At 64.4% G+C, this 57,671-nt stretch carries 46 protein-coding genes and 3 pseudogenes (2 of these 49 only partly in view); 23 read left to right on the top strand and 26 right to left on the bottom strand.

Annotated elements, in window-relative coordinates; genetic code table 11:
* From AC0L3A_RS15745 to AC0L3A_RS15755, 3 genes are all read right to left on the bottom strand, one after another.
* Window positions 1-54 carry the start of a group III truncated hemoglobin gene (locus AC0L3A_RS15745; RefSeq protein ID WP_007601358.1) on the bottom strand. Its footprint begins 411 nt before the window's first position, so only the first 54 of its 465 coding nucleotides appear in the window; it begins with the start codon at window positions 52-54; the stop codon falls past the left edge of the window.
* 137 nt (window positions 55-191) lie between these two features.
* Window positions 192-1,043: a 3-hydroxybutyryl-CoA dehydrogenase gene (locus tag AC0L3A_RS15750; protein ID WP_007601357.1), complete on the bottom strand. Its 852-nt coding sequence runs from the start codon at window positions 1,041-1,043 to the stop codon at window positions 192-194.
* Between the two features lie 261 nt (window positions 1,044-1,304).
* Window positions 1,305-2,783, bottom strand: coding sequence for an FAD-binding oxidoreductase (locus AC0L3A_RS15755; RefSeq protein ID WP_473254718.1), 1,479 nt, complete (start codon window positions 2,781-2,783; stop codon window positions 1,305-1,307).
* Window positions 2,784-3,004: 221 nt separating this feature from the next.
* Here AC0L3A_RS15755 and hisC point away from each other — a divergent pair, with 221 nt between their 5' ends.
* On the top strand, window positions 3,005-4,057 hold the full coding sequence (gene hisC / locus AC0L3A_RS15760) for a histidinol-phosphate transaminase (RefSeq protein WP_473254719.1): 1,053 nt from the start codon (window positions 3,005-3,007) through the stop codon (window positions 4,055-4,057).
* A gap of 224 nt (window positions 4,058-4,281) precedes the next feature.
* Complete coding sequence (locus tag AC0L3A_RS15765; RefSeq protein WP_473254720.1) at window positions 4,282-4,980, top strand: ABC transporter permease; 699 nt, start codon at window positions 4,282-4,284, stop codon at window positions 4,978-4,980.
* Here the strand turns inward: AC0L3A_RS15765 and AC0L3A_RS15770 are convergent.
* On the bottom strand, window positions 4,954-5,763 hold the full coding sequence (locus AC0L3A_RS15770; protein ID WP_473254721.1) for an ABC transporter substrate-binding protein: 810 nt from the start codon (window positions 5,761-5,763) through the stop codon (window positions 4,954-4,956). The two genes, AC0L3A_RS15765 and AC0L3A_RS15770, sit on opposite strands and share 27 nt — an antisense overlap.
* Before the next feature lie 173 nt (window positions 5,764-5,936).
* On the opposite strand from AC0L3A_RS15770, the gene AC0L3A_RS15775 reads away from it, so the two are divergent.
* Window positions 5,937-6,209, top strand: coding sequence for a hypothetical protein (locus AC0L3A_RS15775; protein WP_007601345.1), 273 nt, complete (start codon window positions 5,937-5,939; stop codon window positions 6,207-6,209).
* Window positions 6,210-6,501: 292 nt separating this feature from the next.
* Complete coding sequence (locus AC0L3A_RS15780) at window positions 6,502-7,596, top strand: hypothetical protein (RefSeq protein ID WP_473254722.1); 1,095 nt, start codon at window positions 6,502-6,504, stop codon at window positions 7,594-7,596.
* Between the two features lie 17 nt (window positions 7,597-7,613).
* On the opposite strand, the gene AC0L3A_RS15785 is transcribed toward AC0L3A_RS15780, so the two are convergent.
* Window positions 7,614-8,930, bottom strand: a complete 1,317-nt coding sequence (locus AC0L3A_RS15785; RefSeq protein ID WP_473254723.1) for an alpha/beta hydrolase — start codon at window positions 8,928-8,930, stop codon at window positions 7,614-7,616.
* 281 nt (window positions 8,931-9,211) lie between these two features.
* Here AC0L3A_RS15785 and blaBJP point away from each other — a divergent pair.
* Together blaBJP and AC0L3A_RS15795 are read left to right on the top strand one after the other, a co-directional pair.
* Window positions 9,212-10,090, top strand: a pseudogene (blaBJP, locus tag AC0L3A_RS15790) (BJP family subclass B3 metallo-beta-lactamase); the annotation flags it as partial.
* Window positions 10,091-10,415: 325 nt separating this feature from the next.
* On the top strand, window positions 10,416-12,422 hold the full coding sequence (locus tag AC0L3A_RS15795) for a putative bifunctional diguanylate cyclase/phosphodiesterase (RefSeq protein ID WP_473254724.1): 2,007 nt from the start codon (window positions 10,416-10,418) through the stop codon (window positions 12,420-12,422).
* A gap of 12 nt (window positions 12,423-12,434) precedes the next feature.
* Here the strand turns inward: AC0L3A_RS15795 and hutU are convergent, their stop codons facing one another.
* Genes hutU through hutI form a run of 3 tightly spaced genes read right to left on the bottom strand, consistent with a single transcriptional unit; the run spans window position 12,435 to window position 16,886 of the window.
* Complete coding sequence (gene hutU, locus AC0L3A_RS15800) at window positions 12,435-14,102, bottom strand: urocanate hydratase (protein WP_473254725.1); 1,668 nt, start codon at window positions 14,100-14,102, stop codon at window positions 12,435-12,437.
* Window positions 14,103-14,115: 13 nt separating this feature from the next.
* A complete protein-coding gene (gene hutH / locus AC0L3A_RS15805; RefSeq protein ID WP_473254726.1) occupies window positions 14,116-15,675 on the bottom strand; it encodes a histidine ammonia-lyase in 1,560 nt (519 codons plus the stop codon).
* Window positions 15,672-16,886: an imidazolonepropionase gene (gene hutI, locus AC0L3A_RS15810; protein ID WP_007601320.1), complete on the bottom strand. Its 1,215-nt coding sequence runs from the start codon at window positions 16,884-16,886 to the stop codon at window positions 15,672-15,674. The genes hutH and hutI overlap by 4 nt, the downstream gene beginning before the upstream one ends.
* A gap of 99 nt (window positions 16,887-16,985) precedes the next feature.
* Between hutI and AC0L3A_RS15815 the strand changes: the two genes are divergently transcribed.
* The 6 genes and pseudogenes from AC0L3A_RS15815 (at window position 16,986) to AC0L3A_RS15840 (ending at window position 22,974) form a co-directional block, all read left to right on the top strand.
* Entirely contained in the window at window positions 16,986-18,344 is a 1,359-nt protein-coding gene (locus AC0L3A_RS15815; protein ID WP_007601318.1) for a formimidoylglutamate deiminase, read from the top strand.
* Window positions 18,341-19,069, top strand: a complete 729-nt coding sequence (hutC, locus tag AC0L3A_RS15820; protein ID WP_007601316.1) for a histidine utilization repressor — start codon at window positions 18,341-18,343, stop codon at window positions 19,067-19,069. Before AC0L3A_RS15815 ends, hutC begins: the two co-directional genes overlap by 4 nt.
* Before the next feature lie 106 nt (window positions 19,070-19,175).
* Complete coding sequence (locus AC0L3A_RS15825) at window positions 19,176-20,120, top strand: ABC transporter substrate-binding protein (protein ID WP_007601314.1); 945 nt, start codon at window positions 19,176-19,178, stop codon at window positions 20,118-20,120.
* A gap of 73 nt (window positions 20,121-20,193) precedes the next feature.
* Window positions 20,194-20,967 (top strand): annotated as a pseudogene (locus tag AC0L3A_RS15830) (ABC transporter permease).
* On the top strand, window positions 20,964-21,749 hold the full coding sequence (locus tag AC0L3A_RS15835; protein ID WP_007601311.1) for an ABC transporter ATP-binding protein: 786 nt from the start codon (window positions 20,964-20,966) through the stop codon (window positions 21,747-21,749). The pseudogene AC0L3A_RS15830 and the gene AC0L3A_RS15835 overlap by 4 nt, the downstream one beginning before the upstream one ends.
* Complete coding sequence (locus AC0L3A_RS15840; protein ID WP_354129299.1) at window positions 21,742-22,974, top strand: Zn-dependent hydrolase; 1,233 nt, start codon at window positions 21,742-21,744, stop codon at window positions 22,972-22,974. Before AC0L3A_RS15835 ends, AC0L3A_RS15840 begins: the two co-directional genes overlap by 8 nt.
* A 1,143-nt stretch (window positions 22,975-24,117) precedes the next feature.
* Here the strand turns inward: AC0L3A_RS15840 and AC0L3A_RS15845 are convergent.
* Complete coding sequence (locus tag AC0L3A_RS15845; RefSeq protein WP_007595920.1) at window positions 24,118-25,701, bottom strand: porin; 1,584 nt, start codon at window positions 25,699-25,701, stop codon at window positions 24,118-24,120.
* 506 nt (window positions 25,702-26,207) lie between these two features.
* Here AC0L3A_RS15845 and AC0L3A_RS15850 point away from each other — a divergent pair.
* On the top strand, window positions 26,208-26,687 hold the full coding sequence (locus tag AC0L3A_RS15850; RefSeq protein WP_007595922.1) for a MarR family winged helix-turn-helix transcriptional regulator: 480 nt from the start codon (window positions 26,208-26,210) through the stop codon (window positions 26,685-26,687).
* A gap of 77 nt (window positions 26,688-26,764) precedes the next feature.
* Here the strand turns inward: AC0L3A_RS15850 and AC0L3A_RS15855 are convergent, their stop codons facing one another.
* Window positions 26,765-27,847 carry an alpha/beta hydrolase family protein gene (locus AC0L3A_RS15855; RefSeq protein ID WP_473254727.1) on the bottom strand — a complete coding sequence of 361 codons (1,083 nt, stop codon included), beginning with the start codon at window positions 27,845-27,847 and terminating at the stop codon, window positions 26,765-26,767.
* Between the two features lie 860 nt (window positions 27,848-28,707).
* Between AC0L3A_RS15855 and AC0L3A_RS15860 the strand changes: the two genes are divergently transcribed.
* The 3 genes from AC0L3A_RS15860 (at window position 28,708) to AC0L3A_RS15870 (ending at window position 32,736) form a co-directional block, all read left to right on the top strand.
* The gene (locus AC0L3A_RS15860; protein ID WP_007595931.1) at window positions 28,708-29,772 is read left to right on the top strand and encodes a ketopantoate reductase family protein; all 1,065 of its coding nucleotides are present in this window, start codon (window positions 28,708-28,710) and stop codon (window positions 29,770-29,772) included.
* 530 nt (window positions 29,773-30,302) lie between these two features.
* Complete coding sequence (locus AC0L3A_RS15865; protein WP_473254728.1) at window positions 30,303-31,121, top strand: CxxCxxCC domain-containing protein; 819 nt, start codon at window positions 30,303-30,305, stop codon at window positions 31,119-31,121.
* A gap of 103 nt (window positions 31,122-31,224) precedes the next feature.
* Window positions 31,225-32,736: a helicase HerA domain-containing protein gene (locus AC0L3A_RS15870; protein ID WP_473254729.1), complete on the top strand. Its 1,512-nt coding sequence runs from the start codon at window positions 31,225-31,227 to the stop codon at window positions 32,734-32,736.
* A gap of 16 nt (window positions 32,737-32,752) precedes the next feature.
* On the opposite strand, the gene AC0L3A_RS15875 is transcribed toward AC0L3A_RS15870, so the two are convergent.
* The 10 genes from AC0L3A_RS15875 to AC0L3A_RS15920 form a co-directional block, all read right to left on the bottom strand.
* A complete protein-coding gene (locus AC0L3A_RS15875) occupies window positions 32,753-33,784 on the bottom strand; it encodes a HoxN/HupN/NixA family nickel/cobalt transporter (RefSeq protein WP_473254744.1) in 1,032 nt (343 codons plus the stop codon).
* A 177-nt stretch (window positions 33,785-33,961) separates the two neighbouring features.
* Window positions 33,962-34,702, bottom strand: a complete 741-nt coding sequence (locus AC0L3A_RS15880) for an ABC transporter ATP-binding protein (RefSeq protein ID WP_473254730.1) — start codon at window positions 34,700-34,702, stop codon at window positions 33,962-33,964.
* Window positions 34,699-35,532, bottom strand: a complete 834-nt coding sequence (locus AC0L3A_RS15885; protein ID WP_219681517.1) for an ABC transporter ATP-binding protein — start codon at window positions 35,530-35,532, stop codon at window positions 34,699-34,701. The genes AC0L3A_RS15880 and AC0L3A_RS15885 overlap by 4 nt, the downstream gene beginning before the upstream one ends.
* A complete protein-coding gene (locus AC0L3A_RS15890) occupies window positions 35,532-37,355 on the bottom strand; it encodes an ABC transporter permease (protein WP_007595943.1) in 1,824 nt (607 codons plus the stop codon). The genes AC0L3A_RS15885 and AC0L3A_RS15890 overlap by 1 nt, the downstream gene beginning before the upstream one ends.
* 13 nt (window positions 37,356-37,368) lie before the next feature.
* Complete coding sequence (locus AC0L3A_RS15895) at window positions 37,369-38,526, bottom strand: ABC transporter substrate-binding protein (protein WP_007595945.1); 1,158 nt, start codon at window positions 38,524-38,526, stop codon at window positions 37,369-37,371.
* 60 nt (window positions 38,527-38,586) lie between these two features.
* A complete protein-coding gene (locus AC0L3A_RS15900) occupies window positions 38,587-39,171 on the bottom strand; it encodes an alkylhydroperoxidase domain protein (RefSeq protein ID WP_007595946.1) in 585 nt (194 codons plus the stop codon).
* 13 nt (window positions 39,172-39,184) lie between these two features.
* The gene (locus AC0L3A_RS15905) at window positions 39,185-39,805 is read right to left on the bottom strand and encodes a CMD domain protein (RefSeq protein WP_473254745.1); all 621 of its coding nucleotides are present in this window, start codon (window positions 39,803-39,805) and stop codon (window positions 39,185-39,187) included.
* Between the two features lie 49 nt (window positions 39,806-39,854).
* On the bottom strand, window positions 39,855-40,886 hold the full coding sequence (locus tag AC0L3A_RS15910) for a putative FMN-dependent luciferase-like monooxygenase (protein WP_473254731.1): 1,032 nt from the start codon (window positions 40,884-40,886) through the stop codon (window positions 39,855-39,857).
* 131 nt (window positions 40,887-41,017) lie between these two features.
* Window positions 41,018-41,812, bottom strand: a complete 795-nt coding sequence (locus AC0L3A_RS15915; RefSeq protein ID WP_473254732.1) for a MetQ/NlpA family ABC transporter substrate-binding protein — start codon at window positions 41,810-41,812, stop codon at window positions 41,018-41,020.
* Between the two features lie 291 nt (window positions 41,813-42,103).
* Window positions 42,104-43,549 (bottom strand): MATE family efflux transporter, encoded by a 1,446-nt coding sequence (locus tag AC0L3A_RS15920; protein WP_007595950.1) that lies wholly within the window; start codon window positions 43,547-43,549, stop codon window positions 42,104-42,106.
* Window positions 43,550-43,685: 136 nt separating this feature from the next.
* Between AC0L3A_RS15920 and AC0L3A_RS15925 the strand changes: the two genes are divergently transcribed.
* The gene (locus tag AC0L3A_RS15925; RefSeq protein WP_035993465.1) at window positions 43,686-44,270 is read left to right on the top strand and encodes a TetR family transcriptional regulator; all 585 of its coding nucleotides are present in this window, start codon (window positions 43,686-43,688) and stop codon (window positions 44,268-44,270) included.
* 195 nt (window positions 44,271-44,465) lie between these two features.
* Entirely contained in the window at window positions 44,466-46,253 is a 1,788-nt protein-coding gene (locus tag AC0L3A_RS15930; protein ID WP_473254733.1) for a peptide ABC transporter substrate-binding protein, read from the top strand.
* A gap of 38 nt (window positions 46,254-46,291) precedes the next feature.
* Here AC0L3A_RS15930 and AC0L3A_RS15935 read toward each other — a convergent pair whose 3' ends face one another.
* The 3 genes from AC0L3A_RS15935 to AC0L3A_RS15945 all read right to left on the bottom strand — a co-directional run bounded on the left by AC0L3A_RS15935 (window position 46,292) and on the right by AC0L3A_RS15945 (window position 47,313).
* Window positions 46,292-46,477 carry a hypothetical protein gene (locus AC0L3A_RS15935; RefSeq protein WP_007595953.1) on the bottom strand — a complete coding sequence of 62 codons (186 nt, stop codon included), beginning with the start codon at window positions 46,475-46,477 and terminating at the stop codon, window positions 46,292-46,294.
* A gap of 336 nt (window positions 46,478-46,813) precedes the next feature.
* Complete coding sequence (locus AC0L3A_RS15940; protein WP_354127223.1) at window positions 46,814-47,041, bottom strand: hypothetical protein; 228 nt, start codon at window positions 47,039-47,041, stop codon at window positions 46,814-46,816.
* 77 nt (window positions 47,042-47,118) lie between these two features.
* On the bottom strand, window positions 47,119-47,313 hold the full coding sequence (locus tag AC0L3A_RS15945; RefSeq protein WP_027519884.1) for a hypothetical protein: 195 nt from the start codon (window positions 47,311-47,313) through the stop codon (window positions 47,119-47,121).
* Window positions 47,314-47,428: 115 nt separating this feature from the next.
* Here AC0L3A_RS15945 and AC0L3A_RS15950 point away from each other — a divergent pair.
* Window positions 47,429-47,542, top strand: a pseudogene (locus tag AC0L3A_RS15950) (DUF892 family protein); the annotation flags it as partial.
* Between the two features lie 76 nt (window positions 47,543-47,618).
* Here the strand turns inward: AC0L3A_RS15950 and AC0L3A_RS15955 are convergent.
* Together AC0L3A_RS15955 and treZ are read right to left on the bottom strand one after the other, a co-directional pair.
* The gene (locus tag AC0L3A_RS15955; protein WP_473254734.1) at window positions 47,619-48,476 is read right to left on the bottom strand and encodes a glucose 1-dehydrogenase; all 858 of its coding nucleotides are present in this window, start codon (window positions 48,474-48,476) and stop codon (window positions 47,619-47,621) included.
* A gap of 63 nt (window positions 48,477-48,539) precedes the next feature.
* Window positions 48,540-50,351 (bottom strand): malto-oligosyltrehalose trehalohydrolase, encoded by a 1,812-nt coding sequence (treZ, locus tag AC0L3A_RS15960; protein ID WP_473254735.1) that lies wholly within the window; start codon window positions 50,349-50,351, stop codon window positions 48,540-48,542.
* 276 nt (window positions 50,352-50,627) lie between these two features.
* Between treZ and AC0L3A_RS15965 the strand changes: the two genes are divergently transcribed.
* The 4 genes from AC0L3A_RS15965 to AC0L3A_RS15980 all read left to right on the top strand — a co-directional run bounded on the left by AC0L3A_RS15965 (window position 50,628) and on the right by AC0L3A_RS15980 (window position 54,978).
* Window positions 50,628-50,909, top strand: a complete 282-nt coding sequence (locus AC0L3A_RS15965) for a DUF3606 domain-containing protein (RefSeq protein ID WP_354127220.1) — start codon at window positions 50,628-50,630, stop codon at window positions 50,907-50,909.
* Window positions 50,910-50,928: 19 nt separating this feature from the next.
* Complete coding sequence (gene glgX, locus AC0L3A_RS15970) at window positions 50,929-53,166, top strand: glycogen debranching protein GlgX (protein WP_473254736.1); 2,238 nt, start codon at window positions 50,929-50,931, stop codon at window positions 53,164-53,166.
* 104 nt (window positions 53,167-53,270) lie between these two features.
* Window positions 53,271-53,564, top strand: coding sequence for a hypothetical protein (locus AC0L3A_RS15975; protein ID WP_007595967.1), 294 nt, complete (start codon window positions 53,271-53,273; stop codon window positions 53,562-53,564).
* Between the two features lie 142 nt (window positions 53,565-53,706).
* A complete protein-coding gene (locus AC0L3A_RS15980; RefSeq protein ID WP_007595978.1) occupies window positions 53,707-54,978 on the top strand; it encodes a DUF892 family protein in 1,272 nt (423 codons plus the stop codon).
* Between the two features lie 3 nt (window positions 54,979-54,981).
* Here AC0L3A_RS15980 and AC0L3A_RS15985 read toward each other — a convergent pair whose 3' ends face one another.
* Window positions 54,982-57,671, bottom strand: partial view of a DEAD/DEAH box helicase gene (locus AC0L3A_RS15985; RefSeq protein WP_035993472.1) — the 3' portion only. Its footprint extends 421 nt past the window's final position; 2,690 of the gene's 3,111 nt are visible here — the last part of the coding sequence; its start codon lies beyond the right edge, outside the window; it ends in the stop codon at window positions 54,982-54,984.

Below are 57,671 nucleotides of genomic sequence, written 5' to 3' on the forward strand. Positions count from 1 at the left end.
CAAATTCCGCCGCGCGGCCGCAGCCTCGCGCTCGGCCTTCAGTCGATCCGACATGTCCCTTGTTATCCGTTCCGTTGTTCCCGCAGGACGCCCGTTCGACATTGTCAGGCCGATTGCGCGCGGCGTCTTTGTCGCAGCGCAAATCGCGGGGGCCGGCGGCGAGCACTCAACGCCCGCCGCCTGCGCCATTGTCAGGCGCCGTAGGTGTAAAAGCCCTGCCCCGTCTTGCGGCCGAGATGGCCGGCGTCGACCATTTCCTTGAGCAGGGGAGCTGGACGGTATTTGGGGTCGTTGAAGCCTTTATAAAAGACCTCCATCACCGACAACATGGTGTCGAGCCCGACGAGATCGGCGAGCGCCAGCGGCCCGATCGGATGGTTGCAGCCGAGCTTCATGCCGGCATCGATCTCTTCCGCCGTCGCAATCCCCTCCTGCAGCGCGAAGATCGCCTCGTTGATCATCGGGCACAGGATGCGGTTGACGGCAAAGCCCGGGCTGTTCTTGGCCGTGATCGCCACCTTGCCGACGCGCTTGGCGAAATCGAGCGCCTTGGCGTGGGTGTCGTCGGAAGTCTGCAAGCCGCGGATGAGCTCCAGCAGCGCCATGACCGGAACCGGATTGAAGAAGTGCATGCCGATGAAGCGGTCGGGGCGGTCGGTCGCGGCGGCGAGCTTCGTGATCGAGATCGACGAGGTGTTCGTGGCGAGCAGCGTGCGCGGCGACAGCGTCGCACAGAGATCCTTCAGGATCTTGAGCTTGAGTTCCTCGTTCTCGGTCGCGGCCTCGATGACGAGATCGCAATCGACGAGCTTGGCGCGATCGGTGGTGCCGGTGATGCGCTTGAGCGTGGCGTCGCGATCGCCCGCCGACATCTTCTCCTTCTTGACCAGGCGCTCGAGGCTGCCGCCGACCGTCGAAATCCCGCGGTTCACCGCCGCATCGGAAATATCGACCATCACGACCGAAAGCCCGGCCGCGGCACAAATCTGCGCGATGCCGTTCCCCATGGTCCCTGCCCCGATGATGCCAACGGTTTGGATCATTGCCTCAAATCCTTTATCCTTACGGACGTGCCCTACCGGCCCCGCCCCATTGTTCCTGCATCAGGGTCTAGCACCGCCCCCGGGCGGGTGCGACCTGATCTTGTCCCTTCATTAAAGCATCCAAGGCGGGAATAAAGCCGCCTTTCGGTCGCGAAACGGCGTGATTTGGTGCCCCGGCCCGTTTGGCCCGGCCGATCTGCGGCATCCCGTCCCCGGAGGGCGCGAGGGTGCGGGGAGCACCGGGCTCGAGGTGGACGCGCCTCAACCGAGACGAAGCACCTTGCCCGGATTCATGATGTTCTTGGGATCGAGCGCCCGCTTGATCGTGCGCATGATGTCGAGCTCGATCCGGGAGCGATAGTGCTGGAGCTCGTCGAGCTTCTCGATGCCGATGCCATGTTCCGCCGAGATCGAGCCGCCCATGGAGGTAACGAGGTCGTTGACGGCCCGTGTGATTGCTGCGGAATACTGGGACAGCGTATCGCGGTCCATGCCCTTCGGACCCATGAAGGAGAAGTGCACATTGCCGTCTCCGATATGGCCGAGCGGATAGGGGCGGATCGGCGGCAGGATTGCGAGCACGGCCTCGAGACCGCTGTCGATAAACTCGGGAATCCTTGAGACCGCGACCGAGACGTCGTAGCTCAAGCCCGGACCTTCGGTGCGCGATGCCTCGGCCACGCTCTCGCGAATTCGCCACATGTTGCGCGACTGCGTTTCGGTTTGCGCGATCACCGCATCCAGCACCCGGCCCGCCTCGAGCTGGTCGGCCAGGAACTGCTCCATCCTGTCCGACATGCCCGTGCCACCGTCCTGCCGTGGCCGGGCCGACGACCATTCGAGAAGGAGATACCATTCGGTCTCAGCCTTGAGAGGATCCTGGGTACCGGGAATGTGCCGCAGCACCATGTCGGTGCACGCACGGCTGATGAGCTCACAGGAGCCGACATTGTCATCGGAAGCAGCATGCGCCTCCGACAGAAGGTCGATAGCAGACTTGGGATCGCGAATCGCGAGCCATGCCGTGCACACGTCTTTCGGCGCCGGCCAGAGTTTCAGCACCGCCTTGGTGATGATGCCGAGCGTCCCTTCGGCGCCCATGAACAGATGCTTGAGGTCATAGCCGGTGTTGTCCTTCTTGAGCGCACGCAGGCCGTCCCAGATATCGCCATTAGCCAGCACGACCTCCAGACCCAACACCAGATTTCGCGCATTGCCATAACGCAGCACCTGCACGCCGCCGGCATTGGTCGACAGATTGCCTCCGATCATGCACGAGCCCTGAGCACCGAGGCTGAGCGGAAAGAGCCGGTCGTGGCGCGCGGCTGTGTCCTGAAGCGTCTCGAGGATGCAGCCTGCCTCCACAATCATGGCATAGCCGACGGGATCGATATTCAACACCTGGTTCATGCGACCGAGCGACAGCACGATGCCGCGGTGCATGGGCCACGGCGTAGCGCCGCCCATCAGGCCGGTGTTGCCACCTTGCGGAACGATGGCAATGCCGTTGTCGTAGCAGAGCTTGACGACAGCGGAGACTTCCGTGGTGCTGGCCGGACGCACGACCGCCGCCGCCTGCCCCGCCAACTCGCCGCGCCAGTCGGTCACGAAGGGCAGCTTGTCCTGCTCGTCCAGGATCAGGCCTTTGTCGCCGACGATGGCCCGCAAGCGGTCGAGAACGGCTGAGGTCACTGGCGCGGTCGGAATCGAGGGAGCGGTGGGAAGGGCTGCACCCGGCATGTGTTCCTCTCTTTTCGGCCGTTCCGCGCCTGGGGCGCGTCAGCCTTCGTTCTTGTTTTCATTCTGGGCGGTGGTGCGATGACCCTAGCATAGGGGGCGCGCTTGGGAACGTCTCCGGCAGTAAGCCTCGTGCGGATTTGCCTGGGATTGCTGAATGCAGGCGCACTTCCGCGGAGCTCCCGTATACCCTACTGTGCCCGATCACATTCGGATTGGAGATCATGAGCCGTTTCTGGAGTCCGGTCGTCCACACGCTTTCGCCCTACGTCCCCGGCGAGCAGCCCAAGCAGGACGGCATCGTTAAGCTCAATACCAACGAGAATCCCTACCCGCCCTCGCCGCGCGTGCTGGCGGCGATCGCAGCGGCCGTGGAGCGGCTGCGCCTTTATCCCGATCCGCGCGCAACGCGCCTGCGTGAGGCGATCGCGGCCCATTGCGATGTGGCGCCCGAGCAAGTGTTCGTCGGCAACGGCTCCGACGAGGTTCTGGCCCACACCTTCCAGGCGCTTCTGAAGCACGAACCACCGCTTCTATTCCCCGACGTCACCTACAGCTTCTACCCTGTTTATTGCGGCCTCTATGGAATAACGCATGACGAGGTGCCGCTCGATGCTGCGATGAGGATCGATATCTCCGACTACAGGCGGCCATCGAGTGCCATCCTCCTCTGCAATCCGAACGCTCCTACCGGCATTGCCCTTCAGCGCGACGCAATCGCATCGCTGCTCGCCGAACAGCCGGACCGGCTGGTGGTGGTGGACGAGGCCTATGTCGATTTCGGCGCCGAGAGCGCCGTGCCGCTGGTTGCACGCCACGACAATCTGCTGGTCATCCAGACCTTCTCGAAGTCGCGCTCGCTCGCTGGCCTGCGGGTTGGTTTTGCCATCGGCCAACGACCGCTGATCGAAGCGCTGGAACGCGTGAAGGACAGCTTCAACTCCTATCCCGTCGATTGCCTCGCGATCGCCGGCGCCGCCGCCGCCATCGAGGACGACGGCTGGTTCCGAGACACCCGTGCCCGTATCATCGCGAGCCGCGAAACCTTGGCCCGCGACCTCAGACAACTCGGCTTCGAGGTGTTGCCGTCGCTCGCCAACTTCGTCTTCGCGCGCCATCGAAGCCGGAGCGGAGCAGATCTCGCGGCAGCGCTTCGCCAGCGTGGCGTTCTGGTCCGGCATTTCGGCAAGCCACGCATCGAGAACTTCCTGCGCATCACGGTCGGAACGGAGGCAGAGTGTGCCCGGCTTATTGAAGTGCTGCGCGGCTTGATCTGAGCCCCGACGGTCCCCGCATCGGGCAAAGTCAAAACGATGAGGCCGAACGCCACCTCGTGCCATGCTGCGCAAGGCTTTGATTTCCGGTCCAATTCGGGTTACCAAACCGCTCCGCCGCCTGCTTTGCAGGACGATCCCCTCAGGGAAATAAACGTGAATCACCTCCGCAGTCCCGAAATCGGCGCACGCGAGACATCGCGGCGGGCGCCGAAGCTCAGGCACGGATGAACGACTTCGCGCGATCCATCGGCGCCGCATTCACGCTGATCGGCGGAGCCGACGCAGAGCTTCTGGGCATCGTCGGACTGTCGGTGCGCGTCAGCCTGACCGCCAGCATTGTCGCGCTTCTGATCGGGGCACCGTTCGGGGCGCTGCTTGCGATCACCCGGTTCCGCGGGCGGCAGGTCATCATCGTCCTCACCAATGCCTTGCTTGGTCTTCCGCCGGTCGTGGTCGGGCTCGCGCTTTATCTTCTGCTGTCGCGCTCCGGCCCGCTCGGTGCGGCCGGCCTGTTATTCACGCCGGCGGCCATGGTGGTCGCGCAGACGCTGCTCGCCACACCGATCGTGGTCGCGCTGGTGCACCGGCCGGCGAGCCTGCTGTGGGCGGAGTATGGCGACTTGGCGCGGATCGACGGGCTGTCGACGTTGCGCAGCATCGGCTTGCTGTTCGCGCTGGGCCGGACCTCGCTGCTGACGGCCTTTCTAGCAGCCTTCGGGCGCGCGATCGCGGAGGTTGGCGCCATCCTCATCGTCGGCGGCAACATCCGCGGTTTCACGCGCACGATGACGACGGCGATCGCGCTGGAGACCAGCAAGGGCGACCTGCCGCTGGCGCTCGGGCTCGGGCTGATCCTGCTCGCACTCAGCGTCGCAGTGTCGACCGTCGCCTTCCTTCTAGTGGGACGCATTGGGGAAAAATAGCTGCTCGCCCCCGACCTTGTAGCCGGCGATGGCCTCCTGCCCCCCAGGAGAGATCAGCCAGTCGATGAAGGCCTGCCCGTCCTGCGCCTTCACGTTCGCATGCTTGGCCGGATTGACCAGCATGACGCCGTACTGGTTGAACAGCCGCTTGTCGCCTTCCGTCAGGACGGTAAGCTCGCCGCGGTTCTTGAATGACAACCAGGTGCCGCGGTCAGACAGCAGATAGGCATTGGACGACGACGCCATGTTCAGTGCCGGGCCCATGCCCTGACCGATCTCGCGATACCAGCCGTCCTTGGCGGCACCGAGGTCGATGCCTGCCTCCTTCCACAGCCGTAGCTCGGCCGCGTGCGTGCCGGACTTGTCGCCGCGCGAGATGAACGGCGCCTTCGCGGCGGCGATCTTGCGCACCGCATCGGCCACGTCCTTGCCGCCGGCGATCTTCGCGGGATCGCTCTTCGGCCCGACAATGACGAAGTCGTTGTACATGACATCAAAGCGCTTCACGCCCTCCCCTTCGGACATGAACTTGTCCTCGGCGGGCCTGTCATGGACGAACACGACGTCTGCATCGCCGCGCCGCCCGATGTCGAGCGCCTGGCCCGTACCGACGGCAACGACCTTCACGTCGATGCCCGCGGCCTTCGAGAACAGCGGCAGCAAGTAACCGAACAGCCCCGACTGTTCCGTCGACGTCGTCGAGGCCACGGTGATGGCGCGCTCCTGCGCGACTGCGATCGTGGACCAGAGCAGAATCGCTCCGAGAGTCATTATCTTTTTCATGCCTCGTCCTTACACCAGATGCCCGATGTTCCAAACTCTACCGTCGATAGAGCCGTACAGGGAACCTCGACAAGCACCGCAACGTGCTTGGTCATGATCCTCGCGACGCTTCCCTGTGAGGAACGTCCGCTCCGCGCGCAAGTTGTCCTCAAGTCAACCCAGGAGGAAACCAGATGAAGAAGATCATTTTGGCATCCGCATGCATCATGGCGCTGGCGACCGGCGGCGCCTTTGCGCAGACACAACCCGCCCCAGGCGCATCCGGCCATGGCGACGTCGGCCCTTCGTCGCGGGGCCCCGCGACCAAGGGCATGACGACCGGCGCGTCGTCGAACATGCAGAACGAGGCCGCCGACAGCAAGGGCAAGCAGACTCCGTCGGCCGGCGGCAGCAACACGAACAACATGGGCAGCCAGGCCGGCGGCGGCGCGGGCTCCGGAAAGTAGGCTTGCATCGATCGGAAGTCCGGAGAGGGGCGATCGTCCCCTCTCCAAGAGTCTTCGTGCCGCCAAAGCTCGCCGATGTCATACGCGAAGGTCTTGGTGTCGAACGAAGCGTGTTGGCGGGGCTGCAGCTTGACTACAGTCACGCCGGCTAACTCGCAGCCGCGCGCTCTAAAGGCTTGGATGTTCTGCAATTGGTCCCACCTACATTGACATCAGTGTGACAGCCGGGGATTTTTACATTGCTGGCGAATCAGCGATGGCCTCAAGCCGAGTACCTCTTGGACAACTCCCAGTGCTTTCGAGACTGATATCGTTGCTGCGCCGCATCCCCGCGGTGAAATGGGCGTTGACCCGGCTTCGGCCTGCGCCGCACGGCGGCAGCATCGCGGTCGCGCCTGATACCGCAGACGCCTCATCCGCCATTGTTGCTGACATTGCAGTAGCCGCGGAGGTTCTCGACACCAGCATCGGCGTGGATACGTCGCACTGCGACGCCGCGGTCGCGGCTTCGGCCGAAGACGACAGCGCCAGCCCTGTCATCGCGGAGAGCCCGTCGGAAGCGCCAGCCGATATCAGCGGCAGCGACGAATCCTCCCGGGAGACGGCGGCGGACGTCGAGCCGGTCGTCGTGGAGGAAGCGTCGGTCGCGACCATCGAGGTCGTGCGCGAGCCGGTCGACGTCCCCGAACTCATCACCAACAGCGATGCATCTCCCGAGCTTGCGGCCGTTGAGCCCGTTGTCGCGGAGGAGGCCTCGTCCGCCGATGCCGCGGTCGAGGTCGTCCCGGTTGATGCCCGCGCTCTCGCCGTCAACGACGAGCATTCCGCTACCGTCGACGTGGATACTCGCTCAACTCTCGACGATGCGTGTGTGGCGCTTGCCGATCGCGAAATCTCGGCGGAGCATGTCGCTGAGGATAGCATCGACAGCGATCCCTCCCCCAGCGCCGCGAAAGTCGCCGACGAGACGCCCAGCGTCGTCACGGATGTTGCGCCGGAGCCGGCCCTCGAGGCTCCCGCTCCGGAGATCACTGGCGCGCCGAAGATCCGTGCAAAGATCGCAGAACCAGCCGACCGCGCCACGCTGATCCGGCAGCGTTGGGCGGAGACCGGGATCAGGATGTGGAATCCGCGCCTTCACGGCGCCGGTGATGCCACACTGAACATCCAGGGCAGTGTCGGGCTGCTGCCGCCCGCGCCCGGCGAGACGATGCCGCGCTACGACAAGCTGGAATTCCGGATGCTCGGTGGACAGATCGTTTGCGAAGGCGTCATTGTCGAAGCACCCGCGCATGCAAGCCAGCGCAGTTTTACGCGGCTCGCCGAGCCGGGGAAACCCGATCGGGTCCGCGAACCAATGCGGGAACGCCAGGCCGCTCTCGCCTGACCCTTTATTCCCTGCGCTCAGGGGATCGGATAGCCCTTCCAGACCCACTCCAGCGCCGACGGCAGCGTCTGCGCGATGGTGGGACGGTCGACGTGCTTGGCGTTGCGCACGAACAGAAACTGATAGTGGTAGCCCTTCTCCGCCAGCACCTTGGCCATCAGCGCGTTGGAGAGGGTCCAGTCGTGCATGCCGTCGGGAATGGTGGGGTTCGGATAGAACAGGTCCTGGTCGCCGCCGAAGAACCAGAAGCGGATCGGCTTGGCCGGCGCAGCGACGATCAGCGGCACGCCGGGCGGCTCGGCCGGCGTGAGCACGCCAGCCTTGGAAATGAGATTGGGTGTGGCCGCCCCCGTCCATGCGCTGTGATATTCCCAGGCGCCGCCGCGCAGCGACGGGTCGTGCGGCCATTGCTGGTTGACCATAGTCGGCGAGAACGCCAGCACGCGGTGATAGAGATCGGGATAGAACCACGCCATGGTGAAGGCTGCCACGCCGCTCGAACTCAGCCCCATGGTCGCACGCCCATCGGGATTTCTGGTCAGCTTGACGTCGGCGTTCTTTTCGACCAACGGCAGCACTTCACGCTCGACGAACTGCGCGTAGGTACCTGACACCGCGTCATATTCGCGGCCGCGCTGACTGCCCTGCGCGTCCTGCCCGCCATTGCCGATCTGGATCGCGATCATCGGCGGCACGCGGCGCTGCGCGATCAGATTGTCGAGCGTAGTGGCGAGATCCTTGTAGGCGTTCGAGCCGCCGTCGCCGACCACGATGAACGGCGCCTCGGTGCCGCGCACATATTGCGCCGGCACATAGAGGTCGATGGTGCGCGACCAGACGCCGGGATGGCTGGTGGTGACGATCATGTGCGACTTGTCCTCCGGCGCCGTGACGGTCGTCATGATCGAGGAGTTGGTGCAGCCGGCGACGTCGTCGCGGATCAGGCCGGGATTGTAGATGGTGCTCTCCTTCGACGGCAGCGTGAAGGATTTTGTCGTCCCGCGCGGCACACCCTCCCTCGCGATCGTCTCCGGCGCAGGATTGTGGGTGGGGCCGATGATAAAATTGCCCTCGGCACCCGGTGGCGGCAGCGTTCCGTCAGGAAGCTCGGTCGCGCGCGGGTAATTGGGATTGGATGGATCGCGCGTCGGAGGCGCCGTCTTGAAATCGAGACCCGTCGTATCGATAAAGAACGGGCCCGCCTTGTCGGTGCTGTTGGCCCCAGGCGGCATCACCATGTTCTGGGTGACGCAGGCCGGCTGCGAGAAGGCAATCGAAGTGAAGGAGACGAGGAAAATCAGCGTCCCCGCAAGGACGGAGAATGATTTGGTCATTTCAGCTCCCGATGCCGACGAGTCTTTCTGGCTCGCCTTGTCGCAAAGTATGACGAGCCGCCTGCGCGCGGTCAAACTCCAGCCGGCCGCGTTGCAGATATGGCCGCCATGCTCAAAACGGGCAGGCACGGGTATTCCGCGCATGCCACGACATTTTTCAGACATGTGGCCGTTGCTGCCGCACCTCGCACGACGTAGCTTGCCGGCCGGCCGCGCGAAGGCCGCGCCCGATCAAGACGACAAGAACAATCTGCAAGAACAATCTGGGAGACAAACTATGAAAGCTCACGGCCGCGCTCTGTGCATTGGCGTTCCTCGCAACCGGCGCGCAGGCGCAGACCGTCAAGGATTTCATTGCGGCGGTCACCAAGAAATGGACCACGCCGTTCGAGCCGTTCCAGCTCATCGGCAACATCTACTATGTCGGCACCGACGGCATCGCCGTCTACATCATCAAGACCTCACAGGGCCTGATCCTGATGGATACGGCGCTTCCGGAATCCACCGGCATGATCAAGGACAACATTGCCAAGCTCGGTCTCAAGGTCTCCGACATCAAGATCATCCTCAATACGCACGCGCATTTCGACCACACCGGCGGCTTCGCCGAGATCAAGAAGGAGACCGGTGCACAGCTCGTGGCCGGTGAACGCGACAAGCCGCTGCTGGAGGGCGGCTATTATCCTGGCGACGAGAAGAACGAGGATCTCGCCTTCCCCACAGTGAAGGTCGATCGCGCCGTGAAGGAAGGCGACAAGGTCACGCTCGGCGACACCACGTTGACGGCGCATGCGACTCCTGGCCACTCGCCGGGCTGCACGAGCTGGGAAATGACCGTCAAGGACGGCAATCAGGACCGCAAGGTGCTGTTCTTCTGTAGCGGCACGGTGGCATTGAACCGGCTGGTCGGCCAGCCGACCCATGCCGGAATCGTCGACGACTACCGTGCGACCTACGCCAAGGTGAAGGCGATGAAGATCGACGTGCTGCTCGGGCCGCATCCGGAGGTCTATGGCATGCAGGCCAAGCGCGCCGAAATGAAGGACGGCGCACCGAACCCGTTCGTCAAGCCGGGTGAGCTCGCAGCCTACGCCACAACCCTGTCGGAGGATTTCGACAAGCAGCTCGCCAAGCAGACCGCCGCGCTCGAGAAGAAATAGCGGTCATCCGGGCATCCGCACACCTTTCCTCGACAAAGAGAGGTGTGCGAGCAGATCGCCTCCCACCATTGGCGATGCGACAGAATGCTGCGCCGACACCGATGGTTAGCAGAGCGTCACCAACGTTTTTGCGGTCTTTTGCAATCGATACGCTCGTTTTCGCCGCCACATATCGTTAACCCGGCCTCACCAATGCAGGCGGCCGGAAAACTCCCGGTAGCGTACAACCTTCGCCGGCTTTCCTGCGAGACCCGCCTAACGCGACCTTTACCCTCGCCGTGCAACATCCCCAGCGTTTTGAAGGGGATCCGGGGCTCGTATTGCAATGCCTGTCACCAATTTGAAGTCTCATCTCGCCGCCGCGTTGCAGCTGTTTCGCGTGCCCGCTGACCACGACCTCACGCGCGCGCAATTCGACGCCTTCTCCAAGCAGATCCCGTTGCTCTATTTCATCCTCATGAGCAACACGATCGCTGTCGCCTATACCTATGTGAGCGTGGCGCCGGACTGGTTGACGCTCATCGTGCCATCCGTGCTGACCGCGCTCGCGGCGCTTCGCACCTTCTGGTGGCTGCGCCAACGGCACCTCGTGCGCACCGATGCCGACATCCTACGCAATCTGCGCGCCACCAACTGGATGACATTGCCGATCGGCGCGGGCTTCACAGTCTGGTCCTTCGCGCTCTACCCTTACGGCGACCCCTTCGCCAAGAGCCAGGTTGCCTTTTACATGGCGGTGACCGTGATCGGCTGCATCTTCTCGCTGATGCATCTGCGCTCGGCGGCACTGATCGTGACGCTGGTCGTCGACGTGCCCTATGTGCTGTTCTTCTGGGCCACCGGCGAGCCGACGCTGAAGGCGATCGCCGTCAACAATCTGCTCGTGTCGGGGGCGATGGTGACGGTGCTGTTCATCTACTATCGCGACTTCGCCGATCTCGTCGCGAGCCGCAAATCGCTGCTGGCGCAGCAGGCGGCGACCCAAGCCCTCTCGGACGAGAACTTCCGCCTCGCCAACCTCGATTCCCTGACCGAACTGCCGAACCGCCGCCGCTTCTTCGCCGAGCTGTCGAGCGCGTTCACCGATGCCGAGCGCAGGAACGTTCGCGTCGCGGTCGGGATCATCGACCTCGATGGCTTCAAGCCGATCAACGACAATTACGGCCATTCGGTCGGCGACCGCGTTCTGATCGAGGCGGGCCGGCGCATCCGCGAAGTCTGCGAGGGCTTCGGCCCGCAGCGGGTGGAATTCGCCAGGCTCGGCGGCGACGAGTTCGGCCTCGTCGTGTGCGGCGACCCTGACGATGCGGATCTGATGCGGCTCGGCGAACGCGTTGGTGACCAGGTCAAGCTGCCCTACCAGCTCGACACCGCCCATACCGGGCTGTCCTGCTCGATCGGCTTCGCGCTATTCCCGCAATCGGCAACGACGGCGGAAGCGCTCTATGAATGCGCCGACTATTCACTTTATCACGCCAAGCGCCATCTGCGCGGCCGCACCGTGATCTTCTCGGGCGAGCTCGAGGCCGAGATCCGCAGCCGCGGCGTCATCGAGAATTTGCTGCGCACCGCCGATTTCAGCACCGAGATGGACTTGGTGTTCCAGCCGATCGTGGACGCCATGAGCGAGCACACCGCCGGCTTCGAGGTTCTGGCGCGCTGGCGCAGCTCCCGCCTCGGCCTGGTTTCGCCGGCCGACTTCATTCCCGCCGCCGAGCGCATCGGCCTGATCCGGCCGCTGACGCAGGCGCTGCTGGTGCGCGCGCTCGCGACGGCCAGGACCTGGCCCGACCACATCCGCCTGTCGTTCAACCTGTCCGCGCACGACATCTGCTCGCCCGAGGGCATCCTGCCGCTGATCACTATCGTCGAGAAGAGCGGGCTGTCGCCGCGCCGGATCGATTTCGAGATCACCGAGACCGCCGTCACCTTCGATTTCGTACGCGCACAACAGTCGATCGCGGCATTGAAGGCGATGGGCTGCGGCATTTCGCTGGACGATTTCGGCACCGGCTATTCCTCGCTGAGCCACGTGCACTGGCTGCCGCTCGACAAGATCAAGATCGACCGCAGCTTCATCGCCGACGTCAACGACAACCCAGTGAGCCACAAGATCATCAAGTCTCTCACGGGCCTCTGTGACGACATGGAGATCGCCTGCGTCGCCGAGGGCGTAGAGACCCGCGCTCAGCTCGACACCCTGCGCCGGCTGGGATGCGACTTCATCCAGGGCTACTACTTCGCAAAGCCCATGCACGGCGACGCGATCGACGAGTATCTCGCAAAGGAACGCCAGCGCCTCGGCGGCGCCGGAGCCAGGGTCGTGGCCTGAGTCGCGCCTGGACTAGCGCAAGCTCGGCAGATCGAGCCCTTTGTCGCGGGCGCATTCGATCGCGGTGTCGTAGCCCGCGTCGGCGTGGCGCATGACTCCGCTGCCAGGGTCGTTCCAGAGCACGCGCGCGATCCGCTTCGCCGCTTCCGGCGTGCCGTCGGCGACGATCACCATGCCGGCATGCTGGGAATAGCCGATACCGACGCCACCGCCATGATGCAGCGACACCCAGGTCGCGCCGCTGGCACAATTGAGCAGAGCGTTGAGCAAGGGCCAGTCGGACACAGCATCCGACCCGTCCTTCATCGCTTCGGTTTCGCGGTTGGGGCTCGCCACCGAGCCGCTGTCGAGATGGTCGCGGCCGATCACGATGGGTGCCTTCAATTCGCCGCGCGCCACCATCTCGTTGAAGGCAAGGCCCAGGCGATCGCGATCGCCGAGCCCGACCCAGCAGATCCGTGCCGGCAGGCCCTGAAACTTGATGCGCTCCCTGGCCATGTCGAGCCAATTGTGCAGGTGCTTGTCGTCAGGCATCAGCTCCTTGACCTTGGCGTCGGTCTTGAAGATGTCCTCGGGATCTCCCGACAGCGCCGCCCAGCGGAACGGCCCGACGCCGCGGCAGAACAACGGACGGATATAGGCGGGGACAAAGCCCGGAAAATCGAAGGCATTCTTCAGGCCCATGTCCTGGGCCATCTGGCGGATGTTGTTGCCGTAGTCGAGGGTCGGGATGCCTTGCGCATGGAAATCCAGCATGGCCTGGACGTGCTCGACGATCGAGGTTTTCGAGGCGCGCTCCACGGCCTTGGGGTCGGCGGCGCGCGTGGCTTCCCACTCCGCGAGCGTCCAGCCCTTCGGCAAATAGCCGTTGATCGGATCGTGCGCGCTGGTCTGGTCGGTGACGATATCGGGCCTGACGCCGCGGCGGACCAGCTCGGGAAAAATCTCCGCGGCATTGCCGAGCAGACCGACCGAGACCGCCTTCTTCGTCTTGGCCGCCTCCGCCGTGATCGCAAGTGCCTCGTCGAGCGTGGCGGCCTGGCGATCGAGATAACCGGTGCGCAGACGCATCTCGATGCGGCTCGGCTGGCATTCGACTGCCAGCATCGAGGCTCCCGCCATGGTCGCAGCCAGCGGCTGCGCGCCGCCCATGCCGCCGAGACCGGCCGTCAGAATCCATTTGCCGGCGAGGCTGCCGCCGTAATGGCGACGCCCGACCTCAACAAAAGTCTCATAGGTGCCCTGCACGATGCCCTGGCTGCCGATATAGATCCAGGAACCCGCCGTCATCTGGCCGTACATCATCAGGCCCTTGCGATCGAGCTCGTTGAAATGATCGAGCGTCGCCCAGTGCGGCACGATGTTGGAGTTGGCGATCAGGACGCGCGGCGCGTCAGCATGGGTGCGGAACACGCCGACCGGCTTGCCGGACTGGACCAGCAGCGTCTCGTCGGCTTCGAGCTTGCGCAACGTCGCAATGATCCGGTCAAAGCTCTCCCAGTCGCGCGCGGCGCGGCCGATGCCGCCATAGACCACGAGCTCGCTCGGACGTTCTGCAACGTCGGGATCGAGATTGTTCATGAGCATGCGCAAGGGCGCTTCCGTCAGCCAGCTCTTGGCGCTGATTTCGCTGCCGCGGGGCGCGCGGATGGTGCGGTCATTGTCCAGTCGGCGGTTCATGCGGAACACCTCGTCAGGCAAGCGTCGGAAACGGGTCGGTTGAAAGTACGGCGAGCGCCGCAGCCGGCAGCGCGTCGGCCTCGATCATCGCTGCAGCCTTGGCGAGATCGCCGGCCATGTAGCGGTCTGCGCTGAGCGGCGCTACCTGCTCGCGCAGTGCCGCAATGACGGCAACGAGCGGCGCACTCGTCGCATGCGGCGCGCGTAGCGTGATGCCCTGGGCGGCGACCAGGAACTCGATGCCGAGGATGGCAGCGAGATTGTCGGCCATATCGGACAGCCGCCGTGCGGCATGCGCGGCCATCGAGACGTGGTCTTCCTGGTTGGCACTGGTCGGCGTCGAGTCGATCGAGCAGGCGGCCGCGCGCTGCTTGTTCTCGGCATAGAGCGCGGCCGCCGTCACCTCGGCGATCATGAAGCCGGAATTGATACCGGGATCGGGAGTGAGGAACGGCGGCAGGCCGAAATTGAGCGCGGGATCGACCAGCGTCGCGATGCGCCGCTCGCTGATCGCACCGATTTCCGACAGCGCAAGCGCGATGGTATCCGCGGCAAAGGCCACCGGTTCGGCATGGAAGTTTCCGCCGGAGACGATCTCGCCGGTCTCGACCAGCACGAGCGGATTGTCGGTGACGGCATTGGCCTCGACGATCAGCGTCCGCGCCGCCTGCACGATCAGGTCGAGCGCCGCGCCTGCGACCTGCGGCTGGCAGCGCAGGCAATAGGGATCCTGCACGCGCTCGTCGCCTTCGAGATGCGACAGGCGGATGTCGCTGCCCTCGAGCAGCGCCATCAAGGCTGCCGCGGCCGCGATCTGTCCCGAATGGCCGCGCAGCGCCTGGATTTCGGGGCGGAACGGCGCCGTCGAGGCCATCGCCGCATCGACCGACAGCGCGCCGGTGACGAGCGCGGCGCGGGCCAGGCGAAATGCGCGCAGCACGCCGGAGACGGCGTAGGCAGTGGAGAATTGCGTGCCGTTGATCAGCGCGAGCCCTTCCTTGGGACCGAGCGTCAGTGGCGGCAGGCCGGCCGCGGCGAGCGCCTCGCGGCCCGATACGATCTTGCCATCGACGATCGCCTGCCCTTCGCCGATCATCACGGCGGTCATATGCGCGAGCGGCGCGAGGTCACCGGAAGCGCCGACCGAACCCTGCTGCGGCACCAGCGGTGAGACGCGCCGCGCCAGCATGGCCTGCAGCTGCTCGATCACCTCGCGGCGCACGCCGGAGGCGCCGCGCCCGAGCGAGATGATCTTCAGTGCCATCATCAGGCGGACGATGGGCTCGGGCGTCGCCGCACCGACGCCGCAGCAATGCGAGACGATGAGGTTGCGCTGGAGCAGCGCGGTCTGGTCCGGCGGAATGCGCTTCGAGGCAAGTTTGCCGAAGCCGGTGTTGATCCCGTACACGGGAGCGTCGGCGCGCGCGGCCCTTGCAACGATCTCCGCGGCCGCGTCGACGCGCGGCCAGAACGAGGGATCTAGAACAACAGACGCGCCTTCGAGCACGCGCGCGAGGTCATCGAGGCCGACGGTTCCCGGCTTGACGACGATCGGCGCGCGCTTCTCCGTCATTGTCCCCTCCACACCCGGCGGTGCAGCGGATTGAAGCCGATACGGTAGACCAGCTCGGCGGGGCACTCGATGTCCCAGATCGCAAGATCACACCATTTGCCTGCCTCTAACGTGCCGGTATCATGGAGCACGCCGAGCGCTCGCGCGCCTTCCCGGGTGACGCCGGCAAGGCATTCGGCCACATTCATCCGGAACAGCGTCGCGCCCATGTTCATGGCAAGCAGGAGCGAAGTCAGCGGCGAGCTGCCCGGATTGCAGTCGGTCGCAAGCGCCATGGCAACGCCGTGCTTGCGGAACGCCTCGACCGGCGGTTTTTGCGTCTCGCGGATGAAGTAGAAGGCGCCGGGCAGCAGCACGGCCACCGTTTTAGCTTTTGCCATCGCCGCTGCACCGGCTTCGTCGGTGTGCTCGAGGTGATCAGCCGATAGCGCCGAGAATTTCGCGGCAAGCGCAGCGCCGCCGAGGTTCGAGAGCTGGTCGGCATGCAGCTTAACCGGCAGTCCAAGCCGCCCCGCTGTCTCGAACACCTGCGCCGTCTGCTCGCCGGAAAATGCAATCCCCTCCATGAAGGCATCGACGGCATCGGCCAGGCCGGCCTTTGCAATCGCAGGCAACATCTCCCTGCAGACGAGATCGATGTAACGATCCTTGTCGCCCTCCGCCTCGATCGGCAGCGCATGCGCGCCGAGGAAGGATGTGCGGATCGCGACCGACCGCTGACAGCCGAGGCTTCGCGCGGCGGCCAGCTGGCGCATCTCGGTCTCGGTATCCAAGCCGTAGCCGGACTTGATCTCGACCGTGGTGGCACCCTCGGCAATCAGCGCATCGAGCCGCGGCAGCGCGTGTGCTACGAGCTCGGCCTCGCTTGCCTTGCGCGTCGCGGCCACTGTCGAGACGATACCGCCGCCGGCGCGCGCGATCTCCTCGTAGCTCGCGCCCTTCAGGCGCAGCTCGAATTCATGGGCGCGGTTGCCGCCATAGACCAGATGGGTGTGACAATCGACGAGACCGGGCGTGATCCAGCGCCCTCCGCAATCGATCCGTTCGGCTGCATCGGCATCCGCCGGAAAATCAGTCTGCGCACCTGCATAGACGATACGGCCGGCGCGCGCGGCGATCACGCCATGCTCGATCTCACCAAGATCGGGGCGGTCGGCCCGCATCGTGGCGAGCCGGGCGTTATGCCAGATCCGGTCGAAGCGCTCTGCCATGCAACTGTCCCTTCGCGGATGCCCCTGCGCCCTGGGATGCTTGACTTATATGTCTAGACATATAATCGTGTCGCGGTTCTGTCCAGCCGGCATGGAAACATGACACGACTGCATTTCGCCTCCGCGCTCCTGCCCTCGGGCTGGGCCAATGACGTGCAGGTGGTGATCACCGCCGGCGCGATCGCCGAGGTGACGCCGGGCGTGGCCCCGGCCTCCGGGGACGAACACCACGACATCGCGCTTCCGGGACTTGCGAGCCTGCACAGCCACGCCTTCCAGCGCGGCATGGCGGGTCTCGCAGAACTGCGCGGCGACAGCACCGACACCTTCTGGACCTGGCGCGAGGCGATGTACCGCTTCGCGCTGGCGATGACGCCTGACGACGTCGCAGCGGTCGCGACACTGCTTTATGTCGAGATGCTGGAGCAGGGTTTTACCCGCGTCGGCGAATTCCATTATCTGCATCATGACCGCGATGGCTCGCCCTACGCCGACATCGGCGAAATGGCCGCACGCATCGCGCAGGCCGCCGAAGCCTCGGGTATTGCACTGACATTGCTGCCGAGTTTTTATGCGCACGGCTCATTTGGTGGCGCAGCACCGCATGCCGACCAGCGCCGCTTCATCTGTACGGTTGATCAGTTCGCCGCGCTGGTGAGCGCCTCGCGCAAGGCGATTGAACAATTGCCGGGCGCAAATATCGGTATCGCGCCGCACAGTTTGCGCGCTGTGACGCCGGCCGAGCTTGCAGCGATCATTCCGCTCGCGGACGGCGGCCCGGTGCACATTCATGCCGCCGAGCAGGTGAAGGAGGTCGAGGATTGCCTGGCCTGGTCTGGACAGCGTCCAGTGCAATGGCTGCTTGAGCACGCGCCAGTCGACCGACGCTGGTGCCTCATCCACGCGACCCACACGACGGATGAAGAAGTCACTGCATTCGCCAAGACTGGCGCGGTCGCGGGACTCTGCCCTATCACCGAGGCAAGCCTTGGCGACGGCATTTTCTCGGCTCGCGAATTCGTCGGTGCCGGCGGTGCCTTTGGCATTGGCACGGATTCCAATGTGCTGGTCGGCGTCGCCGACGAGCTGCGCCAGCTCGAATATGGCCAACGGCTCAAGCACCGCGAGCGCAACGTGCTCTCCGCCGGCGCAGGCCGCTCGACGGGACGCGCCCTGTTCGATCATGCGCTTTCAGGCGGCGCGCGGGCACTAGCACAGATGTCAGTCGGTCTCACGCCAGGTGCGCGCGCCGACATCGTCACGCTCGACACCACGCATCCCTCGCTGGCGGGGCGCGCGCGCGACGCCGTCATCGACGGCTGGATCTTTGCCGCAGGCAGCGGTGCGGTCGATTGCGTCTGGGCCGGCGGCGACAAGGTCGTCGAGGGCGGACGGCACCGGCTGCGCCAGACCGCACGCGAACGCTTCAACGCGTCGGTCCGGAGGCTCGTCGCATGAGCCTCGCCACAGATGCCGCCGACAAGCCGACGCTCTACAAACGGATCCGCGCCGACATCGAGAAGCGCATCCTGACCGGGGAATGGCCGCCGGGCCATCGCATCCCGTTCGAGCACGAACTGGTCGCGCGCTACGGCTGCTCGCGCATGACCGTGAACAAGGCGCTGTCGGAGCTCGCCCAAGCCGACCTGATCGAGCGGCGGCGACGTGCCGGCTCCTTCGTCCGCCGGCCGCAACACCAGTCGGCCGTGCTCAAGATCGCCGACATGCGCGCAGAGATCACCGGGCTTGGGCGCGCTTACGGCTACGAGCTGATCGGTCGCAAGCTCCGCGCCGCAACCGCTGCCGACCGCGACCGCCTCGGCGTCAAGAAGGCGGGCAAGGTGGTCGCGATCACCTGCCGCCACAGCGCCGACAACGTGCCTTTCGCCGTCGAGGACAGACTGATCGATCTCGCGTCGGTGCCGGATGCGGCGACCGCGGATTTTTCGCGTGAGCCACCCGGCTCATGGCTGCTTCACCATGTTCCATGGACAGAGGCAGAGCATACGATCAGCGCTATCGTTGCGGACGATCGCACGGCCGAAGCGCTCGACATCGCCGTCGGCGCACCCTGCCTCGTGATCGACCGCTATACCTGGCGCAGCACGCGCACGATCACCGCCGTGCGGCTGCTCTATCCCGGTGACTCTCACCGCCTTGTCGCCCGATTCAAGGGAGGCTGAGAGGACGATGTCGGCACAAATCGTGCAACGTTTCGGGCAACGGTCCATTGGGACTGACAATGATCAACAGGACGTCAATCCATCGATCGGCAAGAGGACGACAATCATGCGTAGTTCGAAAGTATTTGCGGCAGTCATTGCGCTTACGGTCTCCACCCCCGTGCTCGCCGACGACGTCAAGGTCGGCGTCGGCATCTCCGGATGGACCGGCTTCGCGCCGCTGACGCTGGCGAAGGAGGCCGGCATCTTCAAGAAGAACGGCCTCGACGTCACCATCAAGAAGATTCCGCAGAAGGATCGCCATCTCGCGATCGCGTCCGGCGACGTCCAGTGCGCGGCAACGACCGTGGAGACCTGGATCTCCTGGAACGCCAACGGCGTCGCGACCAAGCAGATCTTCCAGCTCGACAAGAGCTACGGCGCCGACGGCATGGCCGTGCGGAACGAGCTCGCCGCGATCAAGGATCTGAAGGGCAAGACGGTTGCGGCTTCCGCGCCCGGCACCTCGCCCTATTTCGCGCTGGCCTGGATGCTCAAGAAGAACGGCCTGTCGGTGAAGGACGTCACCGTCGTGAACCTCGAGCCGGCCGCGGCCGCGCAGGCCTTCGTCTCCGGCCAGAACGATGCCGCGATGACCTACGAGCCGTATCTGTCGACGGTTCGTGCCGCCCCCGACAAGGGCAAGATCATCGCCACCACGCTCGACTATCCGATGGTCATGGACACGTTCGGCTGCACGCCGAAATTCCTCACCGAGAACCCGAAGGCCGCCAAGGCGCTCGCCGACAGCTATTTCGAGGCGCTCGACATGATCGCCAAGGACCAGGCCAAAGCCTACGAGATCATGGGCGCCGACGTGAAGCAGAGCGGCGAGGCGTTCGGCAACTCGGCAAAGTATCTGCGCTGGCAGGACAAGGCAGCGAACCAGAAATTCTTCGCCGGCGATTTCCTGACCTTCAACAAGGAAGCCGCCGACCTCCTGCTGGAGATCGGCATCATCAAGGCCGCGCCGAAGGTCGAGGATCTCTTCGACGCCAGCTACATCAAGTAAATCTCCCAGGAGCCGCCGGCCCCGTCTCGCGGCGGGGCCGGTAGACTTGTTCACCACCGGGATACACAGTTTGATGCGTCCCCTCGATCCCGTGACGTCAAGGCAGCGCGTGGCTTACGGCCTTGCGTTCTTCGTGGTGTTCGTTGCCCTCTGGTCCTGGGCAACCTTCGGCGGCCACGTGTCGAAAGTGTTCCTCGCCAACCCGCTGACCATGGTGCAGGAAGGCGTCGATCTGATCATCAAACAGGGCTTCCTGTTCGACATCGGCATGACGATCTGGCGCGTCGTCGGCGGCTTCGTACTGGCCGCCATCATCGCCGTGCCGTTCGGCGTGCTGATGGGCGCCTACAAGCCGGTCGAGGCATTCCTTGAACCGTTCGTCTCCTTTGCGCGCTATCTGCCGGCCTCCGCTTTCATTCCCCTCCTGATCCTGTGGGCCGGCATCGGCGAGCTGCAGAAGCTGCTCGTCATCTTCATCGGCTCGGTGTTCCAGATCATCCTGATGATCGCGGTCACCGTCGGCACCACGCGGCGCGACCTGGTCGAGGCGGCCTATACGCTGGGGGCCAGCGACCGCGGCATCATCCGCCGCGTGCTGTTGCCCTCTTCCGCGCCGGAGATCGCCGAGATCCTGCGGCTGGTGCTGGGCTGGGCGTGGACCTAAGTCATCGTCGCCGAACTGATCGGCTCCTCCTCCGGCATCGGCCACATGATCACCGACAGCCAGGCGCTGCTCAACACCGGCCAGATCATCTTCGGCATCATCGTGATCGGGCTGATCGGCCTGGTCTCGGACTTCCTGTTCAAGGCATTCAACGCGTGGCTGTTTCCCTGGAGGCTCGCATGACGATCCTCAAGATCGAACAGGTCTCGCGAACCTTTCCCGCGCGCCACGGCAACGCCCCGACGAGGGCGCTGGAGCCGACCGATCTTGTGATCGGCAACAACGACTTCGTTACTATCCTTGGCCCTTCCGGCTGCGGCAAGTCCACGCTGCTGCGCATCGTCGCCGGCCTCGATCGTCCGACCGGCGGACGCGTGGTGCTCGATGGACGCGAAGTGACCGGCCCGGGCGCCGACCGCGGTATGGTGTTCCAGTCCTACACGTTGTTTCCCTGGCTGACGGTGCGCGAGAACATCGCCTTCGGCCTGCGCGAGCGTGGCGTGCCCGAGGCGGAGCGAAACAAGATCGCCGACGCCTTCATTCGCCAGGTCGGCCTGTCCGGCTTTGAGAACCATTGGCCCAAACAACTCTCCGGCGGCATGCAGCAACGCACCGCGATCGCGCGCGCGCTCGCCAATGATCCCAAGATCCTGCTGCTCGACGAGCCCTTCGGCGCGCTCGACAACCAGACACGCGCCCTGATGCAGGAAATGCTGCTCGGCATCTGGGAGCGCGACCAGAAGACCGTGCTGTTCGTGACCCACGACATCGAGGAAGCGATCTTCCTCGGCAGCCGCGTCATCGTCATGAGCGCGCGTCCCGGCCGCATCAAGGCCGAGATCAACGTGGACCTGCCGCATCCGCGCTCCTACAAGATCAAGACCACGCCCGAATTCGTCCAGTTGAAGGAACGGCTGGTCGAGGAGATCCGCACCGAGGCGTTGAAGGTTGCCGAGCATGCCTGAGACCTTTTCACGCGCAAACGGCGAGCGGGTTCTCGCCGATCTCAATGCGCTCCGTGCCATCGGCGCCTACAAGACCGGCGTGCACAAGCCGACTTTCTCCGAGCCGCACAAGCTTTCGCTGGATTGGCTGGTGCGGAAGCTACCCGACGCGGGCCTCACCGCCGCGATCGACGGCATCGGCAATGTCTTCGGCACCAGCGCAAAGTCGGGACCCAAGCTGCTGGCGGGATCACATCTCGAAAGCCAGAACTACGCCGGCTGGCTCGACGGGCCGCTCGGTGTCGTCTACGCGCTCGAAGCGGCCCGCGTGCTCAATGCCGATCCCTCGCTCGAAGGTGCGGTCGAACTTGCCGCCTGGTGCGACGAGGAGGGACATTTTGGACACTTCCTCGGTTCGCGCTCCTATGTCGGGCAAGTGACCGAGGCCGACATTGATGTCGCACGCGACCGTACCAGCGGCCGCACCATGCGGGACGCACTCGCCGACATGGGGCTCGCAGGACGACCGCGCACTACCGCCGAGCCGGGCCGGCACGTCGGATATCTGGAAGCCCATATCGAGCAGGGCGACACGCTCGAGAGCGGCCGCCTTGCGATCGGCGTTGTCACCTCCATCGTCGGCATCTGGCAATACCAGATCAATTTCGTCGGTGAGCAGAATCACGCCGGCACGACCCGCATGGCTGCACGGAAGGATGCCGGGCTGGCGCTGGCAAAGTTCTGCGTCGCGATCGACGAGCGTTTCCCCGATAGCTGCGGGCCGCGCACGGTCTGGACCACCGGCCGCATCACGCTCGATCCCGGCGCGCCCAGCATCATTCCGGGGGGAGCCGAAATGCTGTTCCAGATCCGCGACGACGATCCTTTTGTCATCGCCCGCCTGGAGCAACTGCTGCGGAGCATGGCGGACGAGGCCAGCGCGAACGGTCCCTGCACCGTCACCGTGGAAAAGATTCGCACTGGCGCGCCGGCCATGATGAACGCGGGCATCCAGGACGCGATCGAAGCCGCGAGCAAGGCCCTGGCCGGCGGACGATCCATCCGCATGCCCAGCGGCGCCGGCCACGATGCGCAGATGCTTGCGGCCGTCATGCCCGCGGGCATGCTGTTCGTACCGTCGATCGGCGGCATCAGCCATCACTGGACCGAGAACACCGCTGACGCTGACATCGCCACCGGCGCCCAGGTGTTCGTCGACGCTTGCAGGCGGATACTCGGCGGCTAGAACGGCGCGCCGCCCCCACTCTCTCCCCATCGTCATTGCGAGCGAAGCGACTTGTCCGCCGAAGCTTTAGCGAAGGCGGAAGCAATCCAGAATCCCTCCGCGGCGGCAGACTGGATTGCTTAGCTGCGCTCGCAATGACGGCGTATGAGGCGGCAGCTTCGTCCTCCCAGCACCACTGTCATTCCCCGCGAAAGCGGGGTATCCAGTACGCCGCGGCTTCTCGGTTCAATCATAACACTGTCTCGGAATACTGGATCGCCCGGTCAAGCCGGGCGATGACAGGGAGTGTGTAGCCGCGGACACAGCTTCGCGTCCTCGCGGCGCGTTTCGCCCGAGCTTTGCCTGGTAGCTCCACCCTCTTGTCCAAGAGGGCGCAGGGAAGGCCGGGTGCCGGCTGGCACCCGCGGTCCGCTGCGCGAAAATGGTGCGCAAGGAAACCGCACAGCAGCATACAGGTGTAGCCAATCACTCGGCCTTCCCTGCGCGATGGTTGGACGGCTTATGCCGTGCTCTCCCGGGAGCCGAGTTCTCTTTGGCCTCCCTCGCCTTCGCGAAATTCACCGGCACCGCGCCGGTTGACGCAGATGCCGCATTCGCCAGGGCTTGACCGTAGCAACGACGGCCAGGACCACACGGTTTTGCCGTACGCACGGCCCGCCATTTCGCCGCAGTTTTTCCAGCCCTGTCGACGGAGCCGGAAACTTACAGACGAGACGAAGCCTAGCAGCGCCGCTCGTCGGAACGAAGCCTTGGGCTCACGGAGAGCAATCCGCCCTGCCCTTGGCCACTCGCACCCGAACGCTGCCGCGTCCACCGCAAGCCCGGCTCGCGAACGTGACGACCACAAGATCGCCCCTCAAGGATGAGCCGGGATGAGCGACACATACGCCAAAACCGAATTTCGGTAAAGTGGAATATTTTTGCGGCCAACGATTGACAGAGGAGCGACACAGGCGCGGTCCCGTAGCCCGGATGGAGCGCAAGCGTAATCCGGGAAGGTGCCAGACACCGCGCGAGCGGCCCCGGATCGCACTTGCGCTCCATCCGGGCACCGGGGCTTCGCCGTCCTACATCATCTGCTTTGCGCAAAAAAAACACCCGGCGGTTTCCCGCCGGGTGTTCGTTCATGTGTTTCGACAGATCTTACCAGTTGCGCTGAGCGCGGAGGATCATGGCGATCGAGTCCTGGTCCTTCAGTTCGTAAACCGCGGCCGGCTTAGCGGTAATAACGTTCGGGACGAGGCCAACCGTACCGGAGTACTTCTGGTCGAGGTGGGTCCAGGAGACGTCAGCCGAGAACGTCAGGTTCTTGACCGGGGTCCAGCGGGTGACGACACCGAGCTGGCCGATGGCGAAGTCCGGGTTACAACCCGTCACACCGGCCAGGCCGCCGAACACGCCGCCAGCACCGCCGGCGCCGCAGAGGGTGGTCTTGGCCAGCGTGCCGAACTGGGCCTGTGCGTAGGCACCGTACAGCGAGGAGTTCCAGTATGGATCCCAGTTGTGGGTGTAAGCGCCGCGGAAACCCCAGGTCTTGACGGTTTCCTGCGAACTGCCGGTCACGAACACCGTATCGGGAGCGCTGGCGAAGCCGATGCTGCCGTAAGAGCCAGCAATGCCCGAATTGCCGTACAGCGCGTAGCTGCTGCCCGACAGATTCTGGAAGTTGTAGCGGGTCGCACCGTCGGTGTAGACGCCCTGGATGTTGATCGTGTCACCCGCGCCGGTCGGGATGTTCTTGATCGACAGAGCGAGCTGAACCGCCCAACCCCATTTGTCGTCGGGGTGGCCGGTCGGCTCGGTCGCGCCGTAATAACCGACGTGGTTGTCATGCGCAGCCACCGACGCCTGGAACAGGCCCCAGGCCTGGTCGACACGGACCGTACCAACAAGGTTCGGCGAACGAGTGCCGCCGATCGCGTTGGTGCCGTACGAGCCGCCGATCATGCCGCCCGCGGTCGCGCCGGTCATGTTGACGTTTCCGGCCTGATAGTAGGCCGAGACGTCTTCAGCCGAGAACGACGCCGTGATGCCCTGACCGAAGTCGGCGGTGTAGGTGAACTGGTTGACACCAGTGACCGTGCCGCTGCCGCCGACGAGGTTGTCGGTGATGTTGCCGGGATAGTTGGTCCAGGGCGCGTCGAACTGCGACACGGCCTTACCCATGGTGAAGCCGGCGAACTGAATGAAGGCGTAGTACACGCCGAGTGCGCCACCCGAGGTGTTGCCGTCGGTGCCGTTGACCGAGCCGCTACCATTCGAACCAACGAGGCCGGTGCCGGCAGCGTTGAGACCGAGCGTACCGCTGTACTGGGTTGCGCCCGTTGCCGACCCGGTCGGGGTATAGTTGCCGCTCGTCCAGGTGAAGACGCCGTCGAAGAAGGTGCGGACCACGCCGTATTCGGTCGCTGTGCGGGTGTCGATGTTGAGGTCTTCACGAGCGCGGAAGGTGTAGTAGTTCATCAGGCGGTTGCGAGCACCGGCAGTGCCGCCCTGGTTCGGATTGAAGTCCGAGTTGGTGTTGAAGTTCGCGTCAGCGCGCACGTAGCCGCCGAGCTTGATGCAGGTGTCGGTGCCCGGGATGTAGTAGAAGCCGGCGCCGTACAGCGAACAGATCTTCACGTATTCGACCGCCTTGGCCTTCACGGGAAGATCGGCTGCGAACGCCCCGGAGGCGGCCATCAGGCCGGCAGCCGAGCCGAGAAAGAGTGTCTTCGTCAACTTCATTAGTAAACCTCCAGGTCGGTTCAGGGGGCTCGGGTCCTCGGTGGACGCCGCTTTACCCTCTCAATTTCGATCAATTCAGATCCGCACGAAGGTCCGGACTGAAACGACAGCGAGGTGCCCCCCCTCCGTCGTGGCTTCACATATAGTTTATAAAAACAACTGCCTCAATTTATTGATTTGATGAATCGACAGTTCCGGCCGGGATGTGGCTTAAGAGCAACAGCGGCGGCTTTGGTAGCGAAGATTCCATATAACCAAACAAGAAAAGCCCTCAGGGGGCATCCCGAGGGCTTCTTGGAGGTCTCGCATCGCTGTCCATCGAGCGGGTCAAGAGCAGCGAAATAGAGTACGATAGTCGATAATAAAATTAATTGTTCTTTGCAAGCAATAATTTGTCCTGTGATTTCAGCTGCGCGGTATCTCCCTGTGGTCGGCGCGCGATTTTCGAGACGCTTCCAAGATATCCCATTAAAGATGGCTCATAGAACAAATGGGGAGGGAGCCACATGATCGAGAAGAAACTCGACAGGGCGATTACGGACTTTATCTGGAACGTCGTTGAAATTCATTCCCAGCTGGAGGACATCCACACCAGCTGGGCCGGACTGCTGGGCATTACCGAGCCGCAGTGGCTGATCCTGATGGCAATCACTGAACTGGACCAGGGGCGAGGTGTCGCCGGAATCGACATCGCAAACAAGCTGCGGGTCCACCCGGCCTTCGTGACCAACCAGACCAAGGCCCTCGAAAAGGGCGGCTTCCTATCGCGACGGCCGGCAGCAGACGACGCACGCTACGTCCTGATGTCGCTCACCGCAAAGGCGACCTCGGAGATCGAAAAGCTGTCCAAGAGAAAGCTCGCCTTGAACTCGACCATGTTCAACGAGCTCGACGAGAAGACCTTGGCCGATCTGAATGCCGCGCTCGCAACGATTGCGAAGAATGCCCGGTTGGCCGCACGGTTGCTGGCCATCGACGCCTCCTGACCCCCTGACCTCAGACGCGGAACGTGCGCCTCGATCAATCCCCAATCTCTTCTCGCCTTCCCAATCTCTTGCGCGGCTCAGAGATAGGTCACAGAGCCCAGCTGGGGGGCAATTCCGAGTTTGCTGTCGAGCCATTCGAAAATGAAATCGTCCACCGCGATGAAATTCTCGACCTCGCCCAGGGGGTGCGGAATGCAGTTCGGCACGACGGTCGCGCAATCGGCTCCGGCCTGCCGATAGCCGGCTTGCAGTTCGAGAGCATCCTCCTCCCAAACCATTGAGCGGCTCCCGACGACCATCAGAAGTGGGCAAGGGATCCGACGCGACGGCGGCAACGAACCCGTTGAGGTCCCGTCACGGACCGTCTGCTCGACGCCGATCATCCAGCGCAGCGATGCCCGGCGCATGACCGGCGTCGCAATGCCGCCGTCGCCCACGACGGCAGCCATCCTGCGATCCAGGAGGGCAAGACGGGATGCGTGACTGGCGGCCGCCCCCTCGCCGTACACCGCGATCTGCTGCGAATCGACGTCCGGACGCGCTTCCAGGTAATCCAGCCAGCATTGCAGAATATGCGCCGGCTTGAAGGGGCTGCGACCGGATGAATTGCCGGTATCAACGAGCAGGAGTGACATGTTCCGTCGCCCGGAGGCCGGCAACAGCCTGCTCATCATCGAGCCCAGGGTGATGTCCTCGTCGCTGACACAGATAACCGCGGGTGCGAAAGACCGATCGGGGGACGCCGGCAGAAAGTAGCCCGCAAGCGAGCCTTGATCAAAGCAGTCGATCTCCACGCGCTCGATCGCCGAACCGGCGTCCTCCTCGAAGCCCCTCAGGCAGAGTCCGACCTTGTCTACGAGGTCGGTACTCCCGGGATCTCCGGGCCAAGACAGGTTCCTCGCGACTTCAAGGGCCGTCAGCGAGCACAGCCACGCTTCCCGCGCGATCTGAGCTGAACCGGCTGCGCGCACCGATTCGGCGAAGATCCGGTACTCGCCTGAGATCCTCAACCAGTCCGAAATCCACCGATGCCTGTGCGCCTCGCGCACGAGTTCGGTGACGGACAAGCTTTCGAAAAAATCGGACGCGCGTTTCCGCAAGCACGCCAGGCTTCGACCGGCGCCGTCGCACGTGCCGTGAGGCCAATGATCATGTTCCATGACAGTCCCCGAACGGCGCGTCGGCGGTTGCTTGGACTCGGCGCAGCGCTGTCAGCGCAACGCCCTGCATGTCTGCTCGATGCGATATCACGCGTGCGTGATCGCGCTTGCGTCTGCCGTCCCGATGATCGTTCCGCTTTCCCTTCGCGGGCGGGGGCACTGGACCAGACGGACTACAGTCCGAACGAACCGGCCGCAAAGCAAGTCTCACGCCGACTCCAACTCAATCGTCACGTCTCAGCTCCGTTGCTGATACACAGTTTAGGCCCCGCACCACTCTGCCATTTTTTGCTGTTCCGCGTTTGCAGTTTTTTGTTGCGGTGGACGACTAAAATTGGAGCTCATTTAACGAGGGAGAAGGCATCGCCTGTGTCGGCTTCCATCATGAATTCCTGATGACGCCGATCCGCCGTGCCACCAATCACGCCAGCGACAAAAGATGCGGCGGGTTGCCGCCTGATCGATGCCGACGCCCTTCGCCACGGGACTTTCCCGCGGTCGACGTCGCAGGAAAACCCGCGCGACGAAATCCTCGATGTCGCTCATCCGCACCCGGCGCGCGAGACGTGACGAGTATGATCGCGTTCTGGGCGAGCCGGGGCGATTGAGGCGTGCAACATTTCTTACTTCGGTAAGCCAGTTATTTGAGCAACTCATGGACATCCAGAACCCGTCGCCGGTGAGGCGCCGTCGCGCTTTCGGCGTCAAGCAACACGCCGGGCCGCCTGCTGAGCCTTCCGTGCCTTGTATCCATTATCCCAGTTGCCATCCCCACGCACTTTGCCTTACATGCCGGCCAAACTCGCCCGCGGATGACGGCCGGGGCTCAAAAATCGCACAAATTGTCAAAGGGACGAGACATGGCGCGTAACATCCTGATTCTCGGGGCTTCCTACGGCTCCCTGCTGGGCACGAAGCTGCTGATGGCGGGGCACAACGTGACCCTGGTCTGCCGCGCCAAGACCGCGGAGTTGATCAACCGCGAGGGTACCGAGGTGCGCATCAAGTTGCGCGACGAGGCGGTTCACCGCGCCATCTTCTCGCGCGACCTGCCCGGCAAGCTCGACGCCGTGACGCCGGCCAATGTGGACTTGTCCCGTTACGACATGGTCGGCCTTGCGATGCAGGAGCCGCAATACACCAACCACACGGTGCGCGTTCTCATGGTCAGGATCGCCGCGGCGAAGCTGCCGTGCCTGTCGATCATGAACATGCCGCCGCTGCCCTATCTGAAGCGGATCCCCTCGCTCGCAGACATGGATCTCGAGGAGGCCTACACCAATGCGCAGGTGTGGGAGCGCTTCGAGCCCGGGCTGGTGACCTTGTGCTCGCCCGACCCGCAGGCGTTCCGTCCGCCGGAAGAGGCTGCGAACGTGCTTCACGTCGGTCTGCCCACGAATTTCAAGGCATCCGTGTTCGCCGACGAGAAGCACAACAAGGTGCTGCGCGAGCTCGAAGCCGACATCGACGCGGTGACCCTGGACGGCCACGACGTGCCGGTGAAGCTGAAGGTATTCGATTCTCTGTTCGTGCCGCTGGCGAAATGGTCGATGCTGCTGACCGGCAACTACCGCTGCATCACGCCGCACGAGCCGCAGTCGATCCGCGACGCCGTGCACGGCGATCTCGCGCGCTCGCAGACGATCTACGAGCATGTCGACGCCATCGCTCGGCGTCTCGGCGCCGATCCGCAGGACCAGGTACCGTTCGCGAAATACGCCAAGGCTGCCGAGAGCCTGCTGAAGCCGTCATCGGCCGCACGCGCGGTGGCTGGCGGCGCGCCCTTCATCGAGCGCGTCGACCTGCTGGTCAAGCTGATCTCGCATCAGCTCGGCGCGCCGAATGCAGAGATCGACCGCACGGTCGAGACCGTGGATCTGAAGCTCAACGAGAAGATCGTGCAGGGCGGATCGGGCGCGCTGTAACGAGCGCTTCCATTCGCGATCGGACGCGTCGGCGCTTACGCTCCCAAGACACCGGGGCTGAGCGTCGCGCCTGGGGCTGCCACCATGCTCTCACGCAAATGATCGCGCGCGGCACTGTTCCTGGTGTGACGCAAACTCAACAGGAGTGATCGCGAGTCATCGATCACGCGATCGTGTCGCTTTCAGTTCCCTCCTGTTTTCACCGCAAATATCACGCCTGAATGACACAGAGCCCATGTGGCTCGTCATTTCTAGACGTGGCGCAGCGTGAAAATGCGGCATTTCCGCTCGAACTGAACCAAAGCGCACAATCCTTGTCCGCCGCGCGCTCGAACGAGGTCGCACGCTTCGGACGAGATCCTTCATTTGCGCAAACGCCGCATGCGCGCGCGCCAGGCTCGCCGTCTTGTCTGGCGGATGTGCCTGAGTAACATAGCTTTGCAAGGCAGCTGTCTTTTACGGCTTTTCCAGACACGGTTTGCAGTCCCCGCGTTCGGATCCAGACAAGAAAAATCGAAGAAAAAGAAGCAATGGACCAGGCGATGCTGAGCGTCGTCCGCGCAGTAGAGGCAGGCGCGACGACGATGAAGGGCGTGATCGACGCCACCGGACTGTCCCGTCTCAAAATCGAACGTGCGTTGAACGCGCTGGAGAAGCAGAAGTTGCTGGTCCGCGACGGCCAGGGTTTTCGCGGAACCGGCCCGACCAGGATAGCCCAGCCTGCCCGGCAATGCGGCTCGTGCAATGCCTGCTGCGACATCCTCGAAGTCGCCGCCGTCGACAAGCCGGTGAACCAGCTGTGCAAGCATTGGCAGACGGGCACGGGTTGCACCATCTACGAGCGCCGTCCCCAGATGTGCCGTTCATTCGTCTGCGCCTGGCTGCAAGGCCATCTCGACGACCACTGGTTTCCCGCGAAGTCGGGCATCATCGTGCATTTCAGCCAGGACGCCGTCAACGTCACCGTCGATGATCATTGCCCTGATCGCTGGCGCGAGGAGCCCTATTTCAGCAAGCTCGCCGAATGGTCGCTGAACGGCATCAAGCGAATCGGAAATCGCGGCTACGCGACGCTCGTCGTCTCCGGCGCCGACCGGTTCCTGCTGCTCGGGCGCACCGTCGTTCCCGAGCCAACGCTGTTCGGCACTGCGTTCATGCCGCTCACCGCCGACACATTTCGATTCTGGCGGGCGACATCCCCGGAGCATCTGCAGCGGCTGCACGAGCGTATCGCCGAGATCGAGCGGATCAGGCAGGAATTCGGCTCCTGCGCCATTCCTTTCGATGAGGACGACGATCCGCAAGCGCCCTATCGGCCCGCACTCCTACGGCAATCGAATCACGCCTGAACTCCGCCGTGGGCAACAACGCATGATTTCCGCCATGGTGCTCGACGCGCCGCGACCGGGTTGTTAAGTCCCTGTCCGCGAATGATAGGACTTGAGTCGGGACATGACGGTTGCAATCGAGATGGGGCAGACCACGGCGGGCGCTGTGGCCGCCATGGACCTCGAGGAACTGCTGGCGACCCGCCTCCTGGTGCAGGGCAATTCCGGCTCCGGCAAATCGCATCTGCTACGGCGGTTGCTGGAGCAGAGCGCACCCTGGGTGCAGCAGGCCATCATCGATCCCGAAGGCGATTTCGTCTCGCTGGCGGAGCATTTCGGCCATCTCGTGATCGAGGCCGAGGATCACACCGAACGCGGCCTTCAGGTTGCCGGCGAGCGCGCGCGGCTGCATCGCGTCTCCACCGTGCTCAATCTCGAAGGGCTCGACGCCGAAAGCCAGATGCGCCGCGCCGCGGCCTTCCTCGGCGGGCTGTTCGACGTGGACCGCGACCATTGGTATCCGATGCTGGTGGTCGTCGACGAGGCGCAGCTGTTTGCGCCTGCGGTCGCGGGCGAAGTCTCGGACGAAGCGCGAAAGCTTTCGCTCGGCGCGATGACCAATCTGATGTGCCGCGGCCGCAAGCGCGGGCTCGCCGGGATCATCGCGACCCAGCGGCTGGCAAAGCTCGCCAAGAACGTCGCGGCGGAAGCGTCCAACTTCCTGATGGGCCGCACCTTCCTCGACATCGACATGGCGCGCGCCGCCGACCTGCTCGGCATGGAGCGGCGGCAGGCCGAATCGTTTCGCGATCTCGAACGCGGACAATTCATGGCGCTCGGCCCCGCGCTGTCGCGACGGCCCCTGCGTTTGAATATCGGCACGACCGAAACCCAGCCGCGCAATTCCACGCCGCGGCTGATGCCGATGCCCGAAGCCGCACTCGAAAACATGCGCGCCGTGATCCTGGCCGCGCCGCCCCCCGATGCCAGCCGGCCGCAGCGCCGGCCCGCGCCCGATCTGCTCGAGCAGCTCCGCGCCGCGAAGGCTGCGGCACCGGAGATCGGGCCCGAAATGATCGAGGTTCCGGTCAGCGCCGAGGAGCTCGCCGAACGGCGCGAGCGCGTGGATCGGACCCTTCGTGCCGTGCTCGCCGCGCCCGACGCCGGTTTCCGCGCGGTAGGCGTGCTGTACCAGGAGTTCGTGGTCCGCTGCCGCATCGAGGGCCTCGGCTCGGCGGTGCCCGACCTCACCGAATTCCGCCGCATGCTGACGCGCGCACGCGCCGGGCTCGGCGCCGAGCATGCCGAGGACGACGCCTGGCAGGATGTGTCGCTCCGCGCCTCGATCCTGCCCGACGACATGCAGGGCGTGTTCATGATGATCGCGCGCGCGGCGAAAGAAGGCTGGCCGTGTCCCGGCGACGCCGCCATCGCCCGCGCCTACGGCTCGCACTCCCTGCGCCGGGCGCAGCGCCTGCTCGGCTACATGGAAGAGCAGGGTCTGATCGTCTGCCAGCTCGACGGCGCCGGCCGCCGGATCGTGACGCTGGTAGAACTGGCCTGGGCCACCGCGCCGGGCGATCCCAATGCTGATGATTTACCCGCGGAGCAGGCTCCGAGCGCGGCTTCGGCTTGAGCCAGCGGATTGTCGATCAGGCCGCTTCGGTGACATCGGCGCCGATCAGCGCATCGGCCGCGCGCCGCCGCTCAACTGCAAACATGCGCCGATAGAGCACGACTGAGACGAGCCAGGCGACCGCGAACAGCGCGACCACGGCGAAGCCGACATTGGCGAGCGAGTCGTTGAGCGCGTCGACCAGTGCCCACGCGCCGCCGGACAGGCCGAGCCGGTCCGCGATCAGCCCGAGCGCCTCGATTCCCCCGATCAACAGCGCCACCGCCACGGAAGCTCCTGTGATCGTGAGGTTGTACCAGAGCTTTCGCAGCGGATCGACGAAGGCCCAGCGATAGGCGCTCACCATCAGCGCGGAGTCGGCGGTATCGACCAGCGCCATGCCCGACGCGAACAGCGCGGGGAAAACGAGAACATCGGCAAACGAAGCGCCGCGCGCGGCTTCGCTGGCGGAGATGCTGAGCAGACCGATTTCGGTTGCGGTGTCGAAGCCGAGCCCAAACAAAAAGCCGAGCGGATACATGTGCCAGGGTTTCGTCACCAGGCGGAACATCGGGCCGAGCAGCCGCGCCAGGAGACCGCGACTGGCGAGCAGGGCGTCGAGGCCCTCGGCGTCGTGAATGCCCTGCTCCCGTGCGGTGCGAAACGTCCGCCACAGGCCGGCGAAGATGACGAGATTGATGGCCGCGATCACCAGCAGGAATAGCGCCGAGACCGACGTGCCGATGAAGCCGCCGATCTCCTTGAGCAGGCTGTCGCCACCCAGGGTCACGACGCCGAGCGCGAGCAGCATGGTCGCGACCACGACGATCGTGGAATGGCCGAGCGCGAAATAGAGACCGACGCTGCGCGGCGCGCCGCCGGCCTGCATCTGCTTGCGCACGACATTGTCGATGGCCGCGATGTGGTCGGCATCGACGGCGTGGCGCAGGCCGAACACCCAGGCGAGCAGCGCGGTCGCCATCACCGTCGGCCGGTCACCGAACGCCGCGAAGGCCCAGGCCCACGCCCCGATGTTGGCCGCGATCAACCCGCCGAACAGCAGCACCATCCCGGGCTCGACCGCCCGCAAAGATAATCTCGTCACGTCAATCATTCGGTCCACTGCGCACGCCCATCGCACGAGCGGTATGATCTTTTCATAAGGTGGTCATACTGGCCAGACTCGACTTCCACCCGATGATCGCATATGCGGATTTGCGGGAGGGAGGAGACGACAGCGGACCCCTTACGCGGCCTCGGAGCCGCCGAGATAGGCATCGCGGATGCGGGGATCGTCCTTCAGCGCGCGGGCGGAGCCGGAGAGAACGATCTTGCCGGTCTGGAGCACATAGGCCTCGTGCGCGATCTCGAGCGCGAGGCTGGCGTTCTGCTCGACCATGAAGACCGAGACGCCCTCCTGGTTGATGGTGCGGATCAGCTCCAGCACGCGGTCCACGTAAAGCGGCGACAGGCCCATGGTCGGCTCGTCCATCACGATCATCCTGGGACGGCTCATCAGCGCGCGCGCCATCGCGACCATCTGCTGCTCGCCGCCCGAGAGCGAGCCGGCGCGCTGCGACAGCCGCTGGCCGAGCTTCGGGAACAGCGTGAGCATCTTGTCGAGATCCTGCGCGATCGCCTCGCGGTCGTTGCGCACGAACGCACCCATCAGGATGTTCTCGCGCACGCTCATGTCGGCGAACAGCCGTCGCGCCTCCGGCACCGAGGCGATGCCGCGGCGGACGATCTGCGGCGTGGTAAGTCCGAGCAGCGAGGCACCGTCGAAAGTCACCTCGCCCGAGCGCGGCTTCACCAGGCCCAAAATGATCTTCATCGTGGTCGATTTGCCGCTGGCATTGCCGCCGAGCAGGCAGACGATGTGGCCGCGCGGAACTGATATCGACAGGTCGAAATGCACCTGGGCCTGACCGTAGAAGGTGTTGACGTCGGTGAGCGTCAGCAGCGCATCGGAAGGCGGGTTCGTCATGCCGCGCTCTCCTGCTTCGTCGTCAGGCCGTGGCCGAGATAGGCCTCGATCACCTTGGGATCGCCGCGCACCTGTTCACCCGGGCCTTCCGCGATTTTCTTGCCCTCGTCCATGACGATGACGCGATCGGACAGGCGCATCACCATTTCGAGCTTGTGCTCGATCAGCAAGATCGTCAGCCCTTCGGCTTTCAGCTCGGCGACGAGCCCCTGCATCTCCGTGGTTTCGGTTGGATTCATGCCGGCGGTCGGCTCGTCGAGCAGCAGCAGGCGCGGCCTCAAGGCGAGCGCACGGGCGATCTCGACGCGGCGGCGGTTGGCGTAAGAGAGACTGTAGGCGGGCTGGTCGATGCGCGGCAGCAGCCGCTCACCGAAGCGCGCGAGAATGACCTTCACCTCCTCGCGCAGCCGCTCCTCCTCGGCCTTGACGCTGGCGGGGCGCAGCAGCGCCAGACCCAGTTCCAGCAGCGGGCCGATCAGCGGCACGGCCGGCTTGACGGCACGCAGCCGCGTATGGGCGCCGATCAAGACGTTGTCCATGACGCTGAGATTGCCAAACACGCGACCGAGCTGGAACGTGCGCGCGATGCCTTCGGCGGCGAGCCGTTCCGGCGAGAGACCCGTGATGTCCTGACCTTCGAAGCGAACCGTCCCGGCGTCCGGCAGGTCAAGCCCGGTCACCAGATTGAACAGCGTCGTCTTGCCGGCCCCGTTCGGGCCGATGATGCTGATCAGTTCGCCTTTGGCGAGATCGAGATCGATGGCGTCGACGGCGGTGAGGCCGCCGAAACGCCGCGTCAGACCGCGCAGGGACAGCATGGTCGTGCTCATCACATCGTCCCCAACAGGCCCTGCGGCCTGAACCGCACCAGCAGCAGCAGCACGATGCCGTAGATCAGGATGCGATACTCCGCCGCAATGCGGAACACTTCCGGCAGGCCGACCAGCGCGACCGCCCCGAGAATCGCTCCGACGACATTGCCGAGGCCGCCGAGGATCACCACAGTCAGCGCCAGGATGGATTGCTGGGTGTTGAAGGTCTCGTGGTTGATGTAGGAATAGAGATGCGCGGCGATGCCGCCGCTGACGCCGGCGGCAAAGCCGCCGAAGATGAAGGCCAGCGATTTGTAGCGATTCAGGCTGAGCCCATAGGCGCGCGCGGCGATGTCGTCGTCGCGGATGGCGCGAAAGCTGCGGCCGAGATGCGAGCCGAGCAGGCGTCCCTGCAGCAGCGCCAGCACGACCATCACGATGAAGCTGAACCAGTAGATCGAAATCGGGCTGACCAGCTCATAGCCAAACAGCGACAGCGGCGGAATGCCGGAGATGCCGATCGGCCCGCGCGTGACGCTCTCCCAGTTCAGGATCACCAGCGAGACGATCTCGCCGATCGCGAGCGTCGCGATCGACACATAATGCCCGCGCAGCCGGAACGACGGCGAGATCAGCGCCGTGCCCAGCGCCGCACTCATCAGGCCGCCGCCGATGATGGCAAGGCCAACCGGGACGGCGAACGTGAGCGACAGCAGCGCGGAGGTGTAGGCGCCGATCGCGAGCAGCGCGGCGTGCCCGAGCGAAACCTGGCCGATCGTGCCTGCCACCAGGGTGAGGCTCAGCGCGAGCATGCCGAGCAGCCAGGCGTTGATCAGGGTCTGGAGCACGTAGAACGACACCGGCAACAGCGGCAGGATCGCGAAGACGGCGGTCGCGATCAGCAGAGCCCAGCGCGGAATACGCACCGGGCGGCTCGGCGCAATGAAAGTGCCGGTGAGCGGCTCGGGCGGCGCCTGCCGTGCGCTGGCGAACAGGCCGTTCGGGCGCAGCACGAGCACCACGACCAGCAGCAGGAATGCGAACAGATTGCGGTAGCTGGTGCCGAACACGGCGACGCCATAGCTCTCGACCAGTCCGAGCAGCAGGCTGCCGATCACCGCGCCCGGCACGTTGCCGGCGCCGCCGACGACTTCGGCAACGACGCCCTTGAGCGTCGCCTGCAGGCTCATCGCGGTGTCGATCTGGTTGTAATACATGCCGACCAGCAGGCCGGAAACGCCGCCGAGCGCAGCCGCAATGCCGAACACCGCCTGATTGACGCGATTGACGTCGACGCCCATCTGCATCGCGGCGTCGCGGTCCTGCGCGGTGGCACGCACGGCCCAGCCGAGCTTGCTGTAGCGCAGGAACACGAACAGCAGCAACGCGCTGGTGAGGCCGACACCGGCGATGAGGAGATCGAGCGGTCCGATCGTGCCGCCGCCGATCTGGAAGCGGATATCCGGCAACTGGCTCGGCAGCGCGCGCGGATTGGGCGAGAAGGTCAGCATCACGAGCTGATCGAGCACGAAGCTGATGCCGATCGTCGCCAGCAGCGGCGCGATGCGCACCGAGTTCTGCAGCGGACGCAGGCCGAACCGTTCGATGATCAGGCCGACCAGCGCTGCCGCCACCGCGACCACGATGATGGTGAGCGGCAGCGGCGTGTGCAGCTGCACCACCGCGACCCAGCCGATATAGGCGCCGACGAGGTAGATCGACCCTTGCGCAAAGTTGATCAGCCGGCTGACGCCGAAAATCAGCGCGAGCCCGACCGCAACGAGGGCGTAGACGTTACCGACGATCAGCCCGTTGATCGTGTAGTCGAGCCAGGAAGACACGCAGGAGATCCCCTCAGGTCGGCTTGCCGTCCCAGAGGGCGAACTGGCCCTTGCGCACGACGAGCTCGGCGTTCATGGCGCCCTTGACGCGCCGGCTCTCGACGTCGAACGTCGCTTTGCCGAAGATCACGCTCGAGACGTCCTTGACTTTCGTGAAGGCGTCGCGGATCGCACGCCGGTCGGTGCCGCCGATCTTCACCACGGCGGCGGCCATGTTCATCGCGTCATAGGCGTAAGCGTTGAACGCGTCGGGCTCCACCCCGTTGTACTTCTTCTTGAAGCCCGCGATGAACGTCTGCACCTCGGGGCGCGGGTCTTCCGGGAAGTAGCGCGTGCCGACGTGGACGTCCTCGACGGCCTCGCCGCCGAGCTCCAGGAATTTCGGCGAGTAGACCGAGCTTGCGGCGCAGATCACCTGCTTCAGCCCGACCTGGCGTGCCTGCCGCGCGATCAGCGCACCGTCGGAATAATAGGAGATCAGGATCAGCCCGTCCGGATTGGCGTCGCGGACCCGCACCAGCGTGGAGCGGAAGTCGCGCTCCTCCGCAATGTAGCCTTCGGTGACGGCGATTTCGGCGCCGTGTTCTTTCGCGGCCTTGACGAAATAGTCGCGGCTGGTCCGGCCCCAATCGGTGTTGAGGTGCAGCACGGCGAGCTTCTTCAGGCCGAGACGCTTCACGGCATAAGCCGCCAGCAGCGGCTGCTCGTCAGCCTGGCTGACGGAGGTGCTCCACATGAAGTCGCCGCCCTTGGTGAAATCGGGATGCGAATTGGTGAACCCGAACTGCACCAGCCCGCCGCGCTGATAGATCGGCGAGGCCGCCATCGAGGCGGGGCTGGAGAAGTCGCCGAGCTCCATGACAATCCTGGGATCGGAGACGAACTTCTGGGCGATCGCCACCGACTGGCGCGGGTCGCTCTGGCTGTCCTCGAAACTATAGGCGAGCTTGCGGCCGTTGATGCCGCCCGCTGCCTGGATCTCGTCCAGCGCGAGATCAAAGCCCTGCTTCCACTGCGTGCCATATTGCGCGTTCGGCCCGGTCAGCGGACCGCTGACGCCCAGCAAGATCGGCTCGGACGATTGCGCAAGCGCGGCGCGCGAGAAGGCTGCTCCCGCCATCATGGCGGCAAGCGAGCCCTTGACCAGGGTACGACGATCGATGTTGCTCATGGACGGCTCCATCCTGTCAGGTGTTGAAACAACCAGCAATTTCCATGCCGGTGAGGTTGGCTATTTCGAGGGCTCGCCGAGCGACAGCATCAGCCGGTTCGCCCAGTTGAAGAACGACGCGCCGTTGATGACGTCGACGATCTCGGCATCGTCGAGACCGGCGCAGCGCAGCTCATCGATATTGTCGGGGCCGAACGCGATCGGCGTCGCAGCCAGCGCCACCGAGGCCTTGACGACCGCATTCCAGCGCTCGCCGAGATCGGCGCCGACGCCCTCCTCGAGCAGCCGCTGCACATCGTCGCGGCGCTTGGAATAAGTGCTGGCGAAACGCGCATGCACGGAGGCGCAGTAGATGCAGCCGTTGTAGCGCGAGGTCGCAGCCGCTGCGAGCTCGCGCTCGGCGCGCGGCAGGCCGTCGGCAACGTTGTAGAAGATGTCCTTGTCAGTCTTGGTGCGGGCTTCCAGCACCTCGGGATCGCGCACCAGCAGTCGAAAATATTCGGACTTGGAACGGGAGCGATCGACGAGGCCGGCGAAATGCCGCTCGGTCAGCTCGGCTTCGGGCAGCGGATCGATCCACGACACCCAGCCCAGTTCATCCTGGGTGAAGACGACGGGCGGATTGACGTTGTTTGCAGCGCTCATGATTGCGATCTCCTTAGGCGCCGGCCGCAGCGTTTGCGCTGCCAAGCGAGGCGCCGAGCACGCGCAGTCCGGTGACGACGCGCACCTGGAACGACAGGAACGCAACGAGCTGAGAAAACGTGACGATGCCGGTGTTCGACCAGCCGGCGGCGAGCAGCGCCTTCATGTCGGCCACGGCCGCATCGCGCGGGCGGAACACCAGCAGATGCGCATGCTCGAATGCCGCAATGAGCCGGGCGCCGAGCTCGGGCTTGCGCTCGGCGCTGACGCGGTAGGCCAAGCCGGCCTTGTTCTCGACCGACAGCGGCCCGGCCGGAAAGGCGCCGTAAGGGCCCGAAGTCTCGCCCCGCGCGATTTCAGCCTCGATTGCCTCAATCAGGCGCGCACCGGCGATCGCAGTTAACTTCGCCCGATAGAAGGCAGCTACAGTCGGCTCGCGGTGAAGACCGATCACGAAGAACGCGACTGCCGCCCGCTCGACAAGCGAGACATCACCGGCATCGATCGGCTCGAACAAAGAGAGATAGCTCTTCTGCGCGTTGTCGCGCGCCTGCAGGCGGCGCGCGCGAATGGCGTCGAGGGACGAACCCGGTTCGATCCCGGCGAGCGTGTCGATGATATCTTTCGTAGCCATCATTCAGCCTCTTGCACCTGGTGCAACGCGATTCCGTTCATTCCGACTATCACGCCAGCGCCACATCCGCCGCCGTCCGCGCCCAGCCCAGCGCCGGCGCGACCTTCTCCGCGACCAGCTCGATCGAGCGCAGGATATGGGGATGCGGGGCATCGACCGAATGCGCCTGGAAGACGAGATCGGTCACCCGCTCCAGCGTGGCGTCGCTGCGGAGCGAGGCGATCACGTCGTCGGCCGCCCCGACATGGGTGTCGAACGCCGCGATCATTTCCTCGAGCGTCTCGCCCGGCTTGGCGTGGCCGCCCTTGAGGAATTGCGGCAGCGCGCGCCGCAGCCCGATATCGGCAAGGCGCATCGCCTCAGCGCGGTCGTCGGCGACGAAGACGGTGCGCGAAGCCATAATGCGGGGTTCGCGTCCCGGCGGCAGTGCTTCGAGGTAGGCATCGATGACCGGATTTTGAATCTCGGCCAGCGTTGCCTTCGGCGCCTCCTTGGTTCGAGGTTGGGTGCGCGACAACAACAGGCCGTCGCCCGCCTTGCCGGCACGCGCGCCGCCCGCGACAGAGAACGTCGCCTGCCAGATCCGGTTGTCCAATTGCGGCCGCTGCGGATAGAGCGTGTCGCCACCGTCGAGCGGCTTGCCCGTCAGCGCCGTGCGGACGATTTCCAGATTGCGCGCAAAGATCTCGTTGCGCTGGGCGCTGTCGAGGCCGAAGGCGGCAAAGGCCGAGGGATTGCCGCCGGTGCCGACACCGAGCTCGAAGCGACCGTTGCAGAGCAGATCGAGCACCGCGGCGTCCTCCGCCACCCTCACCGCATTCTCCAGCGGCAAGGTGACGATGCCGGTGCCGAGCCGGATGCGCGAGGTTTGGGCTGCGACGTAGCCGAGAAAGGTGAAGGGGGACGGCAGACCGCCCTCGCGCTCGTGGAAATGGTGCTGCGCGATCCACGCGGAATCGAGGCCCGCCTTCTCGGCGCGCACGATCTGCTCGGCCGCGAAGCGATATCGATCGGCGGGCGGGGCCTCGTCGAGAAGCCGTGTGAAAAACCCCAGGCGTTTCAGGTTTGCTAAGCGTTTCATACGACCCCTGTCGGACGAGGATAGGCCCCGATGATGTCGGTTGCCGCAGCTCCAGACAAGCGGGCATTGCGCAGGGCTCGTACGCTGCCCGCCGGGATCGCCCTGAGCTGAACTTTGGCTGGGCAGACTGCCTACCAGCTCGGCAGTACCGCGCCCTTGAACTTGGTCAGGACGAACTCCTTCACCTCCGCCGTGTGATAGCTGTCTACCAGCACCTTGACCCAGGGCTTGTCCTTGTCGGCCGTGCGAACGGCGATGAGATTGACGTAGGGACCCTTCGGGTCCTCGCGCAGGATCGGATCCTTGACGGGATCGAGGCCCGCCTGGGTTGCATAATTGGTGTTGATCGCGGCGGCGTCGACGTCGTCGAGCGCGCGCGGCGCCTGCGCCGCGTCGACCTCGATGAACTTCAGCTTCTTTGGATTCTCGGCGATATCAAGCACCGTCGGCTTGAAGCCCGTGCCGTCCTTCAGCTTGATCACGCCCTTGTCGCGCAGCAGCAGCAGCACGCGGCCGCCATTAGTCGGATCGTTCGGGATCGAGACCTTGCCGCCCTCGGGGATGTCGGCGAATGCCTTGTGCTTCTTGGAATAGACACCGATCGGGAAATTCACGGTCAAGCCGACGGCTTCGATCTTGTAGCCACGGTCCGCCTTCTGGTTGTCCAGGTAAGGCTGGTTTTGGAACGAATTGGCCTGGATCTCGCCGGCATCGAGCGCGGCATTCGGCACGACGTAGTCGGAGAATTCGATGAGCTGGATGTCGAGACCGTGCTGGGCGGCGATCGGCTTCACGGCCTCGAAAATCTGGGCGTGCGGCCCCGGCGTCACGCCGATCTTGATGGTCTCGGCCGAGGCGCCCGCCGACCATACGACGAGGACGGCAGAAAGGATCAGGGGGAGGCGAAACGACATCTTGGTCTCCATGATCTTGGTCTCCATGACTCAGCGGCAACGACTGGAACCGTATTCGCTTCTCTATGTGGCGAAATCAATGAAATGGAAATCCATATTGGATGCCGGCAGCGGCAGACACCTTCTCAATTCGATACCAATCGGGAAACGAATTCACAGAGATTAGGAATGCTCTGCGCAATCGTGACGGGCATCACGGCGCAACGACAGCCGGGGAGCGAAATGGCGGCGAGATAGCAGCAGGCAATCCAGCCGGGATTTCGGTGCTGGTTGTCGGTGTTGCCAGCATCAGATGATTTGCGCCTACTCGGACCGCCAGGTCGACGGCGACAGCATGATCAGGACGCAGATCACGGCATAGGCGGCGAGCGATGCCGTCACCATGGTGGCGAGCCCCGCCATGCCGGCGCCGAAGCTTGCCACCGCGATCCAGCCGCCGCCGGCCGCGATCAGGATGCGCGCGACCGAAGACGCGAGCGGGCCGATGGCGCGGCCGGTGCCTTGCACGGCGAACGACGTCACGAAGCCGAAGCCGAGTGCGACATAGGCCGGCGCGACGATGCGCAAGTAGGTCATGCCTTCGCCCACCACCTCGGCATCGTGACTGAAGAGATTGAGCCAGGCCGTCGGGAAGATCGCCACCAAAAGGCCGATCGTGCCGGTCATAACCATGCCGACAACGCCGCTGATCCAGCCAATGCGACGTGCCCGCGCCGTCTGTCCCGCGCCCATGTTGACGCCGACCATCGTTAGCGTCGCGGTGCTGATGCCGAACAGCAGCGGGATCATGATGTAGTCGAGCCGCGAGGCGATGCCGTAGCCGGCGAGCGCGGAGGTGCCGAACAGGCCGACCGCGCCGGTGACGAGAATGACGGTGAGATTGGTCAGCACCGCATTGAAGGCGGTGGGAATGCCGACCTTCAGCATGTCACCGAAGATTTTTGCGCGGAGCGGCACGATGTGCAGCTTGAGGCCGGTCGCGCCTGAGGCCATGTAGCGCAGCAGAAACAGCATCGCCGCGCCGTAATAGAGCCCGAAGGCGATGCCCGCGCCGCCGATGCCGAACCGCGGGATCGGTCCCAGACCGAAGATCAGCGCCGGCGACACCGGAATCGTCACGATCGCGCCGACCAGCGTCACCAGCGCGGGCACCTTGACATTGCCCGCGCCGCGTAGCGCCGCCGCCTGGAGATTGACGATCCAGACCGGGATGGCGCCGGCGAACAGATAGTTGGAATAGGTGGTGGCCGCAGCGAGGGCACCGTCGGCGCCGCCAAGGGCGCGGTAGAGATGCGGACCGCCGACGATGACGCCGAGCGTGAACACGCCGCCGGCAATCATCGCGAGCACCACGGCATGAAACAACGCGGCTTCGGCATCGTCGCGGCGGCCGGCACCGACCGCGCGCGCGACCGAGGAGGCAACGCCGCTGCCGAAGCCGCCATTCGACATCATGGTCATCAGCATGAAGATCGGGAACACGAGCGCCGCACCGGCCAGCGCATCGGTGCCGAGGAAGCCGACATAATAGGCTTCCGCGATGTTGACCGCGGTTTGCGCCACCAGGACGGTCACGGTCGGCAGCGCGAGCCGGAGCAGCGTCGGCAGGATCGGCGCCGTCAGCAGCGCTGCGCGCCGCTGCTCGGCCGCGCCTGGTGTTGATGCCGCCACTTGGCGGAGCGGAGCGGTGGCGCGAGCCACGATCTGCGGGGCGGACAAGGCCGGCGCGGCGGCATCCTCGACTGACATGGGTTCGATCCCTGGGGTCCCGAAGGGCCGCCGCCGATCGGCCGCCCATTGCATTATGTTCATAATGTATTATTATGATCATAATGCAATGGGCCCGGCCTCACGATTTTGTGGCGGGGTCGCGCAGGAGGCGGGATTGGCGCGCTACGACAAGGGACACAGGGACACGACGCGGCGGCACATCATCGACGTCGCCTCTTCGCAGTTCCGCGAGAGCGGCATCGCCGCGGTCGGCCTCGCCGGCATCATGGCGGAAGCGGGCCTGACCAACGGCGCCTTCTACACGCATTTCGCTTCCAAGGAGGATCTGGTACGCGCGGTGCTGATCGACGCCCTGGAGCGGCGCGAGCAGAGGCACAAGGACAATCTTGCAAACGGCGTCGCGCTCGAGGCAACGATCCGCGACTACCTCTCCCCGCGCCATCGCGACCGCGCGGGCGCCGGTTGCCCGACCGCAGCCCTTGTCGCCGAAATCGCCCGACATCCCAAGGCGACGCGTGATGCCTTCACCGAGAAGACGTCGGAGATCATCGCGCTGATGGCGGCGCAGATGCCGGAAGGTCCGGTTGCGGAGCGTCGACGACGCGCGATTTCGGTCTACGCAACCATGGTCGGCGCGCTGCAATTGTCGCGCGCGGTGAGCGACAGGCAATTGTCGGAGGAAATTCTCGAGAACGCGGTTGGAGCTGCGCTGGCGCTTGCGAATGGGCGGTTCCCCTAGCTCGCATTGGATCGCCGCCTTGGGTCTCTCGCGCGGCGATCCAGCTAGCGCCCCTTGGCAGCCATAGCTGCCGTCCCCTACGTTCGTCATTTCGCCGCAGGGTTTTCTCACCCTGTCGGCATTGCCGCCTCGCCCGTGATGAAACATGATGGGCCTTGGCCGGTGACGACTTGTCTGTGAAGTGGGGATCATCCGATGAACGAGAACGAAATCCGCAAGTCCATCGCTGAGGTGAAGCAAGGCAAGCTATCGCGACGTTCGTTCATGCAGACGATGGCTGCGATCGGGATCGCAGCGCCGGTCGCGAGCCAGATCCTGGTCTGGAATGACATGGCGATGGCGGACGCCACGCTGCCTTACAAGCCGACCGAGGCCGGCGGCGGCGGCCCGCTCAAGATCCTGCTCTGGCAGGCCCCGACGCTGCTCAATCCGCATTTCGCGCTCGGCACCAAGGACCAGATCGCCTCGCGCGTCTTCTTCGAGCCGCTCGCCGGCTGGGACAAGGAGGGCAACCTCGTCCCCTGCCTCGCGGCCGAGGCTCCATCCAAGCAGAACGGCGGCCTTTCGCCGGACGGCCTGAGCGTGACCTGGAAACTGAAACAGGGCGTGAGGTGGCATGACGGCAAGCCCTTCACTGCCGACGATGTCGTCTTCACCTGGCAATACGCCTCGGATCTCGCGACCGCGGCGTACACCACGGGTTCCTACAAGGACATCACGGTCGAGAAGATCGACGACCACACCATCAAGGTGCTGTTCAAGGCGCCGACGCCGTTCTGGGCCGATCCCTTCGTCGGCTCGGTCGGTCCGATCCTGCCGAAGCATCATTTCGGCGATTATGTCGGCGCGAAGTCGCGCGAAGCGCCCGGCAATCTGAAGCCGGTCGGCACTGGTCCCTACAAATTCGTCGAGTTCAAGCCGGGCGACCTGATCCGGGCCGAACGCAATCCCGACTATCACGTCAAGAACCAGCCGCATTTCGACACGCTCGAAATCAAGGGCGGCGGCGATGCGGTATCCGCGGCGCGCGCCGTGCTGCAGACCGGCGAATATGACTACGCCTGGAACATGCAAGTGGAGGAGGAGGTCCTCAAACGCATGGAGGCCAGCGGCAAGGGCAAGCTCGACGTCACGCCGTCAGGCAATGTCGAGTTCATCATCCTCAACACGACCGATCCGTGGACCGAGGTGGACGGCGAGCGCTCCAGCCCCAAGACCAAGCACCCGACGCTGTCCGATCCCGCCGTTCGCCGCGCGATGAACTTGCTGATCGACCGCGAGTCGATCCAGAAGTTCATTTACGGGCGCGGCGGCGTCGCCACCGCGAGCTTCGTCAACGCACCCAAACAGTTCAAGTCGGCCAAGCTGAAATACGAGTTCGACGTCGACAAGGCCAACAAGGTCCTGGATGACGCCGGCTGGGCAAAGGGCGCGGACGGCATCCGCGAGAAGGACGGCAAGAAGCTCAAATTCGTCTTCCAGACTTCGACCAATGCGCCGCGTCAGAAGACGCAAGCCATCATCAAGCAGGCCTGCCAGAAGGCCGGCATCGAGATCGAAATCAAGGCGGTCACGGCATCGGTGTTCTTCTCGTCCGACGTCGGCAACCCCGACACCTACTCGAAGTTCTATGCCGACATGGAGATGTACAACACCACGCAGCCGCAGCCCGACCCGGAGCGCTTCCTGAACCAGTGCGTCTCCTGGGAGATTTCCAACAAGGACAACAAATGGCTCGGCCGCAACGTCTCGCGCTGGTCCGATCCCGAGGCCGACAAGGCCTACAAGGCCGCCCAGAACGAGCTCGATCCGGTCAAGCGGGCCGCGCTGCTGATCAAGGTCGACGAAACTTTTTGCGAGGCCAACGTGTTCCTGCCGCTTCTATCCCGCAACATCGTCAACGCAGGGGTCAACAATCTCATGGTCGACATGTCAGGCTGGGACGTCACGACCTGGAATCTGGCGAGTTGGTACCGCAGCTGACGCTTTCCAGCTCAATTGCCAGTTCAATCCTTGCGAGCTCAATCCCTGCCGGCGAATTGACGGTCGAGGTTTGACGCAGTGTCTGCGCTTCTCAGCCGCTTCATCAGCTCATCCCGCTCCTTGCCGTCGGGCAACGCCTCGGCCTTTTCGCGGATGGTCCTGGTGAACTCTGCAAGCCGCTCTTGAAGCGTGGTGGTTTGCTGAACGCGACGCCGCCTGTGCACGATCGGGTCTCCATGTCATGGCACCATGCGGTGCCTTTCCGCATGGCCGATGATAAGAGCGAGCGCAGCCATGTCTGCATCAAATGATATAGTTCAAGCCATTTGGTGCCGACGCCCTCTGTGCACATGTGAACAGTCGGAGCTGCCTTCAGCTGCCGGTCCGGAACGAAAATGACGGCTGTTACATTGACGCGGCGAGACAGCACGGACGCGCCATGGGCAAGATATTGATCAGCACTGCCGTCGTAAGCCTGGCGCTCATCATTGCCTTCGCGGTCTATGTCATCACTCTGTGAATTGCCGACAGCAGAAGCCAATGATGGTGCGGCTCGGACATCACCCGCGCGCGCAGCAATCGACCAACAGGTCCCAGATCCGCTGCGCCTCGGCCGGCTTGCGGGCTTCGAGCCCCTTCTCCGGGTCGGACTGCGAGTGGCCCGCCACCGGGTGCGTTTCACGCGGCACGATCCATCTCTGGGAGATCGGGTCGTACCATTTTCCGATCATCATTTCAGTCACGCCGATCGACTCACCGATTTGATCCTGGGCGGAGCTACGGCTCACGGGCTTCGTCCAATCCCATTCGCCGCGCCTCGCCCATTTTACAAATCGGCTTCTTGCCCGATCGTTCCTGCAACGGCTCAGCCAGGCCGCGCCGGATGAAGCGTACGGGGATGCCGCTCGTGCAGCAGTCGCGCGAGCTCTTCCCGCTCCGCTGGCCGTCCCTTCATGGCGGTCTCGAACAGCGCTTCCTGGATGTCGCGGGGCATGTCACCCCAGACGTCCATCGCCGCTCGTCCGAGCAGGCTCGCAAGATGATCCGCTCCATCGCTCATTCGGCTCTCCTGATCTGGTCACGGGAATGGAACAGCTGCAGCTGTGCGGCGTTCCAGTTCCATCATTGACAAGGAGACGTCGTTTACGGGATTCTTCACCAAGGACATCAAATCGATGGAAGACCTGCTGCTGCACGGGCTGCAGGATATCTATTACGCGGAACAGCAGATCCTCAAGGCGCTGCCGAAGATGATCGATAAGGCGACAAACAAGGACCTCGTCGCCGGTCGAGGCGTACTGGTGAAGACATGCTGGGCGTGGCGGCCCTGCTCGCAGGGCTGCCACGTTCTCGTCGCACGTTCGGTCAGATGAACGGCTTGCCGCCGGTGACCGCCAGGGTCGCTCCCGATGTGTAGCTCGAGAGCGGATCGGCGAGCATGACATAGGCTGTCGCGAGTTCGGCCGGCTGGCCGGCCCGTTGCATCGGCACCTGCTTGCCGAAGTTCTTCACAGTGTCCTCCGCCATCGTCGACGGAATCAGCGGCGTCCAGATCGGACCCGGGGCGACCGCATTGACCCGAATGCCTTTGCTCGCCAGCATCTGGGCGAGCCCACCGGTAAAATTCTGAATGGCGCCCTTGGTCGTGGCATAGGCCAGCAAAGTCGGATTCGGCATGTCGGAGTTCACCGACGCGGTGTTGATGATCGCCGCTCCCGGGCGCATGTGGGGGACCGCAGCCTTGGTGAGATAGAACATGGCGTGGATATTGGTCTCGAACGTCCGCTGCCATTCCTCGTCCCTGATGTCAGCGATCTCCTTGAACGTGTCCTGATGCGCCGCGTTGTTGACGAGGATGTCTATTGCGCCGAACGCCTCGACGGTGCGCTGGATGATCGCGCGGCAATGATCGGGATTGCGGATGTCGCCGGGGATCAGGACGACCTTGCGTCCTGCGCGCTCCACCAGCGTCTTGACCTCGGCGGCATCCTCGTCCTCGTTCAAATAGGCGATGACGATGTCGGCACCTTCCCTGGCATAGGCGATCGCGACCGCGCGGCCGATGCCGCTGTCGCCTCCGGTGATAATTGCCTTCTTTCCGGTCAGGCGCCCGGCGCCCCTGTAACTTTCCTCGCCATGATCCGGTCGCGGGTTCATCGCGCGCGTCGAACCGGGCATCGATTGCTGCTGCGGCGGGAAAGGCGGCTTTGGATATTCGGTCATGAAGCGGCTCCAGAGATTTACTCCGCTAACGGAAAGCTTTCGGAAGCGTTCCTCGCTGTTCCATCACGCCTCGTGGCCAAGCCTTACGATGATGTCGCTCCGCAACAGGGCTGGCGCGTCGGCGGCGCCCAATCGCCATAGGCTCTCGCCCGCAACCAGCGCCGGCATGGGCAGTTCGCCGTCCGCGAAATTGGCGACGATCTGCAAGATGTCTCCGTTCGCCGTCCGCCAACGGGCATCCAGGCCGCCCTTACGCTGGTTCTCCCCCAGCAACTTGCAATGAGCCGAAAGGAAACCCCGTTTGATCAGCGGAACGATCTTCTCGCGCCGTATCTTCAGCAATCGGGATGTTAGGCTGCGAAACCTGGCGCTGGCGGGAGAGCGGTCGATGCCGATCCAGTCGAGCTTCGATGCCGCGAAGGTTTTTTCATCGCACGGATCCGGAATCCTGGCGCGTATGTCGGGCGTCGAGAACGCCTTGAAGTGCGCGAACTCCTTACGCCGCCCTTCCCGTGTCAGCTCGGCAGCTTCGCCGGACCAGTCTGCGAAAAACAGGAACGGTGTCTCGGCCGCGGCTTCCTCACCCATGAACAACATCGGAATGTGCGGATTCAAGAGAACCAGCGCCATGGCCTGATCCAGTTTCTCCGGACCGACCAGCGCGGAAAGCCGCTCCCCGAGCGCGCGATTGCCGATCTGGTCGTGGTTCTGGGCGAAGAAGATGGTGGCCTCAGGTGGCAGATGCGCGCTCGGCTCGCCGCGCGGTTCGTCATGCAGCGGAAAGACTTCGCCCTGATAGGCAAAGCCCTCGGTGAGCGCTCGCGCGAGATGTTCAAGCGGCCTGGCTGCGAAGGCGCGATAGTAGCCTTCGTCCTCACCCGTCAAGAGGACGTGGAGCGCGTTGTGAAAATCATCGCCCCATTGCGCGTCATAGAGCCGGGTTCGCCCTTGAGCACGGTCGAGCAGGCGGGCCTGATTGGCCTCGTTCTCCAGCATCAGATGCACGCGTCGGCCCGGCAGCTGACTGCGAACCGTCTCGGCAAGCTCGATCAGGAAATGGCGGTCGGAATCGTCCTTGAGCGCGTGAACCGCATCGAGCCGCAAGCCGTCGAACCCGTAGTCGCGCAGCCACATCAACGCGTTCTCGATCAGGAACTCGCGCACGAACGCGCCGTCGTGTCCCTCGAGGTTGACGGCAGGGCCCCAGCCGGTGCTATGGCGCGTGGTGAAGAAGCTTTCCGCATAGAGGTGCAGATAGTTCAGCTGCGGCCCGAAATGGTTATAGACCACATCGAGGTAGACCAATATGTCGAGGGCATGCGCCGCGCGTAGCAGCCGCTTGAGGTCTTCCGGCCTGCCGTAGCGTGCATTTGGCGCATTCAGCAGCACGCCGTCATAGCCCCAATTGTGCCGGCCGGGGACGTCATTGAGCGGCATCAGCTCGATTGCGGTGATGCCGAGATCGCGCAGATAGGGCAACTTCTTCTCGACGCCGGCATAGGTGCCTTCCTCACCGAAGGTGCCGACATGCAACTCGTAGATCACGGCCTCCGCCCAGGGGCGGCCGGGATAGAGCACCGAGTCCCGGAACGTCGCGGTGTCGATCACCTCGCTCGGCGCCCCGACGTCGTCTGGCTGGAAGAACGAGGCGGGATCGGGAACGACCAGGTCTTCGTTGATCCTGAACTGATAGCGCGTGCCGACATGCGCGGTGGGACTCAACCACTGGTACCAGCCATCGTGGTCGCGCGTCATCCGGAGTGGCGGCCGGCCGGCTTCGAGCAATTCGACCGATTGCGCCGTCGGCGCCCAGAGATTGAAGCAGACCCCGTGATCGAGGCATCGAGGGCCGTGGTGTCGCGCTTGCCCGGCCATTCCCAATCTGTGACTCAAACCTGGTCGCCTTTGCGTGGCTGGAAGTAACAGCACGCTTCGCGAGGCTCGATTTTGCGATCGCTTGAGCATGCTCTGGACGGGAGAAGCCGAGATGGAGGCATTCGTTCCTCAGGCCGGCACCACACTGATGCGCCGTGCGCGTTGTGTGCACTTTTGGGCCGAGGTGCGGCGACGATGGTTGGGGAAGATCACTGTTGCAAACAGGGAACGGAATCGCCTCGGCGACGGTTGCAATTCTACACGGGAGTTTTCGCCATGCGCCGCTCGAAGCCACAGCCGATCCGCAACAAGCTCGATCTTGCCGACCGTACTCAGGTGCGGCTCGTCAGAAAGCGTCTCGGACTGTCAGATGCGGAGTTGACCAGCATCGTCGAGCGGACCGGCAACTCGATTGCGGCCATCAGCAAGGAGGCGGCGCTGCAAAGGGCAACCACGCTGCCCAAGCCGGACGATGTGCCTCCCGCCGCCGCGATCGCTTCGGCGACCGTCGGCGAGCAGGCGACGACGGAAGTGACGGCAATCCCACCAAATTCTTGAACGACTTTTCGGGGCAGCGATGGATCAAACAGTACATCCAGACGACGCCCTGACGCGGGCGGCTTCGCGCCTGCGCCGCTCCCGCATCAGCGAGGGCAAGCCGTTTCCGCTCGGCGCCACCTGGGACGGGCTCGGCGTCAATTTCGCGCTATTTTCGGCCCATGCCACCAAGGTCGAACTCTGCCTGTTCGACGACGACGGCGAGACCGAACTGGAGCGGATCGAACTCCCGGAATATACCGACGAAGTCTGGCATGGCTATTTGCCCGCGGCCCGTCCCGGCACCATCTATGGCTATCGTGTTCACGGCCCCTACGAACCCGACGCGGGACACCGCTTCAATCCCAACAAGCTCGTGCTCGATCCTTACGCCAAGCAGCTGGTCGGCCGGTTGCGCTGGGGACCGGAGCTGTTCGGCTACCAGCTCGACCATGCCGACAAGGATCTCTCCTACGACGAACGCGACAGCGCGCCCTTGATGCAGAAATGCCGCGTCATCGACCCGGCCTTCACCTGGGGCGCCGCGCGCAAGCCGGAAGTGCCATGGGAGCGGACGATCGTCTACGAGATGCACGTCAAGGGTTTTACCCAGCTGCATCCGCTGGTGCCCGACGCAGACCGCGGCACGTTCTCCGGCCTCGCGCATTCGGAGGTCCCGGCCTATCTGCGATCGCTCGGCATCACCAGTGCAGAATTGCTGCCGATCCATGCCTTCGTCGACGACAGCTATTTGGTTGAGAAAGGCCTGCGCAATTACTGGGGCTACAACTCCCTCGCCTTCTTCGCGCCGGAGCCACGTTACCTCAAGACGCCGTTCGCGAACGAATTCAAAGCCATGGTCAACCAGTTCCACGCCCATGGCATCGAGGTCATCCTCGACGTCGTCTACAATCACACCGCTGAAGGAAACGAGCTCGGCCCGACCCTGTCCTTCAAGGGCATCGACAACGCTAGCTATTACCGCCTGCTGCCGGACCAGCAGCGCTACTACATCAACGATACCGGTACAGGGAATACTGTGAACCTGTCGCACCCGCGTGTGCTGCAACTCGTCGCGGATTCCCTGCGCTATTGGGCGACCGAGATGAGGATCGACGGCTTCCGTTTCGACCTCGCCACCATCCTGGCACGGGAGCCCTACGGATTCGACGAAGGCGGCGGCTTTCTCGATGCCTGCCGCCAGGACCCCGTGCTCTCCAGCGTCAAGCTGATCGCCGAGCCTTGGGACATCGGTCCGGGTGGCTATCAGGTCGGCCAGTTTCCGCCGGGATGGGCGGAGTGGAACGACAAGTTCAGGGACACGGTGCGCGCCTTCTGGAAGGGCGACGAGGGATCGATCGCGGACTTCGCCAAGCGCGTGTCCGGATCCGGCGATCTCTTCAACAAGCGCGGCCGCCGGCCGTGGGCCAGCGTCAACTTCGTCACCGCACATGATGGTTTCAATCTCAACGATCTCGTCTCGTACAACGACAAGCACAATGAAGCCAATGGCGAGGACAATCGCGACGGCCACAGCAACAATCACTCCTGGAACTGCGGCGCCGAGGGACCGACGGACGATCCGGACATCATTGCGCTGCGCGAGCGCCAGAAGCGCAATCTGCTGGCAACCATGCTGTTGTCGCACGGCACGCCCATGCTGCTTGCCGGTGACGAATTCGGACACACCCAGCACGGCAACAACAACGCGTACGCCCAGGACAACGACACCACATGGCACGACTGGATGGGCATCACCGCGAACGGCCGCAGCCTGCGCGAATTCACCCGAAAGCTGATCGCCACGCGCAAGGCATTTCCGATTCTCTACCGCAGCCGCTTCCTGGTCGGCTCGCACAATGAAGAGCTGGACGTGAAGGACGTGACGTGGCTCGCGCCGTCCGGAGAGGAAATGACGACGGAGCAGTGGCAGGACGGCAACGCCAAATGTTTCGCTTTGCTGCTCGACGGCCGCGCCCAGGAGACCGGCATCAAGCGCCGCGGCTCGGACGCAACCATGCTGCTGATCTACAATGCTCATCACGACGTCGTCCATTTCACCCTGCCCGCCGTCGCCGAGGGACGCAGCTGGGTCGGGTTGATCGACACCAATCAACCGGAGGGGCAGATGCCCGCGTTCGACTTCGGGCATGTTTATGTGATGACCGGGCGATCCCTCGTGGTGTTCGGTCTCGCCACCGAGAGCATCGCCACCCGCCGCCTGCGCCAGGGCCTGGGAGCGCTGCTCGACGTCGTGGAGGCGCCGCTGCCGGGATAGTCGCCACGATCAGGCGAGCCGATGCTTTCGAGTTGATGACAATAGGGAACGCACGCAGGTCACCGGCGTTCGAGTAGATGGGGCATCAGTCGGAGAACACCGAGATGAAGTTCACAGGTGCCGTTATCCTCGCCGCTCTTGCGCTGCCTGGTGCAGCTTGGGCGCAGGCCAGCAAGCCTGACGTTTCGTCCGCGCCGAGCGCGCAGAATTCGGGTGCCGGCATTGCCGGACAGCCCGGCAACAAGAACGGTCCGGCCGCCAAGCCCGGTGAAACCGTCGGATCAAGTTCGACAAACTCCACCGGCAACACCGCCGTGCAATCGCAGGACCCGGCGCATATTCAGGGCGCACCGGGCAACAAGAGCGGGCCGCCCGCCAAGCGTCCGGACCAACGCTGAGCGAGTACGTCCACAATCCTGCCGATCGTCTTTGAACGACCTGCGCCTGATCGGCGCAGGTCGTTTCGCTAGGAACGAACACTGAAGCCGCCCGTTCGGAAGACATCTTCTTTTCCTGCCCTCCCAATCCGAGAGTCCCGCCATGTATCATCACGTCAAGAAGCTGATGTTCACCGTTCGCGTCGACGAGCCGGATCCGCGCTTCGGCAACATGCTGCTGGAGCAGTTCGGCGGCGCCAATGGCGAGCTCGCCGCCGCGATGCAGTACTCGATCCAGGGATTGAACTGTGAGGATCCCGATCGTAAGGACCTGCTGATGGACATCGGCACCGAGGAGCTCAGTCATCTGGAAGTGGTGGGCACGCTGGCGCGGATGCATCTCAAGCCCTCGAAGTTCGACCGCCAGGCGGCCGAAGCCGATCCCCTCATCGCCATCGCGGGCGGCGGCGGAGTCAATCTGTTCAACTCGCAGGGCAATGCCTGGACCGCCGACTATCTGAAGATCACCGGCGAGCTCGACGTCGATCTGCGCAGCAACATCGCCGCAGAGGCGCGGGCCAAGATCGTCTATGAGCGGCTGATCAATTTCTGCGACGACGCCGGCAGCAAGGACGCGCTGCAGTTCCTGATGACCCGCGAGATCACGCACATGAAGGCGTTCGCGCTGGCGCTCGAGAGCATGGGCAAGCCGGCCTTCAGCATCGGCCGCATCGCCCCGACGCCCGGCCTTGTCGACCAGTTCTTCAACGATTCCACCGGCGCCGGCGACCATGGCGAGATCGACACGCGCGGCCCCTGGAACGAGGGCGGCGACTGGGTCTTCACGGAGTCGCCGGCGATCCAGGCGGGCGAACCGGGTCCGGCCTCGGCCATCGTCACCGAGAGCTCGCCGCCGGCCGACGAAGCGGGTCTCGGCGATCTGCTCATCAACGAGCTGCGCGATATCTTGCATGCCGAGAAGCAATTGACCAAGGCGCTTCCCAAGATGGCGGAGGCCGCCCGCTTCGACCAGTTGCGCGAGCTGTTCGAGCAGCACTTGGCGGAGACCGAAGCACAGGTCGAGCGCATCAACGAATGCTTCGAGATGCTCGGCAAATCCGCCCGCGCCAAGCCCTGCAAGGGCATGATGGGCCTCGTCGAGGAGGGCCAGGAGATCATGGCCGAGGGTGAGGACAAGGAGGACGCGGCGGCCGACCTCGCGCTGATCGGCGCGGCGCAACGCGTCGAGCACTACGAGATCGCAGGCTATACCACGGCGCGCAACCTCGCCCAGCAGCTTCGCCACAGCGCCGTTGTCGCCCTGCTGTCGAAATCACTCGCGGAGGAGGAGAACGCGGATCAGCTCCTCAACCAGGTGGCCCGCTCGCTGATGTCGGTGGCGAAAATGCCCGCGGCAGTCGAGCAGACCGAATGATCCCTAGCCGTCCAGCAGGTCGAGAAACTCCTCGACCCGGCTGAACGGATCCGCGTCGCGGCGGCCGGCGTGAACGACGCGGTCGCCGTCGCGCTGCAGCGCTCCCGTCTGCGACTTTCCTCTGGATTTCCGCAGCCGCCCCGGCAGGAACGTCGCGGCGACCGCCTCGGGCCCGACATCGAGCCTGACGATGCCGCGCCGTTTGCAATCGATCCGGAGCCTGGCGGATGCGAAGAAGTCGCGGGCCTCCGGCGGCAACCGACCGAAACGACGCGAGATCTCCTCCTCCAGATCTTCCAGATCGTCGTCGCTTCGGCATCGGGCAGCGCGGCCATAGATCTCGAGCCGGACCGCTTCCGATTGCACGTAGCCCTCAGGCAGCATGTCGGCCAACGGCATATTGAGATCGGGCACCCACAGATCGGCGCCGGCGTCGCTGCCTCGCTCGGACGCCCGCTTCAGCAGATGACTGTAGAGCACCGGTCCGAACACCTGGACATGGCCGGACTGCTGTTCCGAGAACAGATCGCCGGCGCCCCTGAGGTCGAGGTCGCGCTCGCTGATCGCAAAGCCGGCACCCGGCTTGCTGAACTCCTCCAGTACCGCCAGACGTTTCTCGGACTGCTCTGAGGTCGATTCCGTCAGCAGATGGGCAAAAGCGCGCGTGCCGCCGCGTCCCACCCGTCCCCTGAGCTGATGCAGCTGCGCAAGCCCGAACTTTTCGGGCCAGCACACCACGATGGTGTTCGCGCGCGGAATATCGAGCCCGCTTTCCACGATATTGGTCGCCAACAGCACGTCCGCCTCACCGTCGACGAAACTCATCATGCGGTCGTCGATCTCGTCCACGGGCAACCTGCCGTGAAGACAGACGATGCGCAGCTCCGGCGCCACCGATTGCACCCGCGCCAGCATCGGCTCCAGATCCTGGATGCGTGGGCAGATCAGGAAGCTCTGACCGTGCCGCCTGCGCTCGCGCAGCAGCGCCGCGGCAATGGCAGCGTCGGACAGCGGCGCGATCCTGGTCACGATGGGAAGGCGATGAACCGGCGGCGAGGCGATCACGCTGAGGTCCCTGAAGCCGGCAAGACCCGCCGCGAGCGTGCGCGGGATCGGCGTGGCGCTCATCCACAGCGAATGGGCCCCCTTGGCGAGGCCTGAGAGCTTCGCCTTCTCCGCCGCCCCGAAATGCTGCTCTTCGTCGATGATGACGAGGCCAAGGTCGGCGAACTTCACGTCCTTTGCCGCAAGCGCCTGTGTGCCGACCACGACTTTCAGCGTGCCGCGCCGCAGCCCCTCCTTGGTCTCTCGCGTCTCCGGGCCTGAACTGGCCCGCGACAGGCTTCCCACCTCGATCCCAAGAGGGCCGAACCGTTTGCGGAAGGTTTCGACATGCTGCCGCGCCAGCACGGTGGTCGGCGCCGCGATCGCCACCTGCTTGCCGGACAGCGCCACTGCGGCCGCCGCCCGCAGCGCGACCTCGGTCTTGCCGAATCCGACATCACCGCAGATCACCCTGTCCATGGGATGGCCCGCCGCAAGATCGTCGAGGACGTCTTGAATGGCCTGGCCCTGGTCCGCTGTCGTGAAATAGGGGAACCGTGCGACGAATTTTTCATAAGCCGGCCCCGGTGGCACCAGTTTGGGTGCACGACGGCGGAGGCGCTGGCTGATGTGTTTGGCGAGCGCCTTGGCGGCGACTTGGATTTCCGCTTCCGCCTCGGTACGCCGCGCCCACCAGCTGCTGCCGTCCGCCTTGTCGAGCGTCAGCTTGCCGGGTTCGCCGGCATAGGGCCAGATCACCGCAAGATCGGCCGGTGGAACGAGCACGGCATTGTCGCCCGCGAATTTGAGCCTGATCATCTCGCGTCGCGATCCCTTGCCCATATCGAGGGTCTGCAAGCCATCGAGCACGGCTAGCCCGCGTTGCAGATGGACAATGGCGGCGCCCTTTTCGGGCACATCGGGATGATCGAACGCCGGGTTCCATGCGCGCGCCATCGGCTGGGGATGATGGGCCCGGCTGCCGAGCACGTCGGACGCGGTCACGACGACAAGCGGCTTGCGGCCGGCGCCAATGAACCCCGCGTCGAAATCGGCCAGCAGCGCGCCTTCGCGGCTCCGTGCCTTCGCCACCTCGCTCCAATCGGCCAGGCGCTCCGCCTTGATGCCGCTCATGCGCTCCATCGCGCGAAGGTCGTCCTCGACGGCCGCGACGAACAGCAGCCGCGATCCGCCGCGCTGCATGTCGGCGACGAAGGCGCGAAGCGCCTTGCGCGGCGAGGCCAGCTTCGAGAACTCCGGAGTCGAGATGAAGGCGGCCTTGCGCGGCAGCACGCTGATGCGCTTCTTCAGCTGCTTCCAATCCGCCTGCCCCAGATACTCGCGCTCCGCATCCCTGCGGCCGGCGGCGTCCTCAATCGTGGCCTGCCAGCTCTCGGCGTGGGTCGATACCCCGGCATCCGCGATCCACCGCGCGCGGCTGCAATAATCAGGCAGCGTCGCCCGCTGTCCGCGCGTAGCTCCCAGCGCGATCCGCTCGGACATGGGATCGATGATCAATTCCGCGGTCTCGTAGACGACCTCGTGCTCGATCGGATCGACCGCGACGATCTTGCGAATCGTGTCTCCGGAATGCTCGATCCGGAAGGGAGCGAGCGCGCCGGCGGGAAACACTTCAAACGTCTTGCCGT

This window comes from Bradyrhizobium sp. MI1.3 (genome assembly GCF_055811695.1).

Bases quoted from the DNA above. Each gene is read 5' to 3' on its own strand.
- AC0L3A_RS15785 (WP_473254723.1), bottom strand. From the start codon at position 8,930: ATGACCAAATCATTCTCCGTCCTTGCGGGGACGCTGATTTTCCTCGTC.
- AC0L3A_RS15885 (WP_219681517.1), bottom strand. From the start codon at position 35,532: ATGAGCACGACCATGCTGTCCCTGCGCGGTCTGACGCGGCGTTTCGGC.
- AC0L3A_RS15840 (WP_354129299.1), top strand. From the start codon at position 21,742: ATGCCTGAGACCTTTTCACGCGCAAACGGCGAGCGGGTTCTCGCCGAT.
- AC0L3A_RS15765 (WP_473254720.1), top strand. From the start codon at position 4,282: ATGAACGACTTCGCGCGATCCATCGGCGCCGCATTCACGCTGATCGGC.
- AC0L3A_RS15980 (WP_007595978.1), top strand. From the start codon at position 53,707: ATGTATCATCACGTCAAGAAGCTGATGTTCACCGTTCGCGTCGACGAG.
- AC0L3A_RS15945 (WP_027519884.1), bottom strand. From the start codon at position 47,313: ATGAGCGATGGAGCGGATCATCTTGCGAGCCTGCTCGGACGAGCGGCG.
- AC0L3A_RS15965 (WP_354127220.1), top strand. From the start codon at position 50,628: ATGCGCCGCTCGAAGCCACAGCCGATCCGCAACAAGCTCGATCTTGCC.
- AC0L3A_RS15775 (WP_007601345.1), top strand. From the start codon at position 5,937: ATGAAGAAGATCATTTTGGCATCCGCATGCATCATGGCGCTGGCGACC.
- AC0L3A_RS15910 (WP_473254731.1), bottom strand. From the start codon at position 40,886: ATGAAACGCTTAGCAAACCTGAAACGCCTGGGGTTTTTCACACGGCTT.
- AC0L3A_RS15860 (WP_007595931.1), top strand. From the start codon at position 28,708: ATGGCGCGTAACATCCTGATTCTCGGGGCTTCCTACGGCTCCCTGCTG.
- AC0L3A_RS15975 (WP_007595967.1), top strand. From the start codon at position 53,271: ATGAAGTTCACAGGTGCCGTTATCCTCGCCGCTCTTGCGCTGCCTGGT.
- AC0L3A_RS15920 (WP_007595950.1), bottom strand. From the start codon at position 43,549: ATGTCAGTCGAGGATGCCGCCGCGCCGGCCTTGTCCGCCCCGCAGATC.
- AC0L3A_RS15880 (WP_473254730.1), bottom strand. From the start codon at position 34,702: ATGACGAACCCGCCTTCCGATGCGCTGCTGACGCTCACCGACGTCAAC.
- hutH (WP_473254726.1), bottom strand. From the start codon at position 15,675: ATGACGGAGAAGCGCGCGCCGATCGTCGTCAAGCCGGGAACCGTCGGC.
- hutU (WP_473254725.1), bottom strand. From the start codon at position 14,102: ATGAACCGCCGACTGGACAATGACCGCACCATCCGCGCGCCCCGCGGC.
- AC0L3A_RS15900 (WP_007595946.1), bottom strand. From the start codon at position 39,171: ATGAGCGCTGCAAACAACGTCAATCCGCCCGTCGTCTTCACCCAGGAT.
- AC0L3A_RS15770 (WP_473254721.1), bottom strand. From the start codon at position 5,763: ATGAAAAAGATAATGACTCTCGGAGCGATTCTGCTCTGGTCCACGATC.
- hutC (WP_007601316.1), top strand. From the start codon at position 18,341: ATGAGCCTCGCCACAGATGCCGCCGACAAGCCGACGCTCTACAAACGG.
- AC0L3A_RS15755 (WP_473254718.1), bottom strand. From the start codon at position 2,783: ATGCCGGGTGCAGCCCTTCCCACCGCTCCCTCGATTCCGACCGCGCCA.
- AC0L3A_RS15845 (WP_007595920.1), bottom strand. From the start codon at position 25,701: ATGAAGTTGACGAAGACACTCTTTCTCGGCTCGGCTGCCGGCCTGATG.
- AC0L3A_RS15870 (WP_473254729.1), top strand. From the start codon at position 31,225: ATGACGGTTGCAATCGAGATGGGGCAGACCACGGCGGGCGCTGTGGCC.
- AC0L3A_RS15875 (WP_473254744.1), bottom strand. From the start codon at position 33,784: ATGGTGCTGCTGTTCGGCGGGTTGATCGCGGCCAACATCGGGGCGTGG.
- AC0L3A_RS15815 (WP_007601318.1), top strand. From the start codon at position 16,986: ATGACACGACTGCATTTCGCCTCCGCGCTCCTGCCCTCGGGCTGGGCC.
- AC0L3A_RS15865 (WP_473254728.1), top strand. From the start codon at position 30,303: ATGGACCAGGCGATGCTGAGCGTCGTCCGCGCAGTAGAGGCAGGCGCG.
- hisC (WP_473254719.1), top strand. From the start codon at position 3,005: ATGAGCCGTTTCTGGAGTCCGGTCGTCCACACGCTTTCGCCCTACGTC.
- treZ (WP_473254735.1), bottom strand. From the start codon at position 50,351: ATGGCCGGGCAAGCGCGACACCACGGCCCTCGATGCCTCGATCACGGG.
- AC0L3A_RS15795 (WP_473254724.1), top strand. From the start codon at position 10,416: ATGCCTGTCACCAATTTGAAGTCTCATCTCGCCGCCGCGTTGCAGCTG.
- AC0L3A_RS15850 (WP_007595922.1), top strand. From the start codon at position 26,208: ATGATCGAGAAGAAACTCGACAGGGCGATTACGGACTTTATCTGGAAC.
- AC0L3A_RS15835 (WP_007601311.1), top strand. From the start codon at position 20,964: ATGACGATCCTCAAGATCGAACAGGTCTCGCGAACCTTTCCCGCGCGC.
- AC0L3A_RS15855 (WP_473254727.1), bottom strand. From the start codon at position 27,847: ATGGAACATGATCATTGGCCTCACGGCACGTGCGACGGCGCCGGTCGA.
- hutI (WP_007601320.1), bottom strand. From the start codon at position 16,886: ATGGCAGAGCGCTTCGACCGGATCTGGCATAACGCCCGGCTCGCCACG.
- AC0L3A_RS15955 (WP_473254734.1), bottom strand. From the start codon at position 48,476: ATGACCGAATATCCAAAGCCGCCTTTCCCGCCGCAGCAGCAATCGATG.
- AC0L3A_RS15825 (WP_007601314.1), top strand. From the start codon at position 19,176: ATGCGTAGTTCGAAAGTATTTGCGGCAGTCATTGCGCTTACGGTCTCC.
- AC0L3A_RS15905 (WP_473254745.1), bottom strand. From the start codon at position 39,805: ATGGCTACGAAAGATATCATCGACACGCTCGCCGGGATCGAACCGGGT.
- glgX (WP_473254736.1), top strand. From the start codon at position 50,929: ATGGATCAAACAGTACATCCAGACGACGCCCTGACGCGGGCGGCTTCG.
- AC0L3A_RS15895 (WP_007595945.1), bottom strand. From the start codon at position 38,526: ATGAGCAACATCGATCGTCGTACCCTGGTCAAGGGCTCGCTTGCCGCC.
- AC0L3A_RS15930 (WP_473254733.1), top strand. From the start codon at position 44,466: ATGAACGAGAACGAAATCCGCAAGTCCATCGCTGAGGTGAAGCAAGGC.
- AC0L3A_RS15915 (WP_473254732.1), bottom strand. From the start codon at position 41,812: ATGGAGACCAAGATGTCGTTTCGCCTCCCCCTGATCCTTTCTGCCGTC.
- AC0L3A_RS15750 (WP_007601357.1), bottom strand. From the start codon at position 1,043: ATGATCCAAACCGTTGGCATCATCGGGGCAGGGACCATGGGGAACGGC.